Origin of the sequence: Streptomyces sp. NPDC059201, from assembly GCF_042754585.1 — a bacterium.
Classification (GTDB): domain Bacteria; phylum Actinomycetota; class Actinomycetes; order Streptomycetales; family Streptomycetaceae; genus Streptomyces.
In genome coordinates this window covers 1-54,703 of record NZ_JBHZBB010000019.1, presented here as the reverse complement: position 1 = coordinate 54,703, position 54,703 = coordinate 1, and the positions used below count along the sequence as shown (strand labels likewise).

Below are 54,703 nucleotides of genomic sequence, written 5' to 3'. Positions count from 1 at the left end.
TGGACACCGCCGCCGCCGTCGCCGACCACGGCGAGAGCGAGCTGCTGGTACGGCACCTGGACTCGGCCGTCCAGGGCACCGTGCCCGCGCTGCTCGACGAGGTCAGGGCCGTCGGCCATCCGAGGACCGTGCAGGTGCTGGTGGCGCTGGCCGCCGCCCACCCGGACCCGGCGCTGGCGAAGGCCGTCCGCCGGGCCGCCTTCCAGGTCCACACCGGCGGCTCCTGACCGGCGCCCGCGTCAGGCCCCTCCGGCCCGGGGGCCGTACCCGCCCCGGGCCGCGGCCCGCCGGGTCAGTCCGCCGAACCGGGGGCGTAGGTGCCGAAGCTCCACACGTTGCCCTCGGCGTCGCGCGCCATGTAGTCCCGGGAGCCGTACTCCTGGTCCGTGGGCGGCATGACGATCTCCACGCCGTGCGCCGCCGCGTGCGCGTGGTGCTCGTCCACGTCCCGCACCCGGACGTAGATCCCCACCGGTCCCGCGTCGGCCATCAGCTTGTCGAACTGGCTGTCGGTGCCGGAGCTGCCGAGCATCACCGTCCCGTTCCCGTACGACAGCTCGGCGTGGGCGATCAGCCCGTCCTCGCCCTCGTACACCGCGGTGGCGGTGAACCCGAAGGCTTCCGTCAGCAGCGTGATCGCCGCCTTCGCGTCCCGGTACTTCAGCGCCGGACAGATGTCGGGTGCCTCGGACATCCCGCTCACTCCCTCTCGCTCGGGTCGAATGTGACCTGGGACACAGTCTCGCAGGCGCCACCGACAACGCGCCGGACGCCGCCGCTCAGCCGAAGGTGTTGCACCGGGCCATGTCGCCCGTCCGGTAGCCCGTGTAGAACCACTGCCGGCGCTGCTCGGCCGAGCCGTGCGTCCAGCTCTCCGGGGTCACCCGGCCCTGGAAGCGCTCCTGGATCCGGTCGTCGCCGACGGCCGCCGCCGCGTCCAGGCCGTCCCGGATGTCGGCGTCGTCCAGCCGGGTGAGCAGCGGCCTGCCGGTGGACTCGTCCGGGGTGGTGGTCGCGTGCCGGGCCCACACGCCCGCATAGCAGTCCGCCTGGAGCTCGACGCGGACGGCGTTGGAGTCCGCCCCGGTCCGTCCGTCCTGGGCCCGGGTGAGCGTCCCCATCAGGTTCTGCACGTGGTGCCCGTACTCGTGGGCCACCACGTACGCCTGGGCGAAGGGGCCGCCGCCGGCGCCGAACTTGGTCCGCAGCTCCTCGAAGAAGCCCAGGTCCAGGTAGACCCTCCGGTCGCCGGGGCAGTAGAAGGGGCCGACCGCCGAGCTCGCCGCGCCGCAGGCGGTGTTCACCCGCTGGCTGAAGAGGACGGTGGAGGCGTCGCCGTAGGTGCCGCCCCGGCGCGCGTACTCGCCGCGCCAGTAGTCCTGGAGGCTGTTGACCACGGCCACCGTCCGGCAGTCCTCGCGGGTGTTGGCGTCCGCGCCGGTCCGGCAGGACCGGTTCACCTGGGCCGCCGAGGAGGCGCTGGCGGCGGGCTCGTCCTCGCCGCCGGAGGAGAGTCCGAGCTGGTCGGGGCCGACCCCGAAGAGGACTCCGAGGATCAGGGCGATGAAGCCGATGATCCCGCCGCCGACGGTGGCCTTCCCGCCGGGGATGCGACTGCCGCGGACGTCCTTCACCTCCGAGGTGTCCAGACGGGCGTCGTCGTCGAACTGCACGGTCCACCTCCGCGTCACCGCGACGGCCCGGCCGCCGCCCTCCGCCGAGTATCAGCCGATCACGCGCAGCCTGCCCCTTTTGTTCCCTCTGGTGAGAGGTGAGAGAAAGCTCCCGATCCGGCCTCCGTCGCCCGCATGGCCGAAAACCAGTTGCAGGCGCCCGATAGAATGGCCGCATGGACATTCTCCCCTGGGACATCCTCCCCTGGGTGCACTAGCGGAGTCGCAGCCCGTCACCAGCCGTCATCCGCCGTATCCCCATCGCCCTGGAGTCTGTCCGTGATCACCGCTTCCGGCATCGAGCTGCGCGCCGGCGCCCGCATCCTCATCGAGAACACGTCCTTCCGCGTCGCCAAGGGCGACCGCATCGGCCTCGTCGGCCGCAACGGAGCGGGCAAGACCACGCTCACCAAGTGCCTGGCCGGTGAGGGGCAGCCCGCCGCCGGCACCATCGCCCGCTCCGGCGAGGTCGGCTACCTCCCGCAGGACCCGCGCACCGGCGACCTCGACATCCTCGCCCGCGACCGCGTCCTGTCGGCCCGCGGTCTCGACGTCCTCATCCGCAAGATGCGGATGAACGAGGAGCGGATCGCGACCGGCGCCGGCGCCACCCGCGAGAAGGCCCTCAAGCAGTACGAGCGCCAGGAGACCGAGTTCCTCACCAAGGGCGGGTACGCCGCCGAGGCCGAGGCCGCCACCATCGCGGCCGCCCTCGGTCTGCCCGACCGGGTCCTCGGCCAGCCGCTGCACACCCTCTCCGGCGGTCAGCGCCGCCGGGTCGAGCTGGCCCGGATCCTCTTCTCGGACGCCGACACGCTCCTCCTCGACGAGCCCACGAACCACCTCGACGCCGACTCGATCGTCTGGCTGCGCGACTACCTGAAGACCTACCGCGGCGGCTTCATCGTCATCTCCCACGACGTCGACCTGGTCGAGACCGTCGTCAACAAGGTCTTCTACCTGGACGCCAACCGCTCCACGATCGACGTCTACAACATGGGCTGGAAGCTCTACCAGCAGCAGCGCGAGGCCGACGAGAAGCGCCGCAAGCGCGAGCGCCAGAACGCCGAGAAGAAGGCCGCCGCCCTCAACTCGCAGGCCGACAAGATGCGCGCCAAGGCCACCAAGACGGTCGCCGCGCAGAACATGGCCAAGCGCGCCGAGCGCCTGCTCTCCGGCCTGGACGCGGTCCGCGTCTCCGACAAGGTCGCCAAGCTGCGCTTCCCGGAGCCCGCCCCCTGCGGCAAGACCCCGCTCACCGCGGAGGGCCTGTCGAAGTCGTACGGCTCCCTGGAGATCTTCACCGACGTCGACCTGGCCATCGACAAGGGCTCCCGCGTCGTCATCCTCGGCCTCAACGGCGCCGGGAAGACGACCCTGCTCCGCCTCCTCGGCGGGGTCGAGAAGCCCGACACCGGCGAGGTCACCCCCGGCCACGGCCTCAAGCTCGGCTACTACGCCCAGGAGCACGAGACCCTGGACCCGGACCGCACGGTCCTGGAGAACATGCGCTCCGCCGCGCCCGACCTCGACCTGGTCGAGGTCCGCAAGACGCTCGGCTCCTTCCTCTTCTCCGGCGACGACGTCGACAAGCCGGCCGGGGTGCTCTCCGGCGGCGAGAAGACCCGGCTCGCGCTCGCGACCCTGGTCGTCTCCGCGGCCAACGTGCTCCTGCTCGACGAGCCCACCAACAACCTCGACCCCGCCAGCCGCGAGGAGATCCTCGGCGCGCTGCGCACCTACAAGGGCGCGGTCGTCCTGGTCACCCACGACGAGGGCGCCGTCGAGGCGCTCGACCCGGAGCGGATCATCCTGCTGCCGGACGGCGTGGAGGACCTGTGGGGCCCCGACTACGCGGACCTGGTCGCCCTGGCCTGAGCCCCGGCTGGATCATTCGGCGCAGCGCCGGATCCGTCATCTGAGTGAGAAGGTCTCGTACCTCCGGCGCGGGCCTCTGCCGAATCCTTCCGGCAGAGCCCGCGTCGTACGTTTGTTCCCCCGATATCGCTGACCTGGCGATCCCTTGATCCACTCCTTCGGGGGTCGGGTTCCGGCCGCGCGGAATGACGGCTTCCGATCGTGAGGACGCCGTACTCGTCCGCAAACCCGGCAGGACGGAACTTGTCGAATGGGTGGCCAGGACGACGGGGAGGGGTGATCATGAGAAGTCCAGAGCGCACTTCCCATGAGGAGGCACGGGTGGCCGAGACTCTGAAGAAGGGCAGCCGGGTGACCGGCGCCGCGCGCGACAAGCTCGCGGCAGACCTGAAGAAGAAGTACGACTCCGGTGCGAGCATCCGGGCGCTGGCCGAGGAAACGGGCCGCTCCTACGGATTCGTCCACCGGATGCTCAGCGAATCCGGAGTCACGCTGCGTGGTCGCGGCGGCGCGACCCGAGGCAAGAAGGCAGCCTCGGCCTGACGCCGGGGGCGGCTCGACCGGTCCACCGGGACCTTCCCGGTGGGCACCCGGTCGGTCCTGCGACCGGCCGGGTGGTTACTGTGCAGTCACTTAGCATCGGATGCAGTGCTGCATTGGAACCGGAGGCGCCCCATGACCACGCCCGACGACTCCCAGCTCGTCTTCGACAAGGACGGTGTACGGCTCACCGTCGAGGACGCCGTTGCCACGGTGACCCTGACCAATCCGGCGAAGCGCAACGCCCAGTCTCCCGCTCTGTGGCGGGCGTTGACGGAAGCCGGCCGGTCTCTTCCGGGCAGCGTGCGGATCGTCGTCCTGCGCGGTGAGGGCCAGTCCTTCTCCGCCGGACTCGACCGACAGGCGTTCACGCCCGAGGGCTTCGACGGAGAGCCGTCCTTCCTCGACCTCGCACGGGGTTCCGACGCGGACCTCGACGCGGTCATCGCCGAGTACCAGGAGGCGTTCACCTGGTGGCGCCGCAGCGACCTCGTGTCCATCGCGGCCGTCCAGGGCCACGCCATCGGTGCGGGCTTCCAGCTCGCCCTCGCCTGCGACCTGCGGGTCGTCGCCGAGGACGTGCAGTTCGCGATGCGCGAGACCAGCCTGGGCCTCGTCCCGGACCTCACCGGGACGCACCCGCTCGTCTCCCTCGTGGGCTACGCCCGCGCGCTGGAGATCTGCGCCACCGGCCGCTTCGTCCACGCGGACGAGGCCGAGCGCATCGGCCTGGCCAACATCGCCGTGCCCGCCGCCGAACTCGACGCCGCGGTACGGGACCTCAGCGCCGCCCTGCTCGCCGCGCCGCGCGACGCGGTCGTCGAGACCAAGGCGCTGCTCCAGGGTGCCGCCGGCCGCTCCTACGAGGACCAGCGCACCGCCGAGCGCGCCGCCCAGGCCCGCCGCCTGCGCGACCTCGCCGGCCTCGGCGACTGACGCCGCGCCCCGCCCGCCCGGCCGCCGCGCGGAAGCCGCCTAGCGGCGCACCTCCGTGACCAGGACGGTGACCGCGGTGCCCGGAGGGGCCGCCGCGGCCGCCGCCGTGCGGGCGGCCCGGGCCACCTCCAGCGCCGGGCGGTCGCCCGCCACCGCGAACTCCGCCCGGACCGCCCCGGGCGTCCGGCGCACCGGCGGGCCCAGCGCGTCCGTCACCGCCGCCACGCCCGGCACCCTCAGCACCGCCAGCGCCACCGGATCGTCCGTCGCCGGTGAGGTGCGGCCCGGCGGCGGGGGAGCGGGCTCCTGGGTGGGCGCCTCCTCCAGCAGCTCGGTCACCCGCAGATCGACCTCCGCCACCACGAGGCCGAGCCCCTCCGCCGCCGCGAGGAGCGCCGCCCGTACCTCCTCCGCCGTCTCCGGCAGCGGCCGCCCCGCCACCGCCGCGAACTGCGCGGCGATCCGCACCGGCGGCTCCGGCGGACCCCCGGCCTCCTCCGTCGCGGCGAGCCGCAGGGTGCCGAGCACCGTGCCCCGTACCTCCGACGCCGCCCCGGCCAGGACGTCCCGGGCCGCCCGCTCCGTGAGCCACGCCCCGTCCGCCGCCGTGCCGAGCGGCAGCAGCCGGCCCGCCGCCAGGCGGTCGCGCACCGCCGCCTTCCAACCGTCACCCGTGGTCATTGCCCCAGCCTGCCGTATCCCCGGAGCGGCATCGGGTAACCGCCCTTAGTGTGGGCGAAGAACCCCGAAATATCCCAGAAGGGGCTGAATCATGACGGACAGTGAACGCAGCGGGGAGAGCGGCCCGGTCACCAGGAAGGGCGGCGGCTCCGCCGCCACCCGGGGCCGGACCACGATCGCCGACGGGGTGGTCGAGAAGATCGCCGGAATGGCCGCCCGCGACGTCGTCGGCGTCCACGCCATGGGCAGCGGGCTCTCCCGCACCTTCGGCGCCGTCCGCGACCGCGTCCCCGGCGGAGGCGGCGCCAAATCGAGCGTCACCCGGGGAGTCAAGGCCGAGGTCGGCGAGGTGCAGACCGCGCTCGACCTGGAGATCGTCGTCGACTACGGCGTCTCCATCGCCGACGTCGCCGGCGCGGTCCGCGAGAACGTGATCGCGGCCGTGGAACGGATGACCGGACTGGAGGTCGTCGAGGTCAACATCGCGGTCAGCGACGTGAAGCTGCCCGACGAAGAGGAAGAGGAGCCCGAGTCACGGCTCCAGTAGCCGCACGGCACGGGCACACGGACCGCAGGGCTCGAAAGGGGTTCATCATGAGCATGGCTGTGGTCGGCCTGCTGGCCGGCATGGGTCTCGGCTTCGCCGGATACTTCGGCGGCTTCGGGGCGTTTCTCCTGGTCGCGGCCTTGGGGGCGATCGGCTTCGTGGTCGGCCGCTTCCTCGACGGCGACCTCGAACTCGGCGACCTGCTCCGGGGCCGCGACCGCGGCGACCGGCGGCGGTGACCGCGGGTGGTCACCGACGTCACGGAACGCCCGCCGGTGCGCGAGCGCGGCGCGACCACGATCGCCGACCGGGTGGTCGCCAAGATCTCCGCACAGGCCGCCCGGGAGGCACAGGGCGGCGTGCCGGAGGGCGGCCACCCGCCGCACGCCTCGGTCGTCGTCCACCGGGACGCCGCCCGCATCTCGATCAGTCTCGAACTCGGCTATCCCACGGACGTCGGCCGGCGCTGCGGAGCCGTACGGGAGAAGGTCCGCACCCGGGTGGAGGAACTCGTCGGCATGGAGGTCCACGAGGTCGCCGTGCACGTCGAGCGACTCCACTCGCCGCGCACCACGCCCGCCGTCAGGAAGGGCCGCCTGGCATGACGACACCCGAACGGCCCACCGTCCCCGCACAGGCCGGCAGCGGGACCGAAGGCGAGGCGGAGGGCGACGGCGTCCCCGTCCTCGCCGACGGTACGGACCCCGAGCGGGTCCGGCGCTTCTGGGCCGTGCGGCGGATCCCCGCCGCGCTGCTCGCCGCCGTCGTCCTCGGCGGCGCCGGACTGCTGCTGTACGACGTCGCCGCCGTCCGGGCCGACCGCAGCGCCATGAGCTGGCGCCGCGACCTCGCCGACGACCTCGCGACCCGCTCCCTCGACGACGCCCTGACCCTCGTGGCGGCCGGCCTCGCCGTCCTGCTCGGCGTCTGGCTGCTGGTCCTGGCGTCCACCCCCGGCCTGCGGGCGGTGCTGCCGATGCGGCGCGCGCACCCCGACGTGCGCGCCGGGCTCGACCGGGACGCCGCCGCGCTCGCGCTGCGCGACCGGGCCATGGAGGTCTCGGGCGTGCAGTCCGTGAAGGTCAGGGTCGGCCGCGCCAAGGTCGCCGTCCGGGCCGTCTCCCACTTCCGCCCGCTCGACGACGTCCGCGCGGACGTCGAGAGCGTCCTCACCCACGGCGTCGGGGAGCTCGGGCTCGCCCGGCAGCCCGCGCTGACCGTCCGGGTGGACCGCCCGTCCAAGAAGGGGTGAAGCCCGTGAACGCACCGGTCACCGCCGTCCTCCGGCGCGTCAACCGCGTCCTGCTCGGCCTCGCCGGGCTGCTGCTCGTCCTCGCCGGCGGCGCCGCGCTCGCCGCCGGCCTCGACCTCGGCGTCCCGTCCTGGTGGCCCTGGTCGGGCCCCGACGACGCGGTCCTCTCCACCGCCCGGCGGCAGCGGTGGCGCGAGGAGGGCTGGTGGTGGCCGACCGTCATCGCCGTCCTCGGCGTCCTCGTCCTGCTCGCCCTGTGGTGGCTGCTCGCCCAGTTCCGCCGGGCCCGGCTCGCCGAGGTCCTGGTCGACACCGGCGACGGCGACGCCGCCGTGGTACGCGGCCGGGCCCTGGAGAGCGTCCTGGAGGCGGACGCCGCCGCGCAGGAGGGCGTCGCCCAGGCCCGGGTCGCCCTCACCGGCCGCCGCACCGCCCCCCGTACCCGCATCGCGCTCCTCCTGGAGCCGTACGCCTCCCCGGGCGAGGCGCTGGCCGGACTCGGCGGCGAGGCGCTGGACCGGGCCCGCGCCTCGGCGGGGCTGACCGCCCTGCCCACCGAGGCCCGGCTGCGCGCGTCCAAGCACCGGGCCCGCCGGGTGACCTGAGGCGGCCCTCCGTCAGAAGCCGTGCCGGGCGCCGCCGTCCACCGGCAGCATCAGGCCCGTCAGGTACGACGCGGCCGGCGAGAGGACGAAGGCGGCGATGCGGCCGAACTCCTCCGGGGTGCCGTAGCGGCGCAGCGGGATCGCCAGCTCGTTGGCCGCCCGGGAGGCGTCCGCGTCGCCGGAGAGGGCGTCGAGCTGCCGGACCCGGTCGGTGTCGATCCGGCTCGGCAGCAGGCCGACCACCCGGATCCCGCGCGGGCCCAGGTCGTTGGCGAGCGACTTGGCGAAGCCCGCGAGTCCGGGCCGCAGCCCGTTCGAGATGGTCAGTCCGGCGATCGGCTCGTGCACCGACCCCGACAGGACGAAGCCGATCACACCGCCCTCGCCCAGCGTCCCGGCCGCCGCCCGGGCGAGCCGCACCGCCCCGAGGAAGACGGTGCCGAAGGCCGCCGCCCACTCCTCGTCGGTGTTGTCCGCGGCGAAACCGGGCGCCGGACCGCCGACGCTGATCAGGACGCCGTCGAGACCGCCGAACCGGGCGCGGGCCTCCGCGAACAGCCGGGCCGGGGTCTCCGGGTCGTCGTTGTCGGCGGCGAGGCCCGCCGCCCCCTCGCCCAGCTCCGCGACGGCCGCGGCGACGGTCGCCTCCTCGCGCCCGGTGATCAGCACCCGGGCGCCCTCGGCGAGCAGAGCCTCCGCGGAGGCCCGGCCGAGCCCCCGGGTCGCGCCGGTGACGACGTACACGCGGTCCTTCAGTCCAAGATCCATGGGCCTATCCTGCCGCCTCGTCCCCGGCCAGCGCGAGCGCCGTCCCGACCAGGCCGACGTGGCTGAACGCCTGCGGGAAGTTGCCGAGCTGCCGCCGCGTCACCGGGTCGTACTCCTCGGCCAGCAGCCCCACGTCGTTGGCCAGCCCCGCCAGCCGCTCGAACAGCTCCCGGGCCTCCTCCGCGCGCCCGGTCATCCGCAGCGCGTCGGCGAGCCAGAAGGAGCAGACGAGGAAGGCGCTCTCCCGGCCCGGGAGTCCGTCGACCGCGCCCGAGTCCGGGGTGTAGCGCCGCAGCAGCCCCCGGTGGGTCAGCTCCTCCCGCACCGCGTCGACCGTGCCGACCACCCGGGGGTCGTCCGGCGGCAGGAAGCCGACCCGGGGGATGAGCAGGGTGGCGGCGTCGAGCTCCCGCGAGCCGTACGACTGGGTGAAGGTGTTGCGCCCGGGGTCGTACGCCTTGGCGCACACCTCCGCGTGGATCTCGTCCCGCAGCGCCCGCCAGCGGTCCGGCTCGCCGGGCAGCGAGGGGTCCTCCTCCAGGGTGCGCACCGCGCGGTCGGCCGCGACCCAGGCCATCACCTTGGAGTGGGTGAAGTGGCGGCGCGGGCCGCGCACCTCCCACAGGCCCTCGTCGGGCTCGCGCCAGTGCGACTCCAGGAAGCCGAGCAGGCTCAGCTGGAGGTTCCAGGCGTGCCGTTCGGGCGGGATGCCCGCCGCGCGCGCGAGGTGCAGCGAGTCCATGACCTCGCCGTACACGTCGAGCTGGAACTGGTCGACGGCCGCGTTCCCGGTCCGGACGGGGCGCGAGTCGGCGTAGCCGCGCAGCCAGGGCAGCGAGGTCTCGGGGAGCCGGCGCTCGCCGGCCGGCCCGTACATGATCTGGAGGTCGGCGGGGTCGCCGGCGACCGAGCGGAGCAGCCAGTCGCGCCAGGCGGCGGCCTCCTCGGCGTATCCGGCGGAGAGCAGCGCGCCGAGCGTGAGGGAGGAGTCGCGCAGCCAGCAGGCCCGGTAGTCCCAGTTCCGCACCCCGCCGATCTCCTCCGGCAGGGAGGTGGTGGGGGCGGCGACGATCCCGCCGGTGGGGGCGTAGGTGAGCGCCTTGAGGGTGATGAGGGAGCGGACGACGGCGGAGCGGTACGGCCCCCGGTAGGCGCACCGGCCCGCCCACTCCCGCCAGTCGGCGAGCGAGTGCTCCAGGGCCTCGAAGGGGTCGACGAGCGCGGGCCGCCGCTCGTGGGAGGGGTGCCAGGTGAGGACGAAGGCGACGCGCTCGCCGGCGGCGACGGTGAAGGCGGAGCAGGTGGCGAACTGCTGGCCCCAGGTCTTCACCTGCGGCTCGCTGCGCAGCCAGACGGCGTCGGGTCCGGCGACGGCGACCCGGTGCCCCTCGGAGCGCCGTATCCACGGCACGACCGAGCCGTAGTCGAAGCGGAGGCGGAGCACGGAGCTCATCTCGACGCGGCCGGTCAGGCCCTCGACGATGCGGACGAGGTCGGGGGCGCGGTCCCGCTGGGGCATGAAGTCGGTGACCTTGACGGTGCCGGTGCGGGTCTCCCAGAAGGTCTCCAGGACGAGGGAGTCCTCGGCGTAGCGGCGGGAGGCGCAGGTGGTCGCGCCCTGGGGGGCGATCCGCCAGTGGCCGTTGTCCTCGTCGCCGAGGAGGGCGGCGAAGCAGGCGGCGGAGTCGAAGCGGGGCAGGCAGAGCCAGTCGACCGACCCGTCGCGGCCGACGAGCGCGGCGGTCTGGAGATCGCCGATCAGGGCGTAGTCGTCGATGCGTCGGGTCACGCTCTGGCCTGTTCCCGCCGGAGGCCGCGGTCAATCAGCGGGGCGAGGTGGCCTGGATCGCGCTGCCGTCCTCTTGCGGGGCCTCGGGGGCCCCGTCCTCCGGCCCGGCCTCGGCGGCGGCCGCCTCGCGGTCGCGCTTCTCCCGGCGGGCGAGGACGAACCAGCCGACCGGCACGCCGGCGGCGAAGAGCCACCACTGGACCGCGTACGCCATGTGGGCGCCGATCGAGTCGTGGTCGGGCGTGGGGATCTGCTCGGGGGAGCCGCCGGCCGCCGCGGGCTCGGTCTGCTCGACGTAGCCGCCCAGCACCTCGCGGCCGATCAGCTCGGCCTGCTGGGCGCTGCTGATGAGCATCACCTGACGGTCCGGCAGGCCCTTGAGGTCCTTGATGCCGCTGGCGCCGGTGGTCTCGTCGGCCTTGAGCCGGCCGGTGACGGTGACCTCGCCCTTCGGGGCGGGCGGGACGTCCGGGTAGTCGCGCTGGTTGGCCGCGCCGGGGACCCAGCCGCGGTTGACGAGGACGACCTTGCCGTCCCCGAGGACGAGCGGGGTGAGCACGTGCGCGCCGACCCGGTCGTCGGAGGAGGTGCGACGGCGGACGACGACCTCGTGGGCGGTGTCGAAGGTGCCGGTGGCGGTGACCCGGCGCCAGTAGTCGGCGCGGGGGACGACGTGGCCGGGGGAGGTGAGCTCCTCGACCGGGACCGGCGCGGCCTTGAGGTTGTCCGCGATCAGGGTGTTCTGGGCGACCCGGCGTTCGTGCCGGTGGAACTGCCAGAAGCCCAGCTCGATCATCACGGGGATGAGGGCGAGGGCGACGAGGGTGAGGATCACCCACTGCCGGGACAACAGGAAGCGGTACACCCCATGACCGTACATTCATGGCGCCGGGGTGCCCGCACAGGGGTCGGGTGACCGGCGCCACCCGACCAGGATCGTTTCTTCGTACGGGACCGGGGCGGGGTCACACCCGGTCGACGATGCCCGCCTTCCCCTCGGCGCGGGCGCAGTGGGCGCCGCAGTACCAGTTGCCCTCGACCTCGACGCCCTGGCCGATGATCTGGACCCGGCAGTGCTCACAGATGGGTGCCATCCGGTGGATGGCGCAGGCGAAGCAGTCGAAGACATGGATCGCGCCCTGGGCATGGATCTCGAAGGACATGCCGTAATCGTTTCCGCAGACCTCACAACGTGCCATGCGCCACAGGGTGGAGCCCCGGGGCCCGCGCGCGCCGCGCGGCACGCCCGCCGGGGGCGGGGTGTCACCCGTCTGCCGGGGCCACGTCCCGCAGCAGATGGGCGTAGGCGGCCTCGTCGACGACCGGGGTGCCGAAGGTCTTCGCCTTGGCCGTCTTGGAGGTGCCGGCGTCCGGGTCGTTGGTCACCAGCAGGCTGGTGAGCCGGGAGACGGACGTGGCGACGTGCAGTCCCGCCTCGACCGTGCGGTCCTCCAGGAGCTCGCGGTCGACGGAGGTGTCGCCGGAGAAGGCCACCCGCATGCCCTGCTTGAGCGGCTTGTCGCTCTCGTACCGGCCGGGGTTGGGGTACGGGCAGGCCGGGCGCTTCCTGGAGGGGCGCCAGCCGCCCGCCTGGTAGGAGGACTGGCGGCCGATCAGCGGGCGGGCCGGGGACGACGCCCACTCGGTCAGCGGGCGGCACTCCAGGAGCGGCAGCCGTACGCCCCGCTCCGCCGCCGCGTGGAGGCTCGGGCGGAACGCCTCGGCGAGCACGCGCGCGTCGTCGAGCGCGTCGTGCGCGCGCTCCTGCACCACGCCGAAGTGGGCGGCGAGGGTCGCCAGCTTGTGGTTGGGCAGCGGCAGCGCCAGCTCCTTGGAGAGGGCGATGGTGCAGAGCCGCTGCCGCACGGGCGCGGTGCGCTCGGCGCGCGCGTACTCCCGGGCGATCATCTGCCAGTCGAACATGGCGTTGTGCGCGACGAGGACGCGTCCGTCGAGGCGGGCCGAGAACTCCTCGGCGATCTGCGCGAAGAGCGGCGCGCCTTCGAGGACATCGCTGGTGAGGCCGTGGATCCAGACGGGGCCGGGGTCCCGCTCCGGGTTCACCAGCGTGTACCAGTGGTCCTCCACCTCGCCCTGCGCGTCGAGGCGGTAGACGGCTGCGGACACGATCCGGTCGTCGCGGGCGAGACCGGTGGTCTCCACGTCGACGACCGCGTACCCCTGCGGGTAGGCGGCCGGCCACGTCGCTGCTGTCGTACGGTCGTCGAGCATGGTCACTGAGAATACGGCCCGCGACGGACAGTGCCGCCCTCGGTGTCCTCGATGTCCGTGATGTCTCCCGCCGGGGGTGTCCGGGGGCCCGCCAGGAGCCCCTCGACCAGGGCGCGCACCGAGATCGCGAAGAGCCGTTCCGCCTCGGGCGGGGCGGCCAGGGCGCGGGCGAGCTGCGGATCGGCGCCGGCGGTCTCGGCGCCCCACAGCTCCTCCTCGGCCGGCGACTGGACCGGCGCCCGCTCGCGGTTGCGCTCCAGGAGGACGTACCCGACGACCTGGAAGGTGACCGCCCGGACCAGTTCCGCGGCCCGCTCGCCGCGCAGCCCGGCCGCCCGGGCCTCCCGGACCAGGGCCCGCTGGGCGGGCAGGAACATGCGCTCCGTCAGGCCCCGCTCGTGGACCATCGCGACCAGGTGCGGGCGCTCGCGCAGCGCCCGGCGCAGGGCGTGGGCCACCGAGCCGATCCGCTCCACGGGGTCCTTCCCGCGCGGCCGGATCGCGCCGAGGTCGGCCACCGTCCGCTCGGCCAGCGCGTCGAGCAGCGACTCGCGGTTGCCCACGTGCCAGTAGATCGAGGTGACCGCCGTGCCGAGCGCGGCGGCGAGCCCGCGCATGGTGAGCCCGTCCGGGCCGTGCGCCCGCACCAGGGCCGCCGCCGCGTCCAGGACCTCCTCGCGGCTGAGCGCGGGGCGTGCCATCCGGTTCCCTCGTCTCTGACGATCCGTCAATTCGGCCTGTGCGCGCGTCTTTACCCTTCCCGGGCGGCGGTGTAACAGTGTTACAGGCCGTCGGCCCGGGAGGCCGGAGGGCCGTATCCGTCCGGAAGGGTGGTACGACATGGCACGAGTACGGTACGGGGCGCGGACCCAGGCGGAGAGCGCCGCCGCCCGCGCGGCGGCGGCGAAGCTCCCCGACATCTGGTCCACCGGGGTGGTCGCCCTCTGGGAGACCGACCCCGACGCGGTGGCGGCGGTGCTGCCGCCCCCGCTGAAACCCACCGGACGCCCCCTCGTCCGGGTCACCATCAGCAAGGTCGACCTGCCCGGCTATCCGCTGGGCGCGGGCTCGCTCTCCGTGGCGGCCGCCCACGGCGCCGTCGAGGGCTGGTATCCGCTGGTCATGCCGATGACGCACGAGCGGGCCCTGATCGGCGGGCGCGAGGTCTTCGGCGAGCCGAAGAAGCTCGGCGAGGTGGTCGTCGAACGCGACGGGCTCGTGGTCGGCGCCCGGCTGGCCCGGCACGGGATCTCCTTCGTGGAGGTGCGCGGCGCGGTCTCCGGTCCGCTGCCGCTGCCCGAGCCGGTCGAGAAGACCGACTTCTACTTCAAGTTCCTGCCCGGCGTGGAGGGTTCCGGCTTCGACGCCGACCCGGTCCTCGTGCACTGCGTCCGCAACGAGAAGGTGCGGAAGCTGGAGCGGGTCACCGGGGACGTCGTCCTGCGCGAGTCGATGTACGACCCCGTCGCCGACCTCCCGGTCCGCCGGCTCGTCGAGATCACCCTCGGCGAGAAGACCTCCGACCAGCGCGGCCGGGTCGCCGAGCGGGTCTCCGCCGAGGCGCTGCTGCCCTACGTCCACCAGCGCTACGACGACCCCGCGCAGATCCTCGACGGCCCCCCGGAAGGAAGCGTCTGATGGAACTCAGGGAGGGACAGGTCGCCGTCGTCACCGGCGCCGCGAGCGGCATCGGCCGGGCCATGGCCCGCCGCTTCGCCGCCGAGGGCCTCGCCGTCGTCCTCGGCGACGTCGAGCCGGGGCCGCTCGCCGAGGCCGCCGACGAGCTCATGGCGGACGGGGCCCAGGTCCTCGCCCGCACGGTCGACGTCTCCGACCGGGACGCGGTACGGGCCTTCGCCGACGCCGCCTTCGACGCCTTCGGCGCCGTCCACGTGCTCTGCAACAACGCGGGCGTCGGCTCCGGTGCCGAGGGCCGCATGTGGGAGCACGAGCCCAACGACTGGAAGTGGGCCTTCTCCGTCAATGTGTGGGGCGTCTTCCACGGCGTCCAGGCGTTCGTCCCCCGCATGCTCGCGAGCGGCGAACCCGGCCACGTCGTCAACACCTCCTCCGGCGACGGCGGCATCGCCCCGCTGCCCACCGCGTCCGTCTACGCGGTCACCAAGGCGGCCGTCGTCACCCTGACCGAGTCGCTCTACGCCCACCTGCGGGCGGAGCACGCGCGCGTGGGCGCCTCCGTGCTCTTCCCCGGGCCCCACATGCTCCGCACCGGCCTGTGGGAGTCGCACCGCAACCGGCCCGAGCGGTACGCCAAGGAGCGCCCGCGCCGGACCCCGTACCGCTCCCTCGACCAGTGGGAGGCCGCCATGAAGGAGGCCGGCCACGAGATCGCCTTCACCCCGGTCGAGGAGGTCGCCGAGCACGTCGTCGAGGGGATCAGGGCCGACCGGTTCTGGATGCTCCCGGCGAGCGAGCACAGCGACCGGCAGATCCGGGCGCGCTCGCGGTCGATGCTCGACCGCGCGAACCCGTCCTACCTGGAGAGCTTCATCCTCGACTGAGGGGCTTGGCCATGAGCTACGAGGACCCGTACCTGATCATCTCGTCCGACTGTCATGCCGGACTCCCCACCGAGGAGTACCGGCCCTATCTGGAGTCCCGCTTCCACGGCGCCTTCGACGAGTTCCTCGCCGGGCGCCAGGCCCGCCGCGAGGCCATGACCCGCCTCGGGGTGCGCAACGAGGACTTCGCGAACAAGTGGTTCAGCGACAACGAGGAGGGGCTCCGCGGCGGCTGGGACCACGCCCAGCGGATCAAGGAGCTGGACGGCGACGGCGTCGCCGCCGAGGTCGTCTTCCCCGACGCGGACGCCGTCGACAGCCAGACCGCCGCCCCCTTCGGCGTCGGCCTCGGCCTCTCCGGCGACCAGGACCCCGAGCTCGGCATGGCGGGCGCCAAGGCGCACAACCGCTGGCTCGCCGAGTTCGTCGCCCACGACCCGGCCCGGCACCGCGGCGTCGCCCTGCTGCCGGTCACCGCGGACCCGCGCGAGGTCGTCGCCGAGATCCACCGGGCCAAGGAGTCCGGGCTCGGCGCCCTGATGATCCCGTCCATGTGGGTCGACAAGGCGCCGTACCACGACCGCCGGTACGACCCGGTGTGGGCGGCCGCCGCCGAGACCGGGATGCCCGTCGTCACCCACTCCGGCGCCGCGCCCCGCGAGGAGTACGGCGACCACCTCGGCATCTACGTCTCCGAGGTCACCTGGTGGCCCGCCCGGCCGCTGTGGTTCCTGCTCTGGTCCGGGGTCTTCGAGCGGCACCCGGGGCTGCGGTTCGGCGTCGCCGAGTCGGGCTGCTGGTGGCTGCCGAACCTGCTGTGGTTCATGGACCGGCTCTACCTCGGCGCCCACGGCGGCAAGAAGCTCTCGCCCTTCGCCGAGCTGCGGCGCCCGCCGAGCGAGTACCTGGACCGGCAGGTCTTCGTCTGCGCCACCAACACCAAGCGGCGCGAGCTGGCGCAGCGGTACGAGATCGGCGTCGACAACATCCTGTGGGGCTCGGACTTCCCGCACCCCGAGGGCACCTGGCCGAACACCCGGACCTGGCTGCGGAACACCTTCCACGACATCCCGGTGGAGGAGTCCCGGCGGATGCTGGGGCTCGCCGCCGCCGAGGTCTTCGGATTCGATACACGAATACTGGATCCGATAGCCAAGCGGATCGGCCCCACCCCCGCCGAGCTCGGCCAGCCCGCCGACCAGACCGCCGTCGAGGCGTCCTGGGCCCGCTCCCGCGAGACCGGCCGGCACTGGCTCACCGGCGGCGACTTCCCGGTCATGGGCCCGGCCGCGGGTCCGGGCGCGGGTCCGGCGGCGGGTCCGGGCGCGGGTCCGGCGGCGGGTCCGGCCGCGGGGGTGACCCCGTGACCGACCGCTACACGGTGATCTCCGCCGACTGCCACGCCGGCGCCGACCTCCTCGACTACAAGCCGTACCTGGAGAAGCGGTTCCACGACGACTTCGACGCCTGGGCCGCCGGCTACGTCAACCCGTACGAGGACCTGCTCGCCGACACCGCCGACCGCAACTGGAACTCCGACCGGCGGCTGAGCGAGCTCGAAGCCGACGGGATCGTCGCCGAGGTCGTCTTCCCCAACACCATCCCGCCCTTCTTCCCCTCCGCCTCCCTCATGGCACCGGCCCCCACCCGGGAGGAGTTCGAGCGCCGCTGGGCGGGACTGCGCGCCCACAACCGCTGGCTCGCCGACTTCTGCGCCCAGGCCCCCGGCCGCCGCGCGGGCGTCGCGCAGATCCTCCTCAACGACGTCGGCGAGGCCGTCCGCGAGATCCGCCGCACCCACGCGGCCGGGCTCACCGGCGGCATCCTGCTCCCCGGCACCCCGCCGGGCAGCGGACTGCCGGAGCTGTACTCGGAGACGTACGACCCGATCTGGGCCGTCTGCGAGGAGCTGGACATCCCCGTCAACCACCACGGCGGCTCCGCCTCCCCGCCGCTCGGCGACGAACCGGCCGCCCGGGCGGTCTTCATGGTGGAGACCACCTGGTTCTCCCACCGGGCCCTGTGGCACCTGGTGTTCGGCGGCGCCTTCCGCCGCCACCCCGGGCTCAAGCTGGTCCTCACCGAGCAGGGCTCCGGCTGGATCCCCGGCGTGGTGGAGATGCTGGACTACTACCACGGGCGCCTCGTCGCGGCGGCGAGCCGGGCGGTCACCGCCGAGTCCAAGTTCGGCGCGGGCCTCGCGGACTCCATGGGCCGCAGCCCCGGCGAGGTCTGGCGGGAGAACTGCTTCGTCGGCGCGAGCTTCATGCGCCCGCACGAGGTGCCGCTGCGGGACCGGATCGGCCTCGACAAGATCATGTGGGGCAGCGACTACCCGCACGACGAGGGCACCACCCCGTACTCCCGCGAAGGGCTCCGCCTCGCCTACGCGGGCCTCCCGCGCGAGGAGGTGACGGCGATGGTCGGCGGCAACGCGGCCCGCGTCTACGGCTTCGACCTCGCCCTCCTCGACCGGATCGCGGCCGTCCACGGACCCGCGGTCGAGGAGATCGCCACCCCCCTGGAGAAGGTCCCGGAGGGCGCCACCAGCCCGGCGTTCGCCCCGGGCGGGTCGGTCCGCGTCTGGTGAGCCCCCGGGTGCGACCCTCCTGACGTGACCGATGCGCCGTCCTCGTCCCCGTCCCCGTCCCCGCACCACGAGGCCGCCGCGGCCGGCGGCGGCCTCGGCACCCGTCTCAACTGGCTCCGCGCCGCCGTGCTCGGAGCCAACGACGGCATCGTCTCCACCGCCGGTCTCGTCGTCGGCGTCGCCGGAGCCACCGGCTCCCAGGCGACCCTGCTCACCGCCGGACTCTCCGGCCTCCTGGCCGGCTCCCTCTCCATGGCGGCGGGGGAGTACGTCTCGGTCTCCGTCCAGCGCGACTCCGAGAACGCCGCCCTCGCCACCGAGAAGCGCGAACTCCGCGAGAGCCCCGCCGCCGAACTCGACGAACTCACCGCACTCCTCACCGCCCGTGGCCTCACCCCCGACGTGGCCCGCGAGGCCGCCGTACAGCTCACCGAACGCGACGCCCTGCGGGCGCACGCGCGCGTGGAGCTGGGCATCGACCCCGACCAGCTCACCAACCCCTGGCACGCGGCCTGGGCCAGCTTCCTCGCCTTCACCGTCGGCGCCCTGCTCCCGCTTCTCGCGATCGTCCTCCCGCCCGCCTCCGTCCGCCTCTGGGTCACCGTCGGCTCGGTCCTCGCCGCCCTCTGCCTCACCGGCTGGTGGGCCGCCCGGCTCGCCGAGGCCCCCGCCCCGCGTGCCACCCTCCGCACGGTCGCCGGCGGCGCCCTCGCCATGGCCGTCACCTACGCGGCGGGCTCCCTCCTGGACGTCGCCGGGGTATGACCGGGGGGCCGCGCTTGTCGGAAGCCGCCAAAGGCTGCTGACAAGTCGTCTCGCATACTTGTTGGTAACAACGTCTAGCCGTGCGCCGCGGGCGAGCCCTACCGTCGACGGCATGCCCAACCTGCCCGATGTCGTGCTCTGGTCCATACCGGCGTTCGTGCTGCTCACCGTCGTGGAGATGGTCAGCGTCCGGCTCCGTCCCGACGAGGACGCCGCCGGGTACGAGACCAAGGACGCCGCCACCAGCCTCGGCATGGGGATCGGCAGCCTCGCCTTCGACGCCCTGTGGAAGATCCCGATCGTCGCGATCTACACCGCGGTGTACGAGCTGACGCCGCTGCGGGTGCCCGTCCTGTGGTGGACGGTCCCGCTGATGCTGCTCGCCCAGGACTTCTTCTACTACTGGCAGCACCGCGGCCACCACGTCATCCGCGTCCTGTGGGCCTGCCACGTCGTCCACCACAGCAGCCGCAAGTTCAACCTCACCACCGCCCTGCGGCAGCCCTGGACCAGCGTCACCGGCTGGCCGTTCTACCTGCCGCTGATCGCCCTCGGCGTGCACCCCGCCGCCATCGCCTTCTGCTACTCGATCAACCTCGTCTACCAGTTCTGGATCCACACCGAGCGCGTCGGGCGGCTGCCCCGGCCCTTCGAGTACGTCCTCAACACCCCCTCCCACCACCGCGTCCACCACGCCTCCCAGGGCGGCTACCTGGACCGCAACTTCGGCGGGATCCTGATCGTCTGGGACCGGATGTTCGGCTCCTGGACCGGCGAGACGGAGCGGCCGGTCTACGGCCTCACCAAGAACATCGAGACGTACAACCCGCTCCGCGTCGCCACCCACGAGTACGCCGCCATCGCCCGCGACGTCCGCGCCGCGGGCGACTGGCGCGAACGCGCCGGACGCGTCTTCCGCGGACCGGGCTGGCAGCCCGCGCCGCCCGCGCCGCGCGCCACCGCGGACCTCGACGCCACCGCGCCGCGCACCGCCGCGGACCACGACGCCACCGCGCACCGCACCACCACGGACCACGACCAGACCGCCCCGGAGCCCGCCGCGTGAACACCCTGTCCCGGACCCTGCTCGGCGCCTTCGGCCTCGCCGCCGCCGCCGACCTCGGCTCGCTCCTCGCCGGCGCCGACACCGGCCACCTCGTCGCCAAGCCGCTCCTGATGCCGCTCCTCGCCGCCTACGCGGCCACCCGCGGCGCCCCCCGGCTCCTCGTCGTCGCCCTCCTCTTCGGCTGGGGCGGCGACGTCTTCCTGCTGTTCGACGCCGACTGGGCCTTCCTCGTCGGCATGGGCTCCTTCGCCCTGGGCCACGTCTGCTACCTGACCCTCTTCGGCCGCCGCCGCACCTCCCCGGCCCTCGGCGCCGCCTACGCCCTCGCCCTCGTCGGCACGGTCGTCGCCCTCTGGCCCGACCTCCCCGCCGAGCTGCGGATCCCCGTCGCCGGCTACTCCCTGCTGCTCACCGCGATGGCGTACCGCGCCAGCGCGCTCGGCGTCCTCGCCGGCACCGGCGGCGCGCTGTTCCTGCTCTCCGACACCCTGATCGCCACCGGCATCGCCGACTGGCCCCAGCTGCCGGTCCCCGACTTCTGGGTCATGCTGACCTACATCGCGGCGCAGGTCCTGCTCACCGCCGGCGTCCTGGCCGCCCGCCCGGCCGCCGGAGCCCCGGCGGCCGGCGGACCCGCCACGGCGATGTACGGTGAACGTCGTACGACCAGCTGACAGCGAGGACCCATGCGCGCCACCACCATCCATGCTCCGTTCGACATGCGCGTGGAGGAGGTGCCCGACGCGGTCGTCCAGGACCCGACCGACGTCGTCGTACGGGTCCTGCGCGCCTGCATCTGCGGCAGCGACCTGTGGGCCTACCGCGGCGAGTCGGCCCGGCAGCCCGGCCAGCGCATCGGCCACGAGTTCCTCGGCATCGTCGAGGAGACCGGCTCCGAGGTCACCGGCTTCCGCGCCGGCGACCTCGTCGTCGCCCCCTTCGTCTGGTCCGACGGCACCTGCGCGTACTGCGCCGAGGGCCTCCACACCTCCTGCCCCCGCGGCGGCTTCTGGGGCTCCGTGGGCTCCGACGGCGGCCAAGGCGAGGCCGTCCGCGTCCCCTTCGGCGACGGCACGCTCGTCAGGCTCCCCGCCGACGCCGCCTCCGACGACCGGCTGCTCACCGCCCTGCTCGCCCTCTCCGACGTCATGGGCACCGGCCACCACGCGGCCCTCGGCGCCGGCGTCCGCCCCGGCTCCACCGTCGCCGTCGTCGGCGACGGCGCCGTCGGGCTGTGCGGGGTCCTCGCGGCCAAGCGGCTCGGCGCCGAGCGGATCATCGCCCTGGGCCGCCACACCGCCCGGACCGACATCGCCCGCGCCTTCGGCGCCACCGACGTCGTCGCCGAGCGCGGCGAGGCCGCAGAGGCCGCCGTCCGCGAGCTCACCGGCGGCCAGGGCGCCCACGGCGTCATCGAGGCCGTCGGCACCGAGCAGTCCATGCGCACCGCCGTGAACATCACCCGCGACGGCGGCTCCATCGGCTACGTCGGCGTCCCCCACGGCTCCGGCACCGGCCTCGACCTCTCCGTCATGTTCGACCGCAACATCGCCCTCCGAGGCGGCGTCGCCCCCGTCCGCGCCTACATCCCCGAACTCCTCGCCGACGTCCTAGCCGGCACCCTCGACCCATCCCCGGTCTTCGACCAGACCGTGCCCCTCGACGGCGTCTCCGCCGGCTACCGAGCCATGGACGAACGCACAGCCCTGAAGGTCCTCGTCACCCCATGACCCAGGCGGGGGAGTCCCCGCGGAGGAGCCCCGGCGGCCGTGACCGGCCCGCCGGGTCCGCGCTCCGACCGTGAGCCTCGACGGCTACCGCGCCATGGATGAGCGCACGGCCGTGAAGGTCCTCGTCAGCCCGTGACCCAGGTGGGGACGTCCCCGCCGAGGAGCCCCGCCGGCCGCGCCCAGCCCGCCGGGTCCGCGCTCCGGCCGTGGGCCTGGATGGCGTCCCCGGCGGCTACCGCGCCATGGCCGAACGCACCGCCCTCAAGCTCCTCGTCACCCCGTGACCCAGGCAGCGGAGTCCCCGCCCTGGAGCCCCGCCGGCCGCGCCCAGCCCGTCGGGCCTCCCTTGTACGCCACCGGTGACACCGCGTGCCGTAGTCGGCCCAGTGGGCCCTGCGACACGGTGAGGTGGTGCTCCGGGTCGTACGCGGGGAGCTCGTGTGTCAGCCAGTGGCCGGTCTGGGCCAGGGCGAGGCGTACCAGTCGGGTGCCGCCGTCGCGGCGCTGTTCCGTCAGTGACCGCAAGACCGCCGCCGCCAGGAGGTATCCCGTCCCGTGGTCCAGGGCCTGCGCCGGCAGGGCGCCCGGATCCCGTGCCGAACCCTCCGTGGCCGCGATGCCGGTCGCGACCTGCACCAGGCTGTCGAAGCCGCGCCGGCCGCCCCAGGGGCCGTAGTCGCCCCACGCCGACAGCCGGGCCGTCACGAGCCCCGGACGCTCCAGGCCGTACCGCTCCAGGGCCCCGGGCCGGTAGCCGGTCACCAGGACGTCCGCCGCGTCGAGGAGTTCGCCGAAGGTCCGCCGGTCCGAGGGCCGGTCCAGGTCCAGGGCCGCCGTCCGCTTCCCCACGTCCGTGTCCGCGTGCTGGTCCGGCAGTTCGGGGTTGCCCGGCGGGTCGATCCGCAGCACGTCCGCGCCGAGCAGCGCCAGCGTCCGGGTCGCCACCGGCCCCGCGATCACCCGGGTCAGGTCCAGCACCCGGAGCGGCCGTCCCTCCCGCCGCCGCGGCGCCGCCCCGTCCACCACCTCCCGGCTCAGCACCGGCCGCGCCGCCACCTCCCGGCCCTGCGGGTGGGCGGCCCACTCCCGGGGCGTCCGCAGCGCCACGGCGAGGCCCCCGGAGGCGTACACCACCGACTCCACGTCGACCGCCTTCCGCCCGCCGATCGCCTCCGCGACCGCCCCCACAGAGTCGGCCGTGTCGGGAACGCCCAGCGCCGCGAGCAGCGCGGCCCTGTGGTGCGGGTAGTTGGCGTGGGTACGGACCCAGCCGTCGGCGGCCCGCCAGAACCGCGACAGCGGCGCGAAGCTCACCGGCGCCCGCCCGTCCACCCGCAGATGACGCTCGCTCACGAACGCGGTCGCCACCGCCCCGTCGTCCACCCGCACCGGCCCCGCCACGCGCGCCTGCTCCACGGCCGCGAGCCCGCAGACGGCGACCGTCGCCCGCGCCAGGTCCATCACCGGCAGCCGGGCCGGCAGCAGCCCCGACACCCCGCCGTACTCCACCCGGTCGACCAGGGCGGGATCGCCGCCGAGAACCGCCCACAGCGCTTCCGTACCGCTCCGAACCGTGCTGTCCATGCCCCGCACTATGGCACCCCGTGCCACCACCAGGGCACGCGAAAGGGCCCCGGTGTGGCAGACCACACCGGGGCCCCGGGAACGCCAGGCCCTACCGGCCTACGTCACCACTTGCGGACGGCGTCCAGCGCGTCCACCAGACCGGCTCCGTAGAAGCCGTTCTTCCACTTGCCGCCCTCACAGACGGCGTCGATCTTGCCGTCGCCCTCGATGTCGTACGGGTTGGTGCACGCGCGCTTGTCGGCCTGCGCGTACAGCAGCGCCTTCAGGGCGGCCGGGCTCGCCTTCGGGTGCGTCGACTTCAGCAGCGCGAGCACACCGGCGGCGTGCGGCGACGCCATCGACGTACCGGCCTTGTAGTTGTAGCCGCCGTTGACCGTCGTCGACAGGATGCGCCCGTTGACCGCCGGGGCCTCCGGGGTCTGGAACTCGGTGCGGTCACCACCGGGCGCGGCGATGTCGATGACACCCAGACCGTAGTTCGAGTACGACGCCTTCAGGTCCTTCGCACCGGTCGCCGAGACCGTCACGACGCCCGGCAGCTGCGCCGGGTAGTCCAGGCAGACGCTCGGGTCGATGACCCGGTCGCCCGGAGTGGTGTCGTTCGGGCTGGAGTTGTCCAGGATCTCGTCGGCCGCGAGGTCGAACTTGGAGTTGCCGGCCGCGGCCACATTGACCGTGCCCTTCTTCTCCGCGTACCGGGTCGCCCGGGAGACCGCCTCGATGAGGGCCTTCTGGTCCTCGTCCGTCTTGCAGGCGAACATCCACGGGTCGGTGTAGTAGCTGTTGTTCGTGATCTCGACGCCCTTCTCGGCCGCCCACATGAAGCCGCAGACCACGGCCTCGGTGTAGAAGAAGCCGTCCGGGGTCGACACCTTGATGCCCGAGACCTTGACGCCCGGGGCGACACCGGTGATGCCGATGCCGTTCTTGGCGGCGGCGATCGTGCCGGCGACGTGCGTGCCGTGGTCCGACTCGCCCGGGTTGGGGCGCCACGAACCGGGGGTGGTGTCCGGCTTGCCGGAGACGCAGTTGGCCGACGCCTTGGCGTCGAAGTTCGGCGCCAGGTCCGGGTGGGTGTCGTCCACACCGGTGTCGATGACACCGACCGTCACCCGGCTGCTGCCGAGCGTCTTCTGGTGCGCCTTGTCGGCCTTGATGGCCGGGAGGTCCCACTGCAACGGCTCCAGCGGGTCCTGCTCGTCGGAGGCGGTCGCCGCGGCGGCCAGCGCCTCCGAGGAGGACAGCGACTCGGAGCCGGCGCCCACGGAGTTGTCGCTCTGCACGGACAGCGGGGCGGTACGGGTCGCACCCGCCGACACCACACCGCGGGCCTTGCGGATCGTCTCCGCGAACGCGGGGTTCTGCGAGTGGACGACTATCACGCCTATCTGGTCGTACGCGATGACGACCTCACCGCCGGCGGCGGCGATCGCCTTCTTCACCGCGGAGGAGGTCCAGCGACCCCCCTCGGTGTTGACGACGTACGAGAGCTTCTCGCCCGTCGCCGCGACGGTGGCGGCCGCCGGAGCATCGCTCAGTTCCGCGGCGGAGGCGGCGCCGGAGGGAAGGAAGCCGAGCGAGGCGGTGAGCGCGAGACCAGCAGGCAGAGCGAGTACTCGGCCGCGCCTCGATCCCAGATGAGCCATGGGTTCTCCACATCATCCGTATGTACTGCCCGCGCGCGGGGTTGCGGACGGACAGGTGCATGACGAGTGAAGCTATCGCTGATCTTGTCTGCTCATCAATGAGTTGAGAAGACCTGATGAAGATTGGCACCAAGAATTCCCCACCGCTGAACCACTTCGCATCGGGCTCCGTGCCGTTGAGCAGGGGAGGGGCTCCAGCAGGCGCCCCCGCTCCCGCACCCCCAGGTGAGGCCCCCCTTGACCATGCCGTCCGTCCCCGCGTCACGAGGAGATTCCGTGGCTACCGAAGCACCGCCGCCGCCGAGAAAGGGCACCGAGACCGACCCCGGTCCCGCCCGGCCCACCACGGAGCAGTTCGTCGAGGTCCAGCGGAGCGAGGAGTTCGGCGAGCTCCGCCGCACCTACCGCTCCTTCGCCTTCCCCCTGACGATCGCCTTCATCACCTGGTACCTGCTCTACGTCCTGCTCTCCAACTACGCGGGCGGGTTCATGGGCACCCGCGTCTTCGGCAACATCAACGTGGCGCTCGTCCTGGGCCTCGGCCAGTTCGCCACCACCTTCCTCATCGCCTGGCTCTACTCCCGCCACGCCGCCCTCCGCCTCGACCCCAAGGGCGAGGCCATCAAGGCCCGTATGGAGGGCGACGCATGAGCACCCTCGTCACCGCCGGCGCCCCCGTCCTGCTCGCCGCCGACAACGCCACCACCGAGCACCGGCCGCTGATCATCGCCCTCTTCGGCGCCTTCGTGATCGCCACCCTCGCCATCACCGTCTGGGCCGGCCGGCAGACCCGCAGCGCCGCCGACTTCTACGCCGGCGGCGGCCAGTTCACCGGCTTCCAGAACGGCCTCGCGATCTCCGGCGACTACATGTCCGCCGCGTCCTTCCTCGGCATCAGCGGCGCCATCGCCCTCTACGGCTACGACGGCTTCCTCTACTCCATCGGCTTCCTCGTCGCCTGGCTCGTCGCCCTGCTCCTGGTCGCCGAACCGCTGCGCAACTCCGGCCGCTTCACCATGGGCGACGTCCTCGCCTACCGGATGCGCCAGCGCCCCGTCCGCACCGCCGCCGGCACCTCCACCATCGTCGTCTCGATCTTCTACCTGCTCGCCCAGATGGCCGGCGCCGGCGTCCTCGTCTCGCTGCTCCTCGGCATCACCAGCGACGGCGGCAAGATCGCGATCGTCGCCCTGGTCGGCGTCCTGATGATCGTCTACGTGACCATCGGCGGCATGAAGGGCACCACCTGGGTGCAGATGGTGAAGGCGGTGCTCCTCATCGCGGGCACCCTCCTCATCACCTTCCTCATCCTGCTCAAGTTCGACTTCAACCTCTCGCAGCTGCTCGGAGCCGCCGCCACCAACAGCGGCAAGGGCGACGCCTTCCTGGAGCCCGGCCTCAAGTACGGCGTCAGCGAGATCTCGAAGCTCGACTTCCTCTCCCTCGGCATCGCCCTCGTCCTCGGCACCGCGGGACTGCCGCACATCCTGATCCGCTTCTACACGGTGCCGACCGCCCAGGCCGCCCGGAAGTCGGTCAACTGGGCCATCGGCATCATCGGCGCCTTCTACCTGATGACGATCGTCCTCGGCTTCGGCGCCGCCGCCCTGCTCAGCCCGGAGACCATCACCTCCTCCAACAAGGCGGGCAACACGGCGGCCCCGCTCACGGCCCTGGAGGTCGGTGGCGGCGCCGACTCCACCGCCGGAGCGATCCTCCTCGCCGTCATCTCCGCCGTCGCCTTCGCCACCATCCTGGCCGTCGTCGCCGGTCTGACCCTCGCCTCCTCCTCGTCCTTCGCGCACGACATCTACGCCAACGTGATCAAGCGCGGGAAGGCCACCGAGAAGCAGGAGATGCGGGCCGCCCGCTGGTCCACCGTCTTCATCGGCGTCGTCTCCATCGGGCTCGGCGCCCTCGCCCGCGACCTCAACGTCGCCGGTCTCGTCGCCCTCGCCTTCGCGGTCGCCGCCTCGGCCAACCTGCCGACGATCCTCTACTCGCTCTTCTGGAAGCGGTTCACCACCCAGGGCGCGCTCTGGTCGATCTACGGCGGCCTGGCCTCCTCCGTCGTCCTCGTCCTCTTCTCCCCGGTCGTCTCCGGCGGACCCGGCTCCATGTTCAAGGGCGTCGACTTCCACTGGTTCCCGCTGGAGAACCCGGGCCTGGTCTCCATCCCGCTCGGCTTCCTCCTCGGCTGGCTCGGCTCCCTCCTCTCCAAGGAGGAGCCGGACGCGGGCAAGTACGCCGAACTGGAGGTCAAGTCCCTCACCGGCGTCGGCACCGCCGCGGCCGTGAAGCACTGACCACAGCGCAGCCGCTCGTATACGTTCCGCAGCGAACCACCGGCCGCGTCGTAGAGTTCTACGACGCGGCCGGTGCCGTCCTCGTGACAATCGGCCCGTGCCCGAGGTCCGCACGGTCACGTAGGCTCGGAAGACAAGCGAACCTGGAGAAGGGGAGGGGGACCGGTGCTCCTCGACACGTACGGCCGGGTCGCCACTGACCTGCGCGTTTCCCTCACCGATCGGTGCAATCTGCGCTGCACCTACTGCATGCCCGAAGAGGGCCTCCAGTGGCTGGCCAAGCCCGACCTCCTCACCGACGACGAGATCGTCCGGCTGATCCGGATCGCCGTCACCGACCTCGGCGTCACCGAGGTCCGCTTCACCGGCGGCGAGCCGCTGCTCCGCCCCGGCCTCGTCGGGATCGTCGAGCGCTGCGCCGCCCTGGAGCCCCGCCCCCGGATGTCCCTGACGACCAACGGCATCGGGCTCAAGCGCACCGCCGCCGCCCTCAAGGCCGCCGGCCTGGACCGGGTCAACGTCTCGCTCGACACCCTGCGGCCCGAGGTCTTCAAGACCCTCACCCGCCGCGACCGCCACCACGACGTCCTCGACGGCATGGCCGCCGCCCGCGAGGCGGGCCTCACCCCGGTGAAGGTCAACGCGGTCCTGATGCCGGGGCTCAACGACGACGAGGCCCCCGACCTGCTCGCCTGGGCGGTGGAGGAGGGGTACGAGCTCCGCTTCATCGAGCAGATGCCCCTCGACGCCCAGCACGGCTGGAAGCGCGACGGCATGATCACCGCCGGGGACATCCTGGAGTCGCTGCGCACCCGCTTCACCCTCACCCCCGAGGGCTCCGAGGAGCGCGGTTCCGCCCCGGCCGAGCGCTGGGTCGTCGACGGCGGGCCCCACACGGTCGGCGTCATCGCCTCCGTCACCCGCCCGTTCTGCCGGGCCTGCGACCGCACCCGGCTCACCGCCGACGGACAGATCCGCACCTGCCTCTTCGCCACCGAGGAGACCGACCTGCGGGCCGCGCTCCGCTCGGACGCGCCGGACGCGGACGTCGCGGAGCTGTGGAAGAAGGCGATGTGGGGGAAGAAGGCCGGCTCGGGCCTGGACGACCCGAGCTTCCTCCAGCCCGACCGCCCCATGTCAGCTATCGGCGGCTGAGTCCCACTCCGCGAGCGGGACGACGTCCTTCAGGAATCCCCGCACGCCCAGGAACTGGGACAGGTGCTCGCGGTGCTCCTCGCACGCGAGCCAGGTCTTGCGCCGCTCGGGCGTGTGCAGCTTGGGGTTGTTCCACGCGAGGACCCAGACGGCGTCGGCGCGGCAGCCCTTGGCGGAACAGATCGGCTTCTCTTGGCTCACCCGATCATTGTCCAGCAAGGGCGATGCCGAGCAGCCACGGGGGGAGCTGCCCGGCATCGGTCCGTCGCTCCGACGGGGGATGCGGAGCGCGTACGCAGTATGTCACGGCACCCCGGGTGCGGTGCACCGGAACTTCACGATTGATCTGAGCTTTTCTTGAGGTTCCCGGCGCCTTCGCCGCCACGTTCCGTGACCGGGGAAGGCCGGGCCGGATCAGCCCTGCCCGTACGGGCGTTCCGCTCCGGATTCCGCTCCGTCCTCGCCCGGCCCGAGCGCCGGGCGCACCGGCGACGGCAGATACGCCGAGGGGAGCGAGGGGGCGCTCTCGCGCCCCGCGTTCGCGATCACCACCGCGATGTACGGCAGCAGCACCCCGAGGGCCAGGGCCACGACCGCCACGTGCCGTTCCACGTTCCACAGCACCGCGGCCGCGATCACGGAGAGCGTCCGGACCGACATCGAGATGATGTACCGCCGCTGCCGCCCCCGGACGTCGTCCTCCAGCCCCTGCCGGGCCCCGGTGATCCGGAAGACCTCGGGTCCGCCTCGCTTCCGCATCGTGTTCCACCACCCGCCGCTCACGCCGGACCCCCGGTCCGGACCTCGGACCACCGTACGCCCACGGCCCCGGGCCGACGAGACCGGGTCACGGACGGAGGCGTCCGACATGCGCCGTATGGCCGACGGGCCGAGACTGGGGCCACATGCGCACGAGGAGGCGACTATGAGTTGGTTGTGGGCGATCATCGTCGGATTCGTCCTGGGTCTGATCGCGAAGGCGATCCTGCCGGGCAAGCAGCAGATCCCGCTCTGGCTGACGACGGTCTTCGGCATCCTGGGCAGCGTCCTGGGCAACGCGGTCGCCACGTGGATCGGCGTCGAGGACACCAAGGGCATCGACTGGACCCGTCACCTGCTCCAGCTCATCGGCGCCGTGGTCGTGGTCGGCGTCGGCGACATGGTCTGGGCCTCGATCAAGGGCAACAGACAGCGCACCTGACGGGGCGGCACAGCCGGAAGGCCCGGTACGGCGACCGCCGTACCGGGCCTTCCGGTGTATCCTAGCCGGCGTACTCGATGGCCGCCAGGTTCTTCTTGCCGCGCCGCAGCACCAGCCAGCGGCCGTGCAGCAGCTCGCCCGCCTCGACGACGGCGTCCTCGGCGGTCACCTTCACGTTGTTCACGTAGGCGCCGCCCTCCTTCACCGTGCGCCGCGCGGCCGACTTGCTCGCCACCAGACCGACCTCGGCGAACAGGTCCACGACCTGGCCCAGCTCGGTCACGCGCGCGTGCGGCAGCTCGGAGAGCGCCGCGGCCAGCGTCTTCTCGTCCAGCTCGGTCAGGTCGCCCTGCCCGAACAGCGCCTTCGACGCCTCGATGACCGCCCGGCACTGGTCCGCGCCGTGCACCAGGGTGGTGAGCTCCTCGGCGAGCGCCCGCTGCGCGGCCCGCGCCTGCGGACGCTCGGCGGTCTGCGCCTCCAGCTCCTCCAGCTCCTCACGGGGCTTGAAGGAGAGGATCCGCATGTACGTCGAGATGTCGCGGTCGTCCACGTTCAGCCAGAACTGGTAGAACGCGTACGGCGTGGTCATCTCCGGGTCGAGCCAGACGGCGCCGCCCTCGGTCTTGCCGAACTTGGTGCCGTCCGCCTTGACCATGAGCGGGGTCGCCAGCGCGTGCGCCTCGGCGCCCGGCTCCAGGCGGTGGATCAGGTCGAGACCGGCCACCAGGTTGCCCCACTGGTCGGAGCCGCCCTGCTGGAGCGTGCAGCCGTACCGCCGGTACAGCTCCAGGAAGTCCATGCCCTGGAGCAGCTGGTAGCTGAACTCGGTGTAGCTGATGCCCTGCTCGGACTCCAGGCGGCGGGCCACGGAGTCCTTGGTCAGCATCTTGTTGACCCGGAAGTGCTTGCCGATGTCCCGCAGGAACTCGATCGCCGACAGGCCGGCGGTCCAGTCCAGGTTGTTCACCATGACCGCGGCGTTCTCCCCCTCGAAGGAGAGGAAGGGCTCGATCTGGGTGCGCAGCCGGTTCACCCAGTTGGCGACCGTCTCGGGGTCGTTCAGGGTGCGCTCGGCGGTCGGACGGGGGTCACCGATCTGGCCGGTGGCCCCGCCGACCAGCGCCAGCGGCCGGTGCCCGGCGCGCTGGAGCCGGCGGACGGTGAGCACCTGAACCAGGTGGCCGACGTGGAGACTGGCCGCGGTCGGGTCGAAACCGCAATAGAACGTGACGGGACCGTCCGCGAGAGCCTTGCGCAGGGCGTCCTCGTCGGTGGACTGGGCGAAGAGCCCGCGCCACTTCAGCTCGTCGACGATGTCCGTCACGGTCGTCAGTCTCCTTGGCTAGTGAGGTGGTGAAAGCCCAGTCTAGGCGGGTCAGACGCCCTTGCTGACCGAGCTCATGTTGAAGTCGGGCACCCGCAGGGCGGGCATCGCGGCCCGGGTGAACCAGTCGCTCCACTCGCGCGGCAGGGTCCGCTCCGTCCGGCCCGCCTCGGTGGCCCGCGACAGCAGGTCCACCGGGGACTCGTTGAACCGGAAGTTGTTGACCTCGCCGACGACCTCGCCGTTCTCCACGAGGTAGACGCCGTCCCGGGTCAGACCGGTGAGGAGCAGCGTCGCCGGGTCGACCTCGCGGATGTACCAGAGGCAGGTCAGCAGCAGCCCGCGCTCGGTGGAGGCCACCATCTCCTCCAGGGAGCGGTCGCCGCCGCCGTCCAGGATCAGGTTCCCCGCCCCGGTCGCCACCGGCAGGCCGGTGAGGCCCGCCGTGTGCCGGGTGGTGATCAGCCGGTCGAGCACGCCGTCCCGCATCCAGTCCACCGGGGCGACCGGCAGGCCGTTGTCGAAGACCGACTCGTCGTCGCCTGAGGCGTGCGCGATGACGAACGGCGCGGACTCCAGGCCCGGCTCGTGCGGGTCGCTGCGCAGGGTCAGCGGCAGCGGCGAGAGGGTCTCGCCGAGCCGGGTGCCGCCGCCGGGCCGGGAGAAGACCGTACGGCCCTCCACCGCGTCCCGCGCCATCGACGACCACAGCTGGTAGATCAGCAGGTCGGCCACGGCGGTCGGCGGCAGCAGCGTCTCGTACCGCCCGGCCGGCAGCTCGATCCGCCGCTCGGCCCAGCCGAGCCGGACGGCCAGCTCGGCGTCGAGCGCCGCCGGGTCCACGTCCTTGAAGTCCCGGGTGGAGCGCCCGGCCCACGCGGAGCGGGTGCGATCGGGGGACTTGGCGTTGAGCTCCAGGGTGCCGTTGGGCTGGTCGTGCCGCAGCCGCAGCCCGGTGGACGTGCCCAGGTAGGTGGAGGTCAGCTCGTGGTGGGCGAAGCCGTACAGCTCCCGGCCGCCGGCACGCGCGCGTGCGAAGGCATCGCCGAGCGCCGGCGCGAAGTCGGCGAAGACGGAGGAGGAGGTCTCGGAGGGCGCGTCGGTGAAGTCGGGGGAGGAGGGCACGCCCGCCACCAGCGGCTGCGCGTCCTCGGCGGGCCCGGCCGCCCGCGCCGCCGCCTCGGCGGCCCGGACCAGCGGCTCCAGGTCCTCCGCGGTCACCGCGGAGCGGGACACCACCCCGGAGGCGGTGCCCTCGGAGCCGTCCACGGTGGCGATGACGGTGAGCGTACGGCCCCGGGTCACGCCGTTGGTGGTGAGCGCGTTGCCCGCCCAGCGGAGGTTGGCCGAGGACTCCTCGTCCGCGATGACGACACACCCGTCGGCCCGGGACAGCTCCAGCGCCCGCTCGACGATCTCGTACGGCTTGCTGACGCGGCTCATCGACCGGCCTCCTGCGTGGTGTTCAGACTGTGCTTACCCGGGGGACGACCCCCGGACCCCCAGCAGAGGGCCCCGTGCGTGGTGGACCTGTTCATCGACCGGCCTCCTGCGTCGTGTTGAGAATGTTGACGCCCCGGAAGAGGGCGGAGGGGCAGCCGTGCGAGACGGCGGCGACCTGGCCCGGCTGGGCCTTGCCGCAGTTGAAGGCGCCGCCGAGGACGTACGTCTGCGGGCCGCCGACCTTCTCCATCGAGCCCCAGAAGTCGGTGGTCGTGGCCTGGTACGCCACGTCCCGCAGCTGCCCGGCCAGCCGGCCGTTCTCGATGCGGAAGAAGCGCTGGCCGGTGAACTGGAAGTTGTACCGCTGCATGTCGATCGACCAGGACCGGTCGCCGACCACGTAGATGCCGCGCTCCACGCCGCCGATCAGGTCCTCGGTCGACAGACCGCCCGGGTCGGGCTGGAGCGACACGTTCGCCATCCGCTGCACCGGCACGTGCCCGGGGGAGTCCGCGAACGCGCAGCCGTTGGACCGCCCGAGGTCGGTGAGCTTCGCGATCCGCCGGTCCAGCTGGTAGCCGACGAGCGTGCCGTCCTTCACCAGGTCCCAGGACTGCGCCTCGACGCCCTCGTCGTCGTACCCGATCGTGGCGAGGCCGTGCTCGGCCGTGCGGTCACCGGTCACGTTCATCACCGAGGAGCCGTACGCCAGCTTGCCCAGCTGGTCGAAGGTGGCGAAGGAGGTGCCCGCGTACGCCGCCTCGTAGCCCAGCGCCCGGTCCAGCTCGGTGGCGTGGCCGATGGACTCGTGGATCGTCAGCCACAGGTTCGACGGGTCGACGACCAGGTCGTACCGGCCGGCCTCGACGCTCGGCGCCCGCATCTTCTCGGCGAGCAGCTCCGGGATCTCCTCCAGCTCCCTGTCCCAGTCCCAGCCGGTCCCGGTCAGGTACTCCCAGCCGCGGCCGACCGGCGGCGCGATCGTCCGCATCGAGTCGAACTCGCCGGTGGTGCCGTCCACGGCGGTCGCCGTGAGCTGCGGGTGGAGCCGTACCCGCTGCTGGGTGGTGACGGTGCCCGCGGTGTCCGCGTAGAACTTGTTCTCGAAGACCGTGAGCAGCGAGGCGTCCACGTGCGCGACCCCGTCGGCCCGCAGCAGCCGCCCGGACCAGTCCGCGAGCAGCGCGCTCTTCTCCTCGGCGGGCACGGAGAACGGGTCGATCTCGTACGAGGAGATCCACACCTTGTCCGCGTGCACCGGCTCCGCCGCCAGCTCCACCCTCCCCCAAGGACTCCGTCCAGGGGGGACCCCCACATTTGACCCGGCCGCGGCGATGACCTGCGCCGACAGCTTGGCCATGGCCACGGCCTGCGAGGCGACCTTCGCCGCCCCGTCCATGGTCAGGTCGACCCCGGAGGCGAAGCCCCAGGCCCCGCCGTGCACCACCCGCACCGCGTAACCGAGATCGGTGGTGTCCGACGAACCCGCGGGTTTCGCGTCCCGCAGCCGCCAGGCGGCGGAGCGGACCCTTTCGAGCCGGAAGTCCGCGTGCTCGGCGCCGAGCGCCCGCGCGCGGGCCAGCGCCGCGTCGGCGAGCGCCCTCAGCGGCAGGGCCGTGAAGGCCGGATCGATGGAATGGGCCTCAGATGGCACAGCTGTCTCCTGTCGTGTACGACCGGTCGCCCCGATCATGTCGCGCTTTGGGCCGGGTTGCCCAGGGATTTCTGTAGGGACCCGACAGTGACATCCGTACGCCACTGTCAGGGCCCGATTCCGCGGATCGCGGAACGGGCCGATAGGTTTCGAGGTACCAGACCGCTGATCGAAAGGGTGATCCGTTGAGCCGCTCGGTTCTCGTCACCGGAGGAAACCGGGGCATCGGCCTCGCCATCGCCCGCGCGTTCGCCGAGGCCGGCGACAAGGTCGCGTTCACGTACCGTTCCGGCGAGCCGCCGGCCGCGCTGGCGGAGCTGGGCTGCCTGGCCGTCAGGTGCGACATCACCGACGCCGAGCAGGTGGAGCAGGCGTACAAGGAGATCGAGGAGAAGCACGGCCCGGTCGAGGTCCTCGTGGCCAACGCCGGCGTGACCCGCGACACGCTCCTGATGCGCATGTCGGACGAGGACTTCACCTCCGTCGTCGACACCAACCTCACCGGCACCTTCCGTGTCGTGAAGCGCGCCAACCGCGGCATGCTCCGCGCCAAGAAGGGCCGCGTCGTCCTGATCTCCTCGGTCGTCGGTCTGCTGGGCTCGGCGGGCCAGGCCAACTACGCCGCCTCCAAGGCCGGCCTGGTCGGCTTCGCCCGCTCGCTCGCCCGTGAGCTCGGCTCGCGGAACATCACCTTCAACGTCGTCGCGCCCGGCTTCGTCGACACCGACATGACCGCCGTGCTCAGCGACGAGCAGCGCGCGGGCATCGTGTCCCAGGTCCCGCTCGGCCGCTACGCGCAGCCGCAGGAGATCGCCGCGGCCGTGAGGTTCCTCGCCTCCGACGACGCCTCGTACATCACTGGAGCCGTCATTCCGGTTGACGGCGGACTGGGAATGGGTCACTGAGCACGATGACGAACACGTCTGGAATCCTCGAGGGCAAGAAGATCCTCATCACCGGTGTGCTGATGGAGTCCTCCATCGCCTTCCACACCGCGAAGCTGGCCCAGGAGCAGGGCGCGGAGATCATCCTCACCGCCTGGCCCCGGCCCACGCTGACCGAGCGCATCGCCAAGAAGCTCCCCCATCCCGAGAACGTCAAGGTCCTGGAGCTCGACGTCTCCAACGACGAGCACCTCGCGCGCCTGGAGGGCCAGGTCCGCGAACACCTCGGCGACCGCATCGACGGCGTCGTGCACTCCATCGGCTTCGCGCCGCAGGACGCCCTCGGCGGCAACTTCCTCAACACGCCGTTCGAGTCCGTCGCCACCGCCATGCACGTCTCGGCCTTCTCCCTGAAGTCCCTGACGATGGCGCTGCTGCCGCTGATGAGCGAGGGCGGCGCGGTCGTCGGCCTCACCTTCGACGCGAAGTTCGCCTGGCCGCAGTACGACTGGATGGGCCCGGCCAAGGCCGCCCTGGAGGCCACCAGCCGCTACATGGCGCGTGACCTGGGCAAGCAGAACATCCGCTGCAACCTGGTCTCCGCCGGCCCGCTCGGCTCCATGGCCGCCAAGTCCATCCCGGGCTTCGGCGAGCTGGCGAGCGTCTGGGACAGCCGCTCCCCGCTGGAGTGGAACCTCTCCGACCCGGAGCCGGCCGGCCGCGCGGTCGTCGCGCTGCTCTCCGACTGGTTCCCGAAGACCACCGGCGAGATCGTCCACGTCGACGGCGGTCTGCACGCGATCGGCGCCTGACACCGCACGTACCGCACCGGCCGGGGCCGGGTGCGTTTCCCCTCGGGGGACCGCACCCGGCCCCCGCCGTTTCCCGGCCCTCCGGCGCCCCGAGTCGAAAAGTCCGGCGGATCACCGCAGACTGGTCGAAGCGTGTCGTTCCGGCTACTCACGGGGAGGAGGTACGGGCATGCGCACGCTCCAGCGCGGCTTCGCCGCCTACGCCTCGGTCGCCGCCCTGCTCCTCGGGACCGCCGTCGCCGCGGAGGTCCACGCGGCCCCCGCCCCCGCCGAGGAGCTCGCCGTGACCGCCGCACCGGCCGCCGACGAGCCGGAGGACTTCGGCTCCTCCTGCCACACGGTCGTCGAGGGCACCCGGGTCACCGCCCACTGCCGGAACCCGTACCCCCGCACCGACCGCATACGGCTGCACGTCGAGTGCGACCCCTGGTGGGACCTGGACACCGACAGCGCGCCCGTCGACGTCGCGCCCGCCGACCACGCGACCCTCACCGCCCGCTGCTGGAAGGAGGTCCGCGCCGCGTGGGTCACCCACGAACCGGCCGCGGACCCGGCTCCTCCGGCGGCGCTTCCCCCGGCCCCTCCCGCCCTCCCAGGCACATGAACGGATAGCCGGCCGCCTCCTCGGCCGCCCGCTCCGCGTCCCCGGTCCTGATCGCGTCCACCAGGCGCGCGTGGTCCATGTGGTTCTCCGGCCGCAGCACCTGCCCGACGTCGCCGCGCAGCCACTCCCGCAGGAGATCGCCCAGGTCCGCGTAGAGCTCCGTCAGCACGTCGTTGCCGGACGCCGCCACCACCGCGTGGTGGAAGGCCGCGTCCACCGTCACGAACCGCTCCGCGTCCCCCGACTCCCACGCCTCCTCGCGCCGCACCAGCAGCGCGTCCAACTGCTTGAGGTCCCGCTCGGAGCGCCGCTCCGCCGCGAACCGCGCGGCGGCCGACTCCAGCGTGGAGCGCAGCTCGGCCACGTGCCGCGGGTCGGAGCCCGCGAACCGCCGGTGCATCACCCCGGCCAGCTCGCTCGTCGCCGCCACATAGGTGCCGGAGCCCTGACGGATGTCGAGCAGTCCGTTGTGGGCGAGGGCCCGGACCGCCTCGCGGACGGTGTTGCGCGCCACGCCCAGCTGCTCGACCAGCTCGGGCTCGGTCGGGATGCGCGAGCCGACCGGCCACTCGCCGGAGGTGATCTGGTTCCGCAGCTCGGCGATCACCTGGTCGGTCAGACCGGTGCGCCGGGGGTGCCCGAGGGCCATGGGGACTCACCTTCCGGGGTGGGGTGGTATTGGTTCGGGATTGGACAACCAATCATCCCATGATTCTATGATGGTTCTATGTCAGACGAGCCGAAGACCCTCGACCCCGCCGCCGCGACCCGGCCGGCCCCCGCCCCGGAACACCCGATATCCACCCCGGCGCCGCTGCCCGCGCCCACCCCGGACGGCGGCCGCACCGCCCGCTGGACCCTCGGCCTCGTCTCCGTCGGACTCGTCCTCGCCGCGCTCAACCTGCGCCCCGCGATCACCAGCCTCGGCGCCCTCCTCGAAGAGGTCAGCGCCTCCCTGCACATGAGCGGCACCGTCGCCGGGATCCTCACCTCCGTGCCGCCGCTCTGCTTCGCGATCTTCGGCATCACCGCCCCGCGCCTGGCCCGCCGCTTCGGCCCCGCCGCCGTCGTCTGCGCCGGCATGGCCGCCATCTTCACCGGCCTGCTGCTGCGCCCCCTCGCGACCGGCACCGCGGGCTTCCTCGCCGCCAGCGCCCTCGCCCTCATGGGCATCGCCGTCAGCAACATCCTCATGCCGGTGATCGTCAAGCGGTACTTCCCCGACCGCATCGGCAGCATGACCGGCCTGTACTCCATGGCCCTCGCGCTCGGCACCTCGCTCGCCGCCGCCCTCACCGTCCCCATGACCGACGCGCTGGGCGGCGACTGGCGCCTCGGCCTCGGCGTCTGGGCGGTCGTCGCCGCCCTCGCCGTCCTGCCCTGGCTCCCGCTCGTCAAGGACCGCACCGGCACGGCCCGTACGGAACCGGGCGCCACGCCCGGCGGAGCCCCGAAGGCCGCCACCACCGACACCGCGTCCGCGTCCCGCCCGATGTACCGCAGCAGCACCGCCTGGGCCCTCGCCTGCTTCTTCGGACTCCAGGCCACGGGCGCGTACATCACCATGGGCTGGATGCCGCAGATCTTCCGCGACTCCGGCGTCCCCGCCTCCACCGCGGGCATCCTGCTCGCGGTCACCATGGTCATGGGCGTCCCGCTCGCCTTCGTCATCCCGCGCCTCGCCACCCGCATGCGCAGCCAGGGCCCGATCGTCGTCGCCCTCGGAAGCTGCGGCCTGATCGGCTACACCGGCCTGTTCCTCGCCCCGGCCGGCGGCGCCTGGGTCTGGGCGGTGCTCCTCGGCGTCTCCAACTGCTCCTTCCCGCTCGCCCTCACCATGATCGGCATGCGCTCGCGCACCGGCGCCGGCGTCGTCCGCCTCTCCGCCTTCGCCCAGAGCGTCGGCTACCTCATCTCCATCCCCGGGCCCCTCCTCGTCGGCGTGCTCTACCAGCACAGCGGCGGCTGGGGCGTGCCGATCGCCCTCATGGGCGGGCTCATGGTGCCGCAGATGATCGTGGGCACGCTCGCCGGACGGGACCGGACGATCGAAGACGAATCCTGAGATGCGAGACTGTGGCCATGCCCGTTCTCGAACCCAATCCCCAGGGCGGCCAGAAGAAGCTGCTCCTCGTGCTCGGCGCGATGCTCGGCATCACGGTCGTCATCGCCGTCATCGCCTCGATCGCCTCCCCCTGACCCGGCCCGCCCCGGCCGGGGGTGGGGACAACCCCCCTGTCCCCTAGGGGGAAGACTCAGGGGCGAGTAGGTGGATCACCGGATGGGCCGCGGCCCCCGCGCTCCCTACGGTGGAGACACACCGCGGTTCCGCGGCATCCACCCTCCCCCGGGGACGTCGTCCCGTCGTCCAGGGGGGCCACCCCATCACGGAGGCGGTCATGACGGCCCTCACCCGCACCGGCGACCGGACCACGCCCGCCGGCGGCGTCGACACCCGGCTGCCCTGGTGGGCCCTCGCCCTCCCGGTGGCCGCCTTCACCGTCCTCCTGCTGCTGGTCACCGGGCCCGGTGAGGCCGCTGCGGCGGGCGGGGACGGCGGGATGGGAGAGCTGCTCCAGCGGATCGGGCAAACCCTCGCTCTCTGAGTCAGGACGGCCGAATCCGTGCCAAGCTGTGGACCATGAGCGTCGAATCAACCCGCAGGATCGTGCTGCTCCGGCACGCGAAGGCAGACTGGGGCCAGGAGACCGACCACGAGCGGCCGCTCGCCGAGCGCGGCCGCAAGGACGCACCCGTGGCGGGCCGCCGGCTCGCCCAGTCCGGCATCCCCATCGATCTGGCCCTCTGCTCGACCGCCGCCCGCACCCGTGAGACGTGGAAGCTCGCCGTCCAGGAGCTGCCCGAGCGGCCGAAGACGGTCTACGAGGAGCGGATCTACGAGGCGTCCCTCGGCGAGCTGATCGCCCTGCTCAACGAGGTCCCGGAAGAGGTGGACAACGTCCTCCTCGTCGGCCACAACCCCGGCATGCACGCCCTGGCCGACGCCCTCGCGGGCGAGGCCGAGGGCGACGGCCTCGCCCGGATGAACCGCAGCGGCTACCCGACCGCCGCCTACGCCGTCCTCACCTTCACCGGCACCTGGAAGTCCGTCGAGCACGGCGTCGGGACCCTCGTCGAGTTCTGGACCCCGCACGGCTGACCCGCGCGCGCGTACGCGAAAGGGGCCCGGCCGTCGGAAGAACGGCCGGGCCCCTTCCCGTACGAGAACAAGCGCGTCCCGTACGAGAACGGGCGCGTCCTGTACGAGAACAAGCGCCTCCCGTACGAGAACGGGCGGGCGGGCTCAGTGGAGCGGGTCCTCCTCGCCGAAGTCCGCCGCCTCGACCTCCTCGCGGGTGATCCCGAGCAGGTACAGCACCGTGTCGAGGAACGGCACGTTCACCGCCGTGTGGGCCGCCTCGCGCACCACCGGCTTGGCGTTGAACGCCACCCCGAGCCCCGCCGCGTTCAGCATGTCCAGGTCGTTGGCGCCGTCGCCGATCGCCACCGTCTGCGCCAGCGGCACCCCGGCCTCCGACGCGAACCGGCGCAGCAGCCGCGCCTTGCCCGCCCGGTCCACGATCTCGCCCGTCACCCGGCCGGTCAGCTTCCCGTCCACGATCTCCAGGGTGTTGGCCTGGGCGAAGTCCAGCCCGAGCCGCTCCTTCAGATCGTCGGTCACCTGTGTGAAACCGCCCGAGACCACACCCACCTGGAAGCCGAGCCGCTTGAGCGTGCGGATCAGCGTCCGCGCGCCCGGCGTGAGCCGCACCTCGACCCGCACCTTGTCCACCACCGACGCGTCCAGGCCCTCAAGGAGCGCCACGCGCGCGTGCAGCGACTGCTCGAAGTCCAGCTCGCCCCGCATCGCCGCCGCCGTCACCTCGGCGACCTTCTCCTCGCACCCCGCGTGCGCCGCGAAGAGCTCGATGACCTCGTCCTGGATCAGCGTCGAGTCCACGTCCATCACGACCAGCCGCTGCGCCCGCCGGTGCAGCCCGGCCGAGACCACGGCCACGTCCACGCCGATCGTGTGCGCCTCGATGGCGAGTGCCGTCCGCAGCGCCTCCGTCGCGCAGCCCGAGACCGCGAACTCGACGGCCGTCACCGGGTACTTCGCCAGTCGGAAGATACGGTCGATGTTGCCGCCCGCCCCGGCGATCCTGGCCGCTATGGCCGCCGTCTGCTCGGCCGTCAGCGGGTGCCCGAGCACGGTCACGTGCGAGCGGCCCTCACCGCGCGGCCGGTTGTCGCCGGTGCCCGAGATGATCTCCGCCTGGAGCTTCAGCGACTCGGCCCAGCTGTGCACGGTGGCGCGCAGCTCGCCCTGCGAGGCGACGGTCGGCTCGGTGACCAGCGCGCACAGCACGAGCCGGCCCCGCGAGACGACCTGCTCGATGTCGACGACGTCCACCGAGAAGGCGGCCAGGGTGTCGAAGAGACCGGCGGTGATCCCGGGCCGGTCCTTACCGAAGATCTTGACGAGAAGCGTGGGAACGTCCGCGGCGGGAACGGCGGGAACGGCGGGAACGTCCGGTGTCTGCGATGCGCTCATGGTGCTCCCACCGTATCGGGCACCCGATGCCACCCGGCGCCCCGTCCCGCGTAGCGGACACCCGGCCGGACGAGTCCCGGCCCGGACGGCCCCGCGGCCCTCCCTCGGGTCTTCACGCCGCCCGACTTTCGGATCCGGGACCCGGCCTGAAATAGTTCCCCAGGATGATTCGCCATCCCTAGGGCCCCCGAGACGGGGGCGTATCGGGGGACACACAGTGGGGCATGGAGTGCCAGAACTCGTACTCGAACTCAACGGCAGGACCTGGACGCTGGAGCCGTCCCGGGCCTACACCCTGGGCCGCGACCCCCAGGGGGACCTGGTCATCGACGACGCCAGGGTCTCGTGGCGGCACGCCACGATCAGCTGGAACGGCCGGAGCTGGGTCATCGAGGACCACGGCTCCACCAACGGCACCTTCGTCGCCGGGCAGCGGCTCCAGCAGCTGGAGATCCACCCCGGGACCGCCGTCCACCTCGGCAACCCGACGGACGGACCGCGCCTGAACCTCTCCGCCGCGCACGCCGGACAGGCCCAGCCCGCCGGACAGCCGGCCCACGTCCACCAGGGCGGCACCCCGGTCCAGCCGGTCCACCCCGCGCAGCAGCCCGCCGAGCAGGCCGAGTGGCCCGCCCACGACGTTCAGCCCCAGCCGGGCGTCTGGCAGCAGCAGCCCGCACCCCAGCACGGCGGCCACGTCCCTCCTCAGGTGCCCCACCAGGGCCACCACCAGGGCCACCACCCCGTCCAGCAGCCGGTCCAGCAGCCGGTCCAGCAGAGCCACGCCGCCGCGGGGGCGTCGTCGGCCTACTCCGACCGCAGCCCCACCACCTTCCACCAGCTCTCCCTCGGGCACGTCATGCGCATCGGCCGTGCGCTCGAGAACGAGCTGGTCGTCTCCGACCTCCAGGTCTCGCGCCACCACGCCGAGTTCCACGCCACGCCCGACGGCCGCATGGAGATCCGCGACCTCGGCTCCCACAACGGCACCTACGTCAACGGCCAGCCGATCCCCAAGGGCGGCTCCGCCCTCCTCGGCCCCCAGGACATCGTCGGCGTCGGCCACTCCACCTTCCGGATCGTCGGCGGCCAGCTGGAAGAGTTCGTCGACACCGGCTCGGTCTCCTTCTCGGCCCGCCACCTCACGGTCACCGTCGACGGCGGCAAGCAGATCCTCAAGGACGTCTCCTTCGGCGTCCCCGAGAAGTCCCTCATCGGCGTCATCGGCCCCTCCGGCTCCGGCAAGTCCACCCTCCTGAAGGCGCTCACCGGCTACCGGCCCGCCAACGAGGGCGACGTCCTCTACGACAACCGCAGCCTCTACAAGCAGTTCGCCGAGCTGCGCCAGCGCATCGGTCTGGTCCCGCAGGACGACATCCTGCACAAGGAGCTGACCGTCCAGAAGGCCCTCCGGTACGCCGCCAAGCTCCGCTTCCCCGGCGACACGGCGACGGTCGAGCGCGAGGCGCGCATCGACGAGGTGCTGCGCGAGCTGAAGCTCGACATCCACAAGGAGAAGAAGGTCACCTCCCTCTCCGGCGGCCAGCGCAAGCGCGTCTCGGTCGCCCTGGAGCTGTTGACCAAGCCCTCGCTGATCTTCCTGGACGAGCCGACCTCCGGCCTCGACCCGGGCATGGACCGCGACGTCATGCAGCTGCTCCGCGGCCTCGCCGACGACGGCCGCACGGTCCTCGTCGTCACCCACTCGGTCGCCGAGCTGGCCCTCTGCGACAAGCTCCTCGTGATGGCGCCCGGCGGCTCGGTGGCGTACTTCGGCCCGCCGGACGAGGCGCTGAACTTCTTCGGCTACTCCTCCTGGGCCGACGTCTTCTCCGCCTTCGAGAACTACCGCGACTACGACTGGGCCGGCCGCTGGAAGGGCTCGCAGCACTACCAGCTGTACGCCGCCGACATCGACGCCGTCGCCGCCCAGCCCGTCCACATGCCGCAGCAGGCGATGTCCCGCCCGCCCAAGCCGCAGGGCTGGGGCTCCCAGCTGTGGACCCTGATCCGCCGCTACACCTCGGTGATCGTCTCCGACAAGGGCTTCCTCGCCCTCATGGTGATCCTCCCGGCGGTCATCGGCTCGGTCTCCGTCGTCATCCCCGCCGACTTCGGCCTGGCCCCGCCCACGCCGCCGTCCCGGTTCAACGGCGACGCCGGCATCATCATGCTGATCCTCACGGTCGGCATGTGCTTCTCCGGCGCGGCCAACTCCGTCCGAGAACTGATCAAGGAACGGGTCATCTACGAACGGGAGCGCGCCACCGGCCTCTCCCGCTCGGCCTACCTGATGTCCAAGGTCATCGTCCTCGGCGTCATCACGGCCTTCCAGGGCGTCATCCTCTGCGCCATCGGCTTCGCCATCCGCGACCTGCCCGCCGAGGGCCTGCTCATGCCGCCGGCCGTCGAGCTCTGCCTCGTCGTCATCGCGCTCGGCCTCACCTCGATGATGGTCGGCCTGGTCATCTCCGCGCTGGTGAAGACCGCCGAGAAGACCATGCCGCTGCTCGTCATGTTCGCGATCGTCCAGGTCGTCTTCACCGGCATCCTCTTCAAGGTCTTCGGCTCGCCCGGCCTGGAGCAGTTCGCCTGGCTCATGCCCTCCCGCTGGGCCATCGCCGGCGCGGGCACCACGCTCGACCTCGCGCACCTCATGGCGCCGTGGGACCCGAAGAACCCCACCGACCTGGACCCCCTGTGGGAGCACAGCGTCGGCCAGTGGAGCTTCAACATCGGTGTGCTCCTCGTCATGACCGCCGTCCTCGGCGTCCTGGTCGCCCGCCTGCTGCGCCGCCACGAGCCCGAGGTCATGCGCAAGTAGCGGCCCCGGCCCCCGGCCCCCCCCGCACGCACGCCCGGAGGGCGGCACCCCCACACGGGGTGCCGCCCTCCGGCGCTGTCGGCGCGACTCAGTACGCGCTGTTGACGTTGTCGATCGAGCCGTAGCGGTCGGCCGCGTAGTTGGCGGCGGCGACGAGGTTGGCGACCGGGTCGTACTGGTCGAACTTGGTGCCCTTCACGTGGTACGCCTTGAAGGTCGGGTAGATCACCTGGAGCAGACCCTTGGACGGGACGCCGTTGATGGCGTTGATGTCCCAGTTGTTGATGGCCCGCGGGTTGCCGCTGGACTCCCGCATGATGTTCTTGTGCAGGCCGTGGTACGTGCCCGGGATGTTGTGCTTGTCCATGATGAACAGCGCCTCGCGGATCCAGCCGTCGAGGTTGTTCGCGAAGACCGGGGTGCGGGCGACGGAGCGGCTCGCGGCCGCCTTCGCCGCGGCGCGCTTCTTCGCGGCGGCCTTCGCCTTGGCCTTGGCCGCGGCCTTCGCCTCGGCGGCCCGCTTCTTCGCGGCCGCGTCGGCCTTCGCCTTGGCCTCGGCCTTGGCCTTCGCCGCCTTGGCGGCCTTCGCGGCCTTCGCCTTGGCCGCGGCCTGAGCCTTGGCCTTCGCCTCGGCCTCCTGCTTGGCCTTCAGGCCGATGGTGGTGTGCTGGTCGGACACGCTCGCCGCCAGCGCCTTCGCCTGCGGGCTGCTCGCGTCGTACGACCACGCCACCCGCTGGCTCGTGTGCAGCGCCTGCGGCTCGGTCTCCGTGGAGCCGTTGCCCGGCACGAGGGAGAGGGTGAGGGCGGCAGCGCCCAGGGCGGCGACGCCGGCGATCGTGGCCTTGTGGGTCTTCTTCAGACCACGACTGTGGCCAGGGGTGTTCTGAGACATTGCAGGACTACCTCTTCGAATCGCTGGGGGTCGCTGGGCCGGGGCGGCGCTGCGCCTGCTCGGCGGCGACGGGGGCAATTCTTAGCGGCAGCAAAATGCCGTGGCAAAGGTGTGACGTACGATCCCGGGTAGTGGATCAGGGGCCGGTGCACCCGCCCGACACATGCCTTCAGGGCCGGTTCGTCCCACCCCGAACCACCCCGAACCGCACCACTAGCGAGCTTCGTAAGTGACCTGCGTCCTATGCGCGGGCTCACATGGGCCCCGTAACAAACTCACCGCACGTTGCGTCAGCAACGCACACAGTGAGCGCCCTCCACCGCAAGGAGGAGAGGCCCGCCTTCCGAGGTCGTACCGGAGGCGCCGGGGCCTCACCGCCCGGGTGTACGAAGCCCCGCGCCGCCCCGCCCTCCCGGAGCCGAGGCCCTTTTCAGCACCCGCAGGCCCCTCCCACGCACGCACACGCGCGCGCGTGCTCCCTCCTACCCCCGGGCCCACCCCGCCGGCCGACCCGCCGGGCACTTCGACCTAGGTCCCGCGACCCCCTCCACCGCCGTCCACAGCCCCATACGGACGGTCACACCCCGCCGGTACGGTGAAGTCATGAGCCACCGACCGAGCTCCGGCCTCGCGGCCGTGAGCACCGCACTCCTGGCGATGAGCCGGCAGATGGAGGTCCGCGACGTCCTCAAGACGATCGTCGCCTCCGCCCGCGAGCTTCTCGACGCCGAGTACGCGGCCCTGGGCGTGCCCGACGACCACGGCGGCTTCGCCCAGTTCGTCGTCGACGGCGTCACCGACGAGCAGTGGCGGGCCATCGGCCCGCTGCCCCGGCAGCACGGCGTCCTCGCCGCGATGCTCCACAAGGCCGAGCCCGAGCGGCTCGCCGACGTCCGCGAGGACCCCCGCTTCGGCGGCTGGCCCGACGCCCACCCCGAGCTCTCCGACTTCCTCGGCCTCCCCGTCCGGGACGGCGACGAGACCCTGGGCGCCCTCTTCCTCGCCAACAAGCGCTGCCCCAAGCCCGAGGGGAGCTGCGGCTTCACCGCCGAGGACGAGGAGCTGCTCGGCATCCTCGCCCAGCACGCCGCCATCGCCCTCACCAACGCCCGGCTCTACGAGCGCAGCCGCGAGCTCACCATCGCCGAGGAGCGCTCCCGGCTCGCCCACGAGCTGCACGACGCCGTCAGCCAGAAGCTCTTCTCCCTCCGGCTCACCGCCCAGGCCGCCGCCGCCCTCGTCGACCGCGACCCGGCCCGCGCCAAGGACGAGCTCCAGCAGGTCGCCGCGCTCGCCGCCGAGGCCGCCGACGAGCTGCGCGCCGCCGTCGTGGAGCTCCGCCCCGCGGCCCTGGACGAGGACGGCCTCGTCCACACCCTCCGTACCCAGGTCCAGGTCCTCGACCGCGCCCACACCGCCACGGTCGTCTTCGACAGCCCCGGCATCCGCGCCCTGCCCGCCGCCCAGGAGGAGGCGGTCCTCCGGGTCGCCCAGGAAGCCCTGCACAACGCGCTGCGGCACGCCGACGCCGCCGTGGTCACCGTCGGGCTCGCCCGGCACGGCCAGGGCGCCCGGCTCACCGTCACCGACGACGGCCGCGGCTTCGACCCGAGGACGGTCCGCAGCGCCGGCCGCCACCTCGGCCTGGTGTCCATGCGCGACCGCTCCGCCGGAGTCGGCGGCGCCCTCACCGTGACCTCCGCCCCCGGCGAGGGCACCACGATCGAGATGGAGGTCCCCGGTGGCTGACAAGCCCATCCGCGTGCTCCTGGTCGACGACCACCAGGTCGTCCGCCGCGGCCTGCGCACCTTCCTGGAGGTGCAGGACGACATAGAGGTCGTCGGAGAGGCCGCGGACGGCGCCGAGGGCGTCGCCCGCGCCGAGGAGCTCCGCCCCGACGTCGTCCTCATGGACATCAAAATGCCCGGCACCGACGGCATCGAGGCCCTCAAGCGCCTGCGCGCCCTCGCCAACCCGGCGAAGGTCCTCATCGTCACCAGCTTCACCGAGCAGCGCACCGTCGTCCCCGCCCTGCGCGCCGGCGCCTCCGGATACGTCTACAAGGACGTCGACCCCGACGCCCTCGCCGGCGCCATCCGCTCCGTCCACGCCGGCCACATCCTGCTCCAGCCCGAGGTCGCCGGCGCCCTCCTCGCCCAGGACGACCCCCAGGGCGGTACGGGGCGGGGCACCACCCTCACGGAGCGCGAGCGCGAGGTCCTCGGCCTCATCGCCGACGGCCGCTCCAACCGCGAGATCGCCCGGGCCCTCGTCCTCTCCGAGAAGACGGTGAAGACCCATGTCTCCAACATCCTCATGAAGCTCGACCTGGCCGACCGCACCCAGGCAGCCCTCTGGGCGGTCCGCCACGGCCTCACCACGTGAAACGCTCCCGTCACGCGCCGGGGCGCACGCCCGTTCAGAACGTCATACCGTCGGGTGTACATCCCCCGTTCGGCGCAACCCGAAGGGGCCGGCGGCGTTCTCCATGGCATGCTGCGGCGGACCGGCCGCAGCGATGACCAGGAGGAAGTACCAAGTGAAGAACCTCAAGAAGGCCGCTGCCCTCACCATGGTCGCCGGCGGCATCGTCGCCGCCGGTGCCGGTGTCGCCTCCGCCCACGGCGCCGAGGCCAACGGCAAGGCCCTCAACTCCCCGGGTGTCGCCTCCGGCAACCTGGTGCAGGTCCCGGTCCACGTCCCCGTGAACGCCTCCGGCAACACGATCAACGTGATCGGCCTGCTCAACCCCGCCTTCGGCAACGGCGCCCTCAACGCCTGACCCACCCCCGACGGCCCCCGGAGCCTCCCTCCGGGGGCCGTCGCCTTTCCCCGCGGCCCCGCCGCGGGCACACGGTCGTCCGACCCCGAAGGGGTCAGACCCTCCGCTCGCGCTCCCGCTCCTCCACATACGCGTTGTACGCAGCGACCTGCGCCCGCCGGGCCACCCGCTCCACCGGCCGCAGGACCTCCGCGCGGGCCGCCATCTCGGAGGCGCTCACCGCACCGCCGTGCCCGTTGCCGTACGCCAGGTCGACCAAGAGGCCGATCCGCTGGGCCAGCTCCAGGACCCTCACCGCGCGCGGCGGGTAGCCGGGGGCCAGGACCTCGCGGCCCACCTCCGCCCGCGCCCGGTACGCCTCCCGTGCCGCCTCCGCCGCGGGCCCGGCCGCCGCCACGTCCAGCCGCGTCAGCGCCGCCGTCGCGTCCCGCAGCGCCTCCGCCAGCTCCCGCTCCGCCTCGCTCAGCGACGGCACGTCCGCCGGCGGCGCCTCCCGCACCGGAAGACAGCGCCACACCACCTCGACGTGCACGTCACCCGCGGGCCCCGCCTCCGCGACCTCCGGCACCAGCCCGTACGGCGCGCCGAACCCGACCACCGCCTCCTCCGCCTCCAACGCGCGCGCGTTGAAGTCCGGCGGACCGCTCAACCCCAGCGGATGTCCCGGCGCGGGCAGCGCCACCCGCCACCCGGTCACCCCGAGCCGCCGCAGCCGCCCCAGCGCCAGCGTCAGCCCCACCGGACCCGCCTCACCCGGCAGCCCCGCCACGCGGTGCACCGAGTCCTCCCCGACAATCGCCAGCGCCGCGTCGTCCGGCGACACCGCCCCGGCCAGCAGGGCGTTGCCCCAGGCGGCCAGGCGTCCTGAACGTGGTTCCGAAAGCATCCCCCCAGACTAAGGACCCGAACGACGCCCTAGGGACCGGCCCGCCCCGCCGATGACGTAGGTTTTCCCGTGGACGCCGCGCCCGCGGCCCAAGGCGACGACACGAGCCGACACGACTCGACGGCAAGGGGAGACAACGCGCTCATGAGCGATGTACTGGAGCTGGTGGACGTATCGGTGGTCCGCGACGGACGCGCTCTGGTGGACGGGGTCTCCTGGTCGGTCAAGGAGGGGGAGCGCTGGGTCATCCTCGGCCCGAACGGCGCCGGCAAGACCACCCTCCTCAACCTCGCCTCCAGCTACCTCTACCCCACCGCCGGCACCGTCACCGTCCTCGGCGAGCGCCTCGGCGGCGTCGACGTCTTCGAGCTGCGCCCCCGCATCGGCATGGCCGGCATCGCCATGGCGGAGAAGCTCCCCAAGCGCCAGACCGTCCTCCAGACCGTCCTCACCGCCGCGTACGGCATGACCGCCACCTGGCACGAGGACTACGACCCGGTCGACGAGGCCCGCGCCCGCGCCTTCCTCGACCGCCTCGGCATGAACGACTACCTGGACCGGAAGTTCGGCACCCTCTCCGAGGGCGAGCGCAAGCGCACCCTGATCGCCCGCGCGATGATGACCGACCCCGAGCTCCTCCTCCTCGACGAGCCCGCCGCCGGCCTCGACCTCGGCGGCCGCGAGGACCTCGTCCGCCGCCTCGGCCGCCTGGCCCGGGACCCGTACGCCCCCTCCATGATCATGGTCACCCACCACGTCGAGGAGATCGCCCCCGGCTTCACCCACGTCCTGATGATCCGTCAGGGCAAGGTGCTCGCCGCGGGACCCATGGAGGACGAGCTCAACTCCCGCAACCTCTCCCGCTGTTTCGGCCTCCCGCTCGTCGTCGAGCGCGTCGGCGAGCGCTGGACCGCCCAGGGCCTGCCCCTCAAGTAGCCCCGCCCCGCAGGGCCGTGAACCGCCGTGACCCGCACAGCCACGGCACCCCACCCCACCGCGCCCTGTCCCATCCGGCCCCACCCGCCCTACCATGACCGTGTGGACATCGACGCATGGATCTGGTGGCTGATCGGCGCGGTGGGGCTCGGTATTCCCCTGGTCCTCACCGCGATGCCGGAGTTCGGCATGTTCGCCGTCGGCGCGGTCGCGGGCGCGGTCACCGCCGCCCTCGGCTTCGGCGTCGTCGCGCAGGTGATCGTCTTCGTGGTCGTCTCCGTCGCGCTCATCGCCGTGGTCCGCCCCATCGCGGCCCGGCACCGCGCCGGAAGCCCCGCCCTCGCCACCGGCATCGACGCCCTGAAGGGCCGTCAGGCCCGGGTCCTGGAACGGGTCGACGCCGAGGGCGGACGCATCAAGCTCGCCGGCGAGATCTGGTCCGCCCGCTCCCTCGACGCCACCCGCGTCTTCGAACCGGGCGAGGAGGTCGACGTCGTCGAGATCGAAGGAGCGACCGCCGTCGTCATCTGACCGCCGTCGTCATCTGACCGACGTCAGGTGACCGAAGCCCGCCCATGACGTCCCGGCGTCTGGGAAACTCGATCATCGGAAGAAACCCGGCAGACAACCGGCAGCGAAGGGCACGGGGAACACGATGTCAGCAGTCATCATCGTCCTGATCATTCTGGTGGTGCTCGTCTTCATCGCCCTGATCAAGACGATCCAGGTCATCCCGCAGGCCAGCGCCGCGATCGTGGAGCGCTTCGGCCGCTACACCCGCACGCTCAACGCCGGCCTCAACATCGTCGTCCCGTTCATCGACACCATCCGCAACCGCATCGACCTCCGCGAGCAGGTCGTCCCCTTCCCGCCCCAGCCGGTGATCACCCAGGACAACCTGGTCGTCAACATCGACACCGTCATCTACTACCAGGTGACCGACGCGCGGGCCGCGACCTACGAGGTCGCCAGCTACATCCAGGCCATCGAGCAGCTCACCGTCACCACGCTCCGCAACATCATCGGCGGCATGGACCTGGAGCGGACCCTCACCTCCCGCGAGGACATCAACGCCGCCCTCCGCGGCGTCCTCGACGAGGCCACCGGCAAGTGGGGCATCCGCGTCAACCGCGTCGAGCTCAAGGCCATCGAGCCCCCGACCTCCATCCAGGACTCGATGGAGAAGCAGATGCGCGCCGACCGCGACAAGCGCGCCGCCATCCTCCAGGCCGAGGGCGTCCGCCAGTCCGAGATCCTCCGCGCCGAGGGCGAGAAGCAGTCCGCCATCCTCCGTGCCGAGGGCGAGTCCCGGGCCGCGGCCCTCAAGGCCGAGGGCGAGGCCCAGGCCGTCCGCACCGTCTTCGAGGCCATCCACGCCGGCGACCCGGACCAGAAGCTCCTCTCGTACCAGTACCTCCAGATGCTCCCGAAGATCGCCGAGGGCGACGCCAACAAGCTCTGGATCGTGCCCAGCGAGATCGGCGACGCCCTCAAGGGCCTCTCCGGCGCCCTCGGCACCATGGGCCAGAGCGCCCCGAACCTCAGCAAGGACGTCCCGGCCGCCAGGCGGGAAGAACCCACCGTCGACTGACCCGTGCCACTCGTTGAGTGACACGTACACGTAACTCCGTGCATGATCGGTGCGAGCCCCTCGACCCTTGCCGCGCACAGGGCGGGGAGGCGAGCCACTGACCATGTGAGGAAACGGCTTTGTCCATCTGGGAAGCCCTGGCAGTCTTCGTCGCCGGCATCGGCGCCGGCGCCATCAACACCATCGTCGGATCGGGGACGCTCATCACGTTCCCGGTCCTCCTCGCGACCGGACTCCCTCCGATCACCGCGAACGTCTCCAACGCCCTCGGCCTCGTCCCCGGCTCCATCAGCGGGGCCATCGGCTACCGCCGCGAACTCAAGGGCCAGACCCGCCGGGTGCTCCGCCTCGGCGCCGCCGCCCTCGTCGGCGGTCTCGTCGGCGCGATGCTGCTGCTCGCCCTGCCCTCCGAGGCGTTCGACGCGATCGTCCCCGTCCTCATCGGACTGGCCCTGGTCCTCGTCGTCCTCCAGCCCCGTATCGCCGCCGCCGTCCAGCGCCGCCGCGAGCGCACCGGCACCGAGGCCCACCCCGACGGCGGCCCCGTCCTCCTCGTCGGCCTCACCCTCGCCAGCATGTACGGCGGCTACTTCGGCGCCGCCCAGGGAGTCCTCTACCTCTCCCTGATGGGCCTGCTCCTCCACGACGACCTCCAGCGGATCAACGCGGTCAAGAACATCCTCGGCGCCCTCGTCAACGGCGTCGCCGCCGTCTTCTTCCTCTTCGTCGCCGAGTTCGACTGGACCGCCGTCCTCCTCATCGCCGTCGGCTCCACCCTCGGCGGCCAGATCGGCGCCAAGATCGGCCGTCGCCTCAAGCCGGCCGTCCTGCGCGGCGTCATCATCGCCGTCGGCGTCGTCGCCATCCTCCAGCTCACCCTGAAGTGACCCCGGCATGACGAGAGGGCCCGCCCCCGGCCGGGGGCGGGCCCTCTCACGTCCGTACGGATCAGGCGGCGGTACGGGCCAGCCACTCCGGCAGCTCCGACCGCTCACCGGCCCGCATGGCCAGCAGCATCGCGTCCGCGGGCGTCGGCACGAACGGCTCGAACAGCAGCGGCATCCCCGCCTGCTCCGGAGTCCGGTCCGCCTTGCGGTGGTTGTCCTCCGCGCAGGAGGCGACCGTATTCAGCCAACTGTCCCCGCCACCCTGCGCCCGCGGCACCACGTGGTCCACCGTCGTCGCGCGCCTCCCGCAGTACGCGCACCGGTGCTGGTCCCTGACCAGCACCCCCCTCCTCGACCACGGGGCCTGTCTTCGGAACGGCACCCGGACGAAACGGCAGAGTCTGATCACCCGGGGCACCGGCAGGTCGACGGCGGCCGCGCGCACCCGCAGATCGGGATGGGACTGCTCGACGACGGCCTTGTCCTGAAGGACGAGCACCACCGCGCGATTGAGCGTGACCGTCGAAAGCGGCTCGAAGCTCGCGTTGAGAACCAGCGTGTCCCGCATGATGCCCACCTCCCGTTGTGCCGGCCCGGCCCCCCATAGGGCTCTCGGGCGTGGATCAAACGATGGCCGGGCCGGCCGGGGTCGGACAACGCAATTTCGTGCGCAACAAAAGATGCCTGCTTCTGATCTCTCCAAGACCAGAAGCAGGCAAACAACAAACGAACGATCAGCCTGCGGCGGGAGCCGCGTACTCACCGACCAGCTGGGCGCGGCCCAGCGTGTGGAAACGCAGGTTGAATCCGACGGCGGCCGGCGAGGTGTCGGCGTCCGGCCCCAGCTTCTCCGTGTCCACCGCGTACACGGTGAACACATAGCGGTGCGCCGGGTCCCCGGCCGGCGGGGCGGCCCCGCCGAACTCCTTCGACCCGTAGTCGTTCCGCGCGTGCACCGCACCGGCCGGCAGCCCCTCGAAGGAGCCCGAGCCGGCCCCGGCGGGAAGCTCGGTCACCGACGCCGGGATGTCGAAGAGCACCCAGTGCCAGAACCCGCTGCCCGTCGGCGCGTCCGGATCGAAGCAGGTCACGGCGAAGCTCTTGGTCTCCGCCGGGAACCCGTCCCAGCGCAGCTGCGGAGAGACGTTCCCCTCCGCGTGGACCTGAGCGTCCTTCAGCACCCCGCCGGGCGGGACGTCGTCGCTCACCACGCTGAACTCCGCCACCGGCGGATGGAAGGCGTGGGGGAGCGGTGCCCTCTGACCCTCGGACATGTCAGACCTCCGGTTCGTCCGTACTAGGACCAGCTGCGCTTGCCGCCGACCTCGGCGAGCCACTGGTTGAGGTACGCCTTCCAGTCGGTCGCCTGGTAGTCGGCGAGCCCCACCTTGAACGCGCGGAAGGAGTCGCTGCCCTCGGTGAACAGACCCGGCTTCTTGTCCATCTCCAGGACGACGTCCATCTCGCGGTCGTCCGCGACGAAGCTGACCTCGACCTGGTTCAGGCCGTGGTACTGCTGCGGCGCGAAGAACTCGATCTCCTGGTAGAAGGGCAGCTTCTGGCGGGTGCCGCGGATGTGCCCGCGCTCCATGTCCGCGCTCTTGAAGCGGAAGCCCAGCTGGATGAAGGCGTCGAGGATCGCCTGCTGCGCCGGGAGCGGGTGCACGTTGATCGGGTCGAGGTCGCCCGAGTCCACCGCGCGCGCGATCTCCAGCTCGGTGGACACACCGAGCTCCATGCCGTGCAGCCGCTGTCCGCCGATCGTGTTGATCGGGGTCTCCCACGGGATCTCCAGGCCGAACGGCACCACGTGCACCGCGCCGGCCTTCACCTCGAAGGCACCGCCGAGGCGCACCTTCACGAACTCGATGTCCTGCTTGTGCTCCTGGTCGCCGCCCTCGACCTCGACGCGCGCCTGGAGACCGACGGACAGGCCCTCGATCTGCTGATCGACGCCACCGCCCTGGATCCGGACCTCGCCCTGGACGACGCCGCCCGGGACGACGTTCTCCTCGGTGAGCACCGTCTCGACGGTCGCCCCACCGGCACCCAGGCTCGCCAGCAGCTTCTTGAATCCCATGCCACTCTCTCCTTCTCGTTCCTGTCCCCTACATACGCGCGACGACCGTAGCGGGTTCCACGACGCTCCCGATTACGCTCGGACGCCATGAGCGAGAGCCCCGACCGTACGCCGCTCCCGCGGAGCTTCTTCGACCGCCCCGTCCTGGACGTGGCCCCGGACCTCCTCGGCCGCACCCTCGTCAGGAACACCGAGGAGGGACGCGTCGAACTGAGACTCACGGAGGTGGAGGCGTACGCCGGCGCGATCGACCCCGGCTCGCACGCCTTCCGCGGCCGCACACCCCGGAACTCGGTCATGTTCGGCCCGCCGGGACACGCGTACGTCTACTTCACCTACGGCATGTGGCACTGCCTGAACCTGGTGTGCGGCCCCGAGGGCGAGGCGAGCGGTGTACTGCTCCGAGCGGGCGAAATCCTGTACGGCTCCGACCTGGCCCGCCCGCGCCGCCGCTCGGCCCGCAAGGACACGGAGCTGGCGCAGGGCCCGGCCCGCCTCGCCACCGCCCTCGACGTCCCCGGCTCCCTGAACGGCACCGACGTCTGCGCAGGTCCGGACGGACCTCTAGCGGTTCTCACGGGCACCCCGCCGGCCCCTTCCCTGATCCGTACGGGCCCGCGCACGGGCGTCGGCGGCGACGGCGCCCCGCACCCCTGGCGCTTCTGGATCGCCGACGACCCCACGGTCAGCCCGTACCGTCCCCACACGCCCCGGAAGCGCCGACTTGACCCGGCAAGGGCGGAGGCGTAACGTGGCCCGAGCCGCTTGAGACGGTGGTGCTTTTTCAAGCACCCCGAGAGCGGCCACCCACTCACTGCGACGAATCCCCTCGGGGCTTATTTCGGCATGCCGGAATTCGTTTCGAAAGGCTCGATTATGAGCCGCCAGGGAAATCGGCTAAAGTAGTGGACATGCCGGAAGGCCCCGAGGAAAACAAATTCGGGACCGGAAAGCACCGAGGAAATCGGATCGAAAAGATCTGATAGAGTCGGAAACGCAGGAAGCGCCCGGAGGGCCTGGAAACAGGAACGAAGGAAGCGTCCGCACCTTGAGAACTCAACAGCGTGCCAAAA

Annotated in this window: 60 protein-coding genes (1 of these 60 cut by a window edge); 37 read left to right on the top strand and 23 right to left on the bottom strand. The window is 72.5% G+C overall.

Going from position 1 to position 54,703, the window contains the following annotated elements:
* On the top strand, nt 1–227 hold the end of the coding sequence (locus ACFXMG_RS37660) for a hypothetical protein (RefSeq protein ID WP_383822177.1). 1,210 nt of this gene lie to the left of the window's left edge; the window shows 227 of its 1,437 coding nt (coding positions 1,211–1,437); its start codon lies beyond the left edge, outside the window; the stop codon is at nt 225–227.
* A gap of 65 nt (nt 228–292) precedes the next feature.
* Here ACFXMG_RS37660 and ACFXMG_RS37655 read toward each other — a convergent pair whose 3' ends face one another.
* Nucleotides 293–694: a VOC family protein gene (locus ACFXMG_RS37655; protein ID WP_383822179.1), complete on the bottom strand. Its 402-nt coding sequence runs from the start codon at nt 692–694 to the stop codon at nt 293–295.
* 85 nt (nt 695–779) lie between these two features.
* Nucleotides 780–1,673 (bottom strand): neutral zinc metallopeptidase, encoded by an 894-nt coding sequence (locus tag ACFXMG_RS37650; RefSeq protein WP_383822182.1) that lies wholly within the window; start codon nt 1,671–1,673, stop codon nt 780–782.
* A gap of 279 nt (nt 1,674–1,952) precedes the next feature.
* On the opposite strand from ACFXMG_RS37650, the gene ACFXMG_RS37645 reads away from it, so the two are divergent.
* From ACFXMG_RS37645 to ACFXMG_RS37635, 3 genes are all read left to right on the top strand, one after another.
* Entirely contained in the window at nt 1,953–3,551 is a 1,599-nt protein-coding gene (locus tag ACFXMG_RS37645) for an ABC-F family ATP-binding cassette domain-containing protein (RefSeq protein ID WP_383822185.1), read from the top strand.
* Between the two features lie 321 nt (nt 3,552–3,872).
* Nucleotides 3,873–4,094 carry a helix-turn-helix domain-containing protein gene (locus ACFXMG_RS37640; protein WP_006123601.1) on the top strand — a complete coding sequence of 74 codons (222 nt, stop codon included), beginning with the start codon at nt 3,873–3,875 and terminating at the stop codon, nt 4,092–4,094.
* Between the two features lie 132 nt (nt 4,095–4,226).
* Complete coding sequence (locus ACFXMG_RS37635; RefSeq protein ID WP_383822187.1) at nt 4,227–5,027, top strand: enoyl-CoA hydratase/isomerase family protein; 801 nt, start codon at nt 4,227–4,229, stop codon at nt 5,025–5,027.
* A 39-nt stretch (nt 5,028–5,066) separates the two neighbouring features.
* Here the strand turns inward: ACFXMG_RS37635 and ACFXMG_RS37630 are convergent, their stop codons facing one another.
* The gene (locus tag ACFXMG_RS37630; RefSeq protein ID WP_383822190.1) at nt 5,067–5,708 is read right to left on the bottom strand and encodes a hypothetical protein; all 642 of its coding nucleotides are present in this window, start codon (nt 5,706–5,708) and stop codon (nt 5,067–5,069) included.
* A gap of 91 nt (nt 5,709–5,799) precedes the next feature.
* Between ACFXMG_RS37630 and ACFXMG_RS37625 the strand changes: the two genes are divergently transcribed.
* Genes ACFXMG_RS37625 through amaP form a run of 5 tightly spaced genes read left to right on the top strand, consistent with a single transcriptional unit; the run spans nt 5,800 to nt 8,112 of the window.
* Complete coding sequence (locus ACFXMG_RS37625) at nt 5,800–6,255, top strand: Asp23/Gls24 family envelope stress response protein (RefSeq protein ID WP_383822193.1); 456 nt, start codon at nt 5,800–5,802, stop codon at nt 6,253–6,255.
* A 47-nt stretch (nt 6,256–6,302) separates the two neighbouring features.
* Complete coding sequence (locus tag ACFXMG_RS37620) at nt 6,303–6,494, top strand: hypothetical protein (RefSeq protein ID WP_383822196.1); 192 nt, start codon at nt 6,303–6,305, stop codon at nt 6,492–6,494.
* 6 nt (nt 6,495–6,500) lie between these two features.
* On the top strand, nt 6,501–6,860 hold the full coding sequence (locus tag ACFXMG_RS37615) for an Asp23/Gls24 family envelope stress response protein (protein WP_383822199.1): 360 nt from the start codon (nt 6,501–6,503) through the stop codon (nt 6,858–6,860).
* Nucleotides 6,857–7,507, top strand: a complete 651-nt coding sequence (locus ACFXMG_RS37610) for a DUF6286 domain-containing protein (protein WP_383822202.1) — start codon at nt 6,857–6,859, stop codon at nt 7,505–7,507. Before ACFXMG_RS37615 ends, ACFXMG_RS37610 begins: the two co-directional genes overlap by 4 nt.
* 5 nt (nt 7,508–7,512) lie before the next feature.
* Entirely contained in the window at nt 7,513–8,112 is a 600-nt protein-coding gene (gene amaP, locus ACFXMG_RS37605) for an alkaline shock response membrane anchor protein AmaP (RefSeq protein WP_383822205.1), read from the top strand.
* A gap of 12 nt (nt 8,113–8,124) precedes the next feature.
* On the opposite strand, the gene ACFXMG_RS37600 is transcribed toward amaP, so the two are convergent.
* The 6 genes from ACFXMG_RS37600 to ACFXMG_RS37575 all read right to left on the bottom strand — a co-directional run bounded on the left by ACFXMG_RS37600 (nt 8,125) and on the right by ACFXMG_RS37575 (nt 13,602).
* Nucleotides 8,125–8,880 carry an SDR family oxidoreductase gene (locus tag ACFXMG_RS37600; RefSeq protein ID WP_383822208.1) on the bottom strand — a complete coding sequence of 252 codons (756 nt, stop codon included), beginning with the start codon at nt 8,878–8,880 and terminating at the stop codon, nt 8,125–8,127.
* Between the two features lie 4 nt (nt 8,881–8,884).
* Nucleotides 8,885–10,669 carry a glycoside hydrolase family 15 protein gene (locus tag ACFXMG_RS37595; protein ID WP_383822211.1) on the bottom strand — a complete coding sequence of 595 codons (1,785 nt, stop codon included), beginning with the start codon at nt 10,667–10,669 and terminating at the stop codon, nt 8,885–8,887.
* Nucleotides 10,670–10,703: 34 nt separating this feature from the next.
* Nucleotides 10,704–11,534, bottom strand: coding sequence for an SURF1 family protein (locus ACFXMG_RS37590; protein WP_383822214.1), 831 nt, complete (start codon nt 11,532–11,534; stop codon nt 10,704–10,706).
* A 100-nt stretch (nt 11,535–11,634) separates the two neighbouring features.
* Complete coding sequence (locus ACFXMG_RS37585) at nt 11,635–11,868, bottom strand: hypothetical protein (RefSeq protein ID WP_360315617.1); 234 nt, start codon at nt 11,866–11,868, stop codon at nt 11,635–11,637.
* Nucleotides 11,869–11,932: 64 nt separating this feature from the next.
* Nucleotides 11,933–12,907, bottom strand: a complete 975-nt coding sequence (locus ACFXMG_RS37580; protein WP_383822217.1) for a DEDDh family exonuclease — start codon at nt 12,905–12,907, stop codon at nt 11,933–11,935.
* Complete coding sequence (locus ACFXMG_RS37575; RefSeq protein ID WP_383822220.1) at nt 12,904–13,602, bottom strand: TetR/AcrR family transcriptional regulator; 699 nt, start codon at nt 13,600–13,602, stop codon at nt 12,904–12,906. The genes ACFXMG_RS37580 and ACFXMG_RS37575 overlap by 4 nt, the downstream gene beginning before the upstream one ends.
* A gap of 139 nt (nt 13,603–13,741) precedes the next feature.
* On the opposite strand from ACFXMG_RS37575, the gene ACFXMG_RS37570 reads away from it, so the two are divergent.
* From ACFXMG_RS37570 to ACFXMG_RS37535, 8 genes are all read left to right on the top strand, one after another.
* Entirely contained in the window at nt 13,742–14,539 is a 798-nt protein-coding gene (locus tag ACFXMG_RS37570; protein ID WP_383822223.1) for an acetoacetate decarboxylase family protein, read from the top strand.
* A complete protein-coding gene (locus ACFXMG_RS37565; RefSeq protein ID WP_383822226.1) occupies nt 14,539–15,423 on the top strand; it encodes an SDR family NAD(P)-dependent oxidoreductase in 885 nt (294 codons plus the stop codon). Before ACFXMG_RS37570 ends, ACFXMG_RS37565 begins: the two co-directional genes overlap by 1 nt.
* Nucleotides 15,424–15,434: 11 nt before the next feature.
* On the top strand, nt 15,435–16,790 hold the full coding sequence (locus ACFXMG_RS37560) for an amidohydrolase family protein (protein WP_383822228.1): 1,356 nt from the start codon (nt 15,435–15,437) through the stop codon (nt 16,788–16,790).
* Nucleotides 16,787–18,013, top strand: a complete 1,227-nt coding sequence (locus ACFXMG_RS37555) for an amidohydrolase family protein (protein WP_383822231.1) — start codon at nt 16,787–16,789, stop codon at nt 18,011–18,013. The genes ACFXMG_RS37560 and ACFXMG_RS37555 overlap by 4 nt, the downstream gene beginning before the upstream one ends.
* Before the next feature lie 24 nt (nt 18,014–18,037).
* On the top strand, nt 18,038–18,778 hold the full coding sequence (locus ACFXMG_RS37550) for a VIT family protein (protein WP_383822234.1): 741 nt from the start codon (nt 18,038–18,040) through the stop codon (nt 18,776–18,778).
* A 112-nt stretch (nt 18,779–18,890) separates the two neighbouring features.
* Complete coding sequence (locus ACFXMG_RS37545) at nt 18,891–19,844, top strand: sterol desaturase family protein (RefSeq protein ID WP_383822237.1); 954 nt, start codon at nt 18,891–18,893, stop codon at nt 19,842–19,844.
* Entirely contained in the window at nt 19,841–20,518 is a 678-nt protein-coding gene (locus ACFXMG_RS37540) for a lysoplasmalogenase (RefSeq protein WP_383822240.1), read from the top strand. The genes ACFXMG_RS37545 and ACFXMG_RS37540 overlap by 4 nt, the downstream gene beginning before the upstream one ends.
* A 12-nt stretch (nt 20,519–20,530) precedes the next feature.
* Nucleotides 20,531–21,574: a zinc-dependent alcohol dehydrogenase family protein gene (locus ACFXMG_RS37535; RefSeq protein WP_383822243.1), complete on the top strand. Its 1,044-nt coding sequence runs from the start codon at nt 20,531–20,533 to the stop codon at nt 21,572–21,574.
* Nucleotides 21,575–21,847: 273 nt separating this feature from the next.
* Here the strand turns inward: ACFXMG_RS37535 and ACFXMG_RS37530 are convergent, their stop codons facing one another.
* Both ACFXMG_RS37530 and ACFXMG_RS37525 read right to left on the bottom strand, forming a co-directional pair.
* Nucleotides 21,848–23,158 carry a CoA transferase gene (locus ACFXMG_RS37530; RefSeq protein ID WP_383822245.1) on the bottom strand — a complete coding sequence of 437 codons (1,311 nt, stop codon included), beginning with the start codon at nt 23,156–23,158 and terminating at the stop codon, nt 21,848–21,850.
* A gap of 104 nt (nt 23,159–23,262) precedes the next feature.
* Nucleotides 23,263–24,807 (bottom strand): S8 family serine peptidase, encoded by a 1,545-nt coding sequence (locus ACFXMG_RS37525; RefSeq protein WP_383822248.1) that lies wholly within the window; start codon nt 24,805–24,807, stop codon nt 23,263–23,265.
* 276 nt (nt 24,808–25,083) lie between these two features.
* Between ACFXMG_RS37525 and ACFXMG_RS37520 the strand changes: the two genes are divergently transcribed.
* From ACFXMG_RS37520 to moaA, 3 genes are all read left to right on the top strand, one after another.
* A complete protein-coding gene (locus tag ACFXMG_RS37520; protein WP_383822251.1) occupies nt 25,084–25,458 on the top strand; it encodes a DUF485 domain-containing protein in 375 nt (124 codons plus the stop codon).
* Nucleotides 25,455–27,113 (top strand): cation acetate symporter, encoded by a 1,659-nt coding sequence (locus ACFXMG_RS37515; RefSeq protein WP_383822255.1) that lies wholly within the window; start codon nt 25,455–25,457, stop codon nt 27,111–27,113. The genes ACFXMG_RS37520 and ACFXMG_RS37515 overlap by 4 nt, the downstream gene beginning before the upstream one ends.
* Nucleotides 27,114–27,278: 165 nt before the next feature.
* Complete coding sequence (gene moaA, locus ACFXMG_RS37510) at nt 27,279–28,268, top strand: GTP 3',8-cyclase MoaA (protein WP_383822256.1); 990 nt, start codon at nt 27,279–27,281, stop codon at nt 28,266–28,268.
* Here the strand turns inward: moaA and ACFXMG_RS37505 are convergent.
* A complete protein-coding gene (locus ACFXMG_RS37505) occupies nt 28,251–28,469 on the bottom strand; it encodes a hypothetical protein (RefSeq protein ID WP_383822260.1) in 219 nt (72 codons plus the stop codon). The genes moaA and ACFXMG_RS37505 overlap by 18 nt on opposite strands.
* A 213-nt stretch (nt 28,470–28,682) precedes the next feature.
* On the bottom strand, nt 28,683–29,027 hold the full coding sequence (locus tag ACFXMG_RS37500; RefSeq protein ID WP_383822263.1) for a DUF3099 domain-containing protein: 345 nt from the start codon (nt 29,025–29,027) through the stop codon (nt 28,683–28,685).
* 166 nt (nt 29,028–29,193) lie between these two features.
* Here ACFXMG_RS37500 and ACFXMG_RS37495 point away from each other — a divergent pair, with 166 nt between their 5' ends.
* Nucleotides 29,194–29,469, top strand: coding sequence for a GlsB/YeaQ/YmgE family stress response membrane protein (locus tag ACFXMG_RS37495; protein WP_383822266.1), 276 nt, complete (start codon nt 29,194–29,196; stop codon nt 29,467–29,469).
* A gap of 61 nt (nt 29,470–29,530) precedes the next feature.
* Here the strand turns inward: ACFXMG_RS37495 and tyrS are convergent, their stop codons facing one another.
* The 3 genes from tyrS to ACFXMG_RS37480 all read right to left on the bottom strand — a co-directional run bounded on the left by tyrS (nt 29,531) and on the right by ACFXMG_RS37480 (nt 33,872).
* Complete coding sequence (tyrS, locus tag ACFXMG_RS37490; RefSeq protein WP_383822269.1) at nt 29,531–30,796, bottom strand: tyrosine--tRNA ligase; 1,266 nt, start codon at nt 30,794–30,796, stop codon at nt 29,531–29,533.
* Between the two features lie 51 nt (nt 30,797–30,847).
* The gene (locus tag ACFXMG_RS37485) at nt 30,848–32,239 is read right to left on the bottom strand and encodes a metallopeptidase TldD-related protein (protein ID WP_383822272.1); all 1,392 of its coding nucleotides are present in this window, start codon (nt 32,237–32,239) and stop codon (nt 30,848–30,850) included.
* 91 nt (nt 32,240–32,330) lie between these two features.
* Entirely contained in the window at nt 32,331–33,872 is a 1,542-nt protein-coding gene (locus ACFXMG_RS37480; protein ID WP_383822332.1) for a TldD/PmbA family protein, read from the bottom strand.
* 206 nt (nt 33,873–34,078) lie between these two features.
* Here ACFXMG_RS37480 and fabG point away from each other — a divergent pair, with 206 nt between their 5' ends.
* From fabG to ACFXMG_RS37465, 3 genes are all read left to right on the top strand, one after another.
* Nucleotides 34,079–34,798, top strand: a complete 720-nt coding sequence (gene fabG, locus ACFXMG_RS37475; RefSeq protein ID WP_383822275.1) for a 3-oxoacyl-[acyl-carrier-protein] reductase — start codon at nt 34,079–34,081, stop codon at nt 34,796–34,798.
* A 5-nt stretch (nt 34,799–34,803) separates the two neighbouring features.
* On the top strand, nt 34,804–35,589 hold the full coding sequence (gene fabI / locus ACFXMG_RS37470) for an enoyl-ACP reductase FabI (protein WP_383822278.1): 786 nt from the start codon (nt 34,804–34,806) through the stop codon (nt 35,587–35,589).
* Between the two features lie 169 nt (nt 35,590–35,758).
* Nucleotides 35,759–36,193 carry a hypothetical protein gene (locus tag ACFXMG_RS37465; protein WP_383822281.1) on the top strand — a complete coding sequence of 145 codons (435 nt, stop codon included), beginning with the start codon at nt 35,759–35,761 and terminating at the stop codon, nt 36,191–36,193.
* Here ACFXMG_RS37465 and ACFXMG_RS37460 read toward each other — a convergent pair.
* Complete coding sequence (locus tag ACFXMG_RS37460; RefSeq protein WP_383822283.1) at nt 36,117–36,842, bottom strand: FadR/GntR family transcriptional regulator; 726 nt, start codon at nt 36,840–36,842, stop codon at nt 36,117–36,119. The genes ACFXMG_RS37465 and ACFXMG_RS37460 overlap by 77 nt on opposite strands.
* Before the next feature lie 78 nt (nt 36,843–36,920).
* On the opposite strand from ACFXMG_RS37460, the gene ACFXMG_RS37455 reads away from it, so the two are divergent.
* The 4 genes from ACFXMG_RS37455 (at nt 36,921) to ACFXMG_RS37440 (ending at nt 39,353) form a co-directional block, all read left to right on the top strand.
* A complete protein-coding gene (locus ACFXMG_RS37455) occupies nt 36,921–38,258 on the top strand; it encodes a CynX/NimT family MFS transporter (RefSeq protein ID WP_383822286.1) in 1,338 nt (445 codons plus the stop codon).
* 17 nt (nt 38,259–38,275) lie between these two features.
* The gene (locus ACFXMG_RS37450; RefSeq protein WP_268254990.1) at nt 38,276–38,392 is read left to right on the top strand and encodes an SGM_5486 family transporter-associated protein; all 117 of its coding nucleotides are present in this window, start codon (nt 38,276–38,278) and stop codon (nt 38,390–38,392) included.
* A 200-nt stretch (nt 38,393–38,592) separates the two neighbouring features.
* Complete coding sequence (locus ACFXMG_RS37445) at nt 38,593–38,799, top strand: hypothetical protein (protein ID WP_383822289.1); 207 nt, start codon at nt 38,593–38,595, stop codon at nt 38,797–38,799.
* Nucleotides 38,800–38,834: 35 nt separating this feature from the next.
* The gene (locus tag ACFXMG_RS37440; RefSeq protein WP_383822291.1) at nt 38,835–39,353 is read left to right on the top strand and encodes a SixA phosphatase family protein; all 519 of its coding nucleotides are present in this window, start codon (nt 38,835–38,837) and stop codon (nt 39,351–39,353) included.
* Between the two features lie 144 nt (nt 39,354–39,497).
* Here ACFXMG_RS37440 and serB read toward each other — a convergent pair whose 3' ends face one another.
* Nucleotides 39,498–40,748, bottom strand: a complete 1,251-nt coding sequence (gene serB, locus ACFXMG_RS37435) for a phosphoserine phosphatase SerB (protein ID WP_383822294.1) — start codon at nt 40,746–40,748, stop codon at nt 39,498–39,500.
* Between the two features lie 217 nt (nt 40,749–40,965).
* Here serB and ACFXMG_RS37430 point away from each other — a divergent pair, with 217 nt between their 5' ends.
* Nucleotides 40,966–43,572, top strand: a complete 2,607-nt coding sequence (locus ACFXMG_RS37430; protein ID WP_383822297.1) for an FHA domain-containing protein — start codon at nt 40,966–40,968, stop codon at nt 43,570–43,572.
* Nucleotides 43,573–43,660: 88 nt separating this feature from the next.
* Here the strand turns inward: ACFXMG_RS37430 and ACFXMG_RS37425 are convergent, their stop codons facing one another.
* On the bottom strand, nt 43,661–44,467 hold the full coding sequence (locus ACFXMG_RS37425) for a transglycosylase SLT domain-containing protein (protein ID WP_383822299.1): 807 nt from the start codon (nt 44,465–44,467) through the stop codon (nt 43,661–43,663).
* A gap of 603 nt (nt 44,468–45,070) precedes the next feature.
* Here ACFXMG_RS37425 and ACFXMG_RS37420 point away from each other — a divergent pair.
* The 3 genes from ACFXMG_RS37420 to ACFXMG_RS37410 all read left to right on the top strand — a co-directional run bounded on the left by ACFXMG_RS37420 (nt 45,071) and on the right by ACFXMG_RS37410 (nt 47,250).
* A complete protein-coding gene (locus tag ACFXMG_RS37420) occupies nt 45,071–46,216 on the top strand; it encodes a GAF domain-containing sensor histidine kinase (RefSeq protein ID WP_383822301.1) in 1,146 nt (381 codons plus the stop codon).
* On the top strand, nt 46,209–46,853 hold the full coding sequence (locus ACFXMG_RS37415) for a response regulator (protein ID WP_383822303.1): 645 nt from the start codon (nt 46,209–46,211) through the stop codon (nt 46,851–46,853). The genes ACFXMG_RS37420 and ACFXMG_RS37415 overlap by 8 nt, the downstream gene beginning before the upstream one ends.
* 154 nt (nt 46,854–47,007) lie before the next feature.
* Entirely contained in the window at nt 47,008–47,250 is a 243-nt protein-coding gene (locus tag ACFXMG_RS37410; RefSeq protein ID WP_383822306.1) for a chaplin, read from the top strand.
* Nucleotides 47,251–47,344: 94 nt separating this feature from the next.
* Here the strand turns inward: ACFXMG_RS37410 and ACFXMG_RS37405 are convergent, their stop codons facing one another.
* Nucleotides 47,345–48,136, bottom strand: a complete 792-nt coding sequence (locus ACFXMG_RS37405) for a hypothetical protein (protein WP_383822309.1) — start codon at nt 48,134–48,136, stop codon at nt 47,345–47,347.
* A 144-nt stretch (nt 48,137–48,280) separates the two neighbouring features.
* Between ACFXMG_RS37405 and ACFXMG_RS37400 the strand changes: the two genes are divergently transcribed.
* The 4 genes from ACFXMG_RS37400 to ACFXMG_RS37385 all read left to right on the top strand — a co-directional run bounded on the left by ACFXMG_RS37400 (nt 48,281) and on the right by ACFXMG_RS37385 (nt 51,550).
* A complete protein-coding gene (locus ACFXMG_RS37400; RefSeq protein ID WP_383822311.1) occupies nt 48,281–49,072 on the top strand; it encodes an ABC transporter ATP-binding protein in 792 nt (263 codons plus the stop codon).
* 102 nt (nt 49,073–49,174) lie between these two features.
* On the top strand, nt 49,175–49,603 hold the full coding sequence (locus tag ACFXMG_RS37395; protein ID WP_383822314.1) for an NfeD family protein: 429 nt from the start codon (nt 49,175–49,177) through the stop codon (nt 49,601–49,603).
* 124 nt (nt 49,604–49,727) lie between these two features.
* Nucleotides 49,728–50,663 (top strand): SPFH domain-containing protein, encoded by a 936-nt coding sequence (locus ACFXMG_RS37390; protein WP_383822317.1) that lies wholly within the window; start codon nt 49,728–49,730, stop codon nt 50,661–50,663.
* A gap of 119 nt (nt 50,664–50,782) precedes the next feature.
* Entirely contained in the window at nt 50,783–51,550 is a 768-nt protein-coding gene (locus tag ACFXMG_RS37385) for a sulfite exporter TauE/SafE family protein (RefSeq protein WP_383822320.1), read from the top strand.
* A 61-nt stretch (nt 51,551–51,611) separates the two neighbouring features.
* Here the strand turns inward: ACFXMG_RS37385 and ACFXMG_RS37380 are convergent, their stop codons facing one another.
* The 3 genes from ACFXMG_RS37380 to ACFXMG_RS37370 form a co-directional block, all read right to left on the bottom strand.
* Nucleotides 51,612–52,118: an HNH endonuclease gene (locus ACFXMG_RS37380; RefSeq protein WP_031015619.1), complete on the bottom strand. Its 507-nt coding sequence runs from the start codon at nt 52,116–52,118 to the stop codon at nt 51,612–51,614.
* A 166-nt stretch (nt 52,119–52,284) separates the two neighbouring features.
* Complete coding sequence (locus ACFXMG_RS37375; protein ID WP_383822323.1) at nt 52,285–52,824, bottom strand: YbhB/YbcL family Raf kinase inhibitor-like protein; 540 nt, start codon at nt 52,822–52,824, stop codon at nt 52,285–52,287.
* A gap of 23 nt (nt 52,825–52,847) precedes the next feature.
* Nucleotides 52,848–53,630 carry a sporulation protein gene (locus ACFXMG_RS37370; protein WP_383822326.1) on the bottom strand — a complete coding sequence of 261 codons (783 nt, stop codon included), beginning with the start codon at nt 53,628–53,630 and terminating at the stop codon, nt 52,848–52,850.
* Nucleotides 53,631–53,717: 87 nt separating this feature from the next.
* Between ACFXMG_RS37370 and ACFXMG_RS37365 the strand changes: the two genes are divergently transcribed.
* Nucleotides 53,718–54,380, top strand: coding sequence for a DNA-3-methyladenine glycosylase (locus ACFXMG_RS37365; RefSeq protein WP_383822329.1), 663 nt, complete (start codon nt 53,718–53,720; stop codon nt 54,378–54,380).
* Nucleotides 54,381–54,703 lie beyond the last annotated feature (323 nt).

Bases quoted from the DNA above. Each gene is read 5' to 3' on its own strand.
- ACFXMG_RS37450 (WP_268254990.1), top strand. From the start codon at position 38,276: ATGCCCGTTCTCGAACCCAATCCCCAGGGCGGCCAGAAGAAGCTGCTC.
- ACFXMG_RS37630 (WP_383822190.1), bottom strand. From the start codon at position 5,708: ATGACCACGGGTGACGGTTGGAAGGCGGCGGTGCGCGACCGCCTGGCG.
- ACFXMG_RS37425 (WP_383822299.1), bottom strand. From the start codon at position 44,467: ATGTCTCAGAACACCCCTGGCCACAGTCGTGGTCTGAAGAAGACCCAC.
- ACFXMG_RS37380 (WP_031015619.1), bottom strand. From the start codon at position 52,118: ATGCGGGACACGCTGGTTCTCAACGCGAGCTTCGAGCCGCTTTCGACG.
- ACFXMG_RS37570 (WP_383822223.1), top strand. From the start codon at position 13,742: ATGGCACGAGTACGGTACGGGGCGCGGACCCAGGCGGAGAGCGCCGCC.
- ACFXMG_RS37560 (WP_383822228.1), top strand. From the start codon at position 15,435: ATGAGCTACGAGGACCCGTACCTGATCATCTCGTCCGACTGTCATGCC.
- ACFXMG_RS37585 (WP_360315617.1), bottom strand. From the start codon at position 11,868: ATGGCACGTTGTGAGGTCTGCGGAAACGATTACGGCATGTCCTTCGAG.
- ACFXMG_RS37530 (WP_383822245.1), bottom strand. From the start codon at position 23,158: ATGGACAGCACGGTTCGGAGCGGTACGGAAGCGCTGTGGGCGGTTCTC.
- ACFXMG_RS37365 (WP_383822329.1), top strand. From the start codon at position 53,718: ATGAGCGAGAGCCCCGACCGTACGCCGCTCCCGCGGAGCTTCTTCGAC.
- serB (WP_383822294.1), bottom strand. From the start codon at position 40,748: ATGAGCGCATCGCAGACACCGGACGTTCCCGCCGTTCCCGCCGTTCCC.
- ACFXMG_RS37620 (WP_383822196.1), top strand. From the start codon at position 6,303: ATGAGCATGGCTGTGGTCGGCCTGCTGGCCGGCATGGGTCTCGGCTTC.
- fabI (WP_383822278.1), top strand. From the start codon at position 34,804: ATGACGAACACGTCTGGAATCCTCGAGGGCAAGAAGATCCTCATCACC.
- ACFXMG_RS37440 (WP_383822291.1), top strand. From the start codon at position 38,835: ATGAGCGTCGAATCAACCCGCAGGATCGTGCTGCTCCGGCACGCGAAG.
- ACFXMG_RS37565 (WP_383822226.1), top strand. From the start codon at position 14,539: ATGGAACTCAGGGAGGGACAGGTCGCCGTCGTCACCGGCGCCGCGAGC.
- ACFXMG_RS37455 (WP_383822286.1), top strand. From the start codon at position 36,921: ATGTCAGACGAGCCGAAGACCCTCGACCCCGCCGCCGCGACCCGGCCG.
- ACFXMG_RS37525 (WP_383822248.1), bottom strand. From the start codon at position 24,807: ATGGCTCATCTGGGATCGAGGCGCGGCCGAGTACTCGCTCTGCCTGCT.
- ACFXMG_RS37625 (WP_383822193.1), top strand. From the start codon at position 5,800: ATGACGGACAGTGAACGCAGCGGGGAGAGCGGCCCGGTCACCAGGAAG.
- ACFXMG_RS37460 (WP_383822283.1), bottom strand. From the start codon at position 36,842: ATGGCCCTCGGGCACCCCCGGCGCACCGGTCTGACCGACCAGGTGATC.
- ACFXMG_RS37465 (WP_383822281.1), top strand. From the start codon at position 35,759: ATGCGCACGCTCCAGCGCGGCTTCGCCGCCTACGCCTCGGTCGCCGCC.
- ACFXMG_RS37655 (WP_383822179.1), bottom strand. From the start codon at position 694: ATGTCCGAGGCACCCGACATCTGTCCGGCGCTGAAGTACCGGGACGCG.
- ACFXMG_RS37515 (WP_383822255.1), top strand. From the start codon at position 25,455: ATGAGCACCCTCGTCACCGCCGGCGCCCCCGTCCTGCTCGCCGCCGAC.
- ACFXMG_RS37600 (WP_383822208.1), bottom strand. From the start codon at position 8,880: ATGGATCTTGGACTGAAGGACCGCGTGTACGTCGTCACCGGCGCGACC.
- ACFXMG_RS37485 (WP_383822272.1), bottom strand. From the start codon at position 32,239: ATGAGCCGCGTCAGCAAGCCGTACGAGATCGTCGAGCGGGCGCTGGAG.
- ACFXMG_RS37635 (WP_383822187.1), top strand. From the start codon at position 4,227: ATGACCACGCCCGACGACTCCCAGCTCGTCTTCGACAAGGACGGTGTA.
- ACFXMG_RS37495 (WP_383822266.1), top strand. From the start codon at position 29,194: ATGAGTTGGTTGTGGGCGATCATCGTCGGATTCGTCCTGGGTCTGATC.
- ACFXMG_RS37610 (WP_383822202.1), top strand. From the start codon at position 6,857: ATGACGACACCCGAACGGCCCACCGTCCCCGCACAGGCCGGCAGCGGG.
- ACFXMG_RS37420 (WP_383822301.1), top strand. From the start codon at position 45,071: ATGAGCCACCGACCGAGCTCCGGCCTCGCGGCCGTGAGCACCGCACTC.
- ACFXMG_RS37575 (WP_383822220.1), bottom strand. From the start codon at position 13,602: ATGGCACGCCCCGCGCTCAGCCGCGAGGAGGTCCTGGACGCGGCGGCG.
- ACFXMG_RS37375 (WP_383822323.1), bottom strand. From the start codon at position 52,824: ATGTCCGAGGGTCAGAGGGCACCGCTCCCCCACGCCTTCCATCCGCCG.
- ACFXMG_RS37370 (WP_383822326.1), bottom strand. From the start codon at position 53,630: ATGGGATTCAAGAAGCTGCTGGCGAGCCTGGGTGCCGGTGGGGCGACC.
- ACFXMG_RS37400 (WP_383822311.1), top strand. From the start codon at position 48,281: ATGAGCGATGTACTGGAGCTGGTGGACGTATCGGTGGTCCGCGACGGA.
- ACFXMG_RS37535 (WP_383822243.1), top strand. From the start codon at position 20,531: ATGCGCGCCACCACCATCCATGCTCCGTTCGACATGCGCGTGGAGGAG.
- ACFXMG_RS37500 (WP_383822263.1), bottom strand. From the start codon at position 29,027: ATGCGGAAGCGAGGCGGACCCGAGGTCTTCCGGATCACCGGGGCCCGG.
- ACFXMG_RS37445 (WP_383822289.1), top strand. From the start codon at position 38,593: ATGACGGCCCTCACCCGCACCGGCGACCGGACCACGCCCGCCGGCGGC.
- ACFXMG_RS37545 (WP_383822237.1), top strand. From the start codon at position 18,891: ATGCCCAACCTGCCCGATGTCGTGCTCTGGTCCATACCGGCGTTCGTG.
- ACFXMG_RS37405 (WP_383822309.1), bottom strand. From the start codon at position 48,136: ATGCTTTCGGAACCACGTTCAGGACGCCTGGCCGCCTGGGGCAACGCC.
- ACFXMG_RS37390 (WP_383822317.1), top strand. From the start codon at position 49,728: ATGTCAGCAGTCATCATCGTCCTGATCATTCTGGTGGTGCTCGTCTTC.